The 54,399-nt window shown below is 71.5% G+C and carries 55 protein-coding genes; 23 read left to right on the top strand and 32 right to left on the bottom strand.

From position 1 onward, the window contains the following. Positions 1-597: 597 nt before the first annotated feature. Both ACFVIU_RS14575 and ACFVIU_RS14570 read right to left on the bottom strand, forming a co-directional pair. Positions 598-1,182, bottom strand: coding sequence for a Clp protease N-terminal domain-containing protein (locus tag ACFVIU_RS14575; RefSeq protein ID WP_385842762.1), 585 nt, complete (start codon positions 1,180-1,182; stop codon positions 598-600). Continuing rightward, positions 1,182-1,391, bottom strand: a complete 210-nt coding sequence (locus tag ACFVIU_RS14570) for a helix-turn-helix domain-containing protein (protein WP_385842761.1) — start codon at positions 1,389-1,391, stop codon at positions 1,182-1,184. Before ACFVIU_RS14570 ends, ACFVIU_RS14575 begins: the two co-directional genes overlap by 1 nt. Before the next feature lie 421 nt (positions 1,392-1,812). Here ACFVIU_RS14570 and ACFVIU_RS14565 point away from each other — a divergent pair, with 421 nt between their 5' ends. The 3 genes from ACFVIU_RS14565 to ACFVIU_RS14555 all read left to right on the top strand — a co-directional run bounded on the left by ACFVIU_RS14565 (position 1,813) and on the right by ACFVIU_RS14555 (position 3,719). Beyond that, a complete protein-coding gene (locus ACFVIU_RS14565) occupies positions 1,813-2,019 on the top strand; it encodes a hypothetical protein (RefSeq protein WP_385842759.1) in 207 nt (68 codons plus the stop codon). Positions 2,020-2,243: 224 nt separating this feature from the next. Next, on the top strand, positions 2,244-2,684 hold the full coding sequence (locus ACFVIU_RS14560; protein WP_385842758.1) for a GNAT family N-acetyltransferase: 441 nt from the start codon (positions 2,244-2,246) through the stop codon (positions 2,682-2,684). A 225-nt stretch (positions 2,685-2,909) separates the two neighbouring features. After that, complete coding sequence (locus ACFVIU_RS14555) at positions 2,910-3,719, top strand: hypothetical protein (RefSeq protein ID WP_385842757.1); 810 nt, start codon at positions 2,910-2,912, stop codon at positions 3,717-3,719. A 37-nt stretch (positions 3,720-3,756) separates the two neighbouring features. Here the strand turns inward: ACFVIU_RS14555 and ACFVIU_RS14550 are convergent, their stop codons facing one another. Together ACFVIU_RS14550 and ACFVIU_RS14545 are read right to left on the bottom strand one after the other, a co-directional pair. Continuing rightward, complete coding sequence (locus tag ACFVIU_RS14550; RefSeq protein ID WP_385842756.1) at positions 3,757-4,638, bottom strand: TIGR03620 family F420-dependent LLM class oxidoreductase; 882 nt, start codon at positions 4,636-4,638, stop codon at positions 3,757-3,759. After that, positions 4,635-5,561, bottom strand: coding sequence for an NmrA/HSCARG family protein (locus ACFVIU_RS14545; protein ID WP_385842755.1), 927 nt, complete (start codon positions 5,559-5,561; stop codon positions 4,635-4,637). The genes ACFVIU_RS14550 and ACFVIU_RS14545 overlap by 4 nt, the downstream gene beginning before the upstream one ends. Positions 5,562-5,716: 155 nt before the next feature. On the opposite strand from ACFVIU_RS14545, the gene ACFVIU_RS14540 reads away from it, so the two are divergent. The 3 genes from ACFVIU_RS14540 to ACFVIU_RS14530 all read left to right on the top strand — a co-directional run bounded on the left by ACFVIU_RS14540 (position 5,717) and on the right by ACFVIU_RS14530 (position 9,124). Further along, positions 5,717-6,268, top strand: a complete 552-nt coding sequence (locus tag ACFVIU_RS14540; protein ID WP_385842754.1) for a TetR/AcrR family transcriptional regulator — start codon at positions 5,717-5,719, stop codon at positions 6,266-6,268. Positions 6,269-6,395: 127 nt separating this feature from the next. Further along, positions 6,396-7,217, top strand: coding sequence for a MerR family transcriptional regulator (locus tag ACFVIU_RS14535; RefSeq protein ID WP_385842752.1), 822 nt, complete (start codon positions 6,396-6,398; stop codon positions 7,215-7,217). 635 nt (positions 7,218-7,852) lie between these two features. Then, positions 7,853-9,124 (top strand): IS110 family transposase, encoded by a 1,272-nt coding sequence (locus tag ACFVIU_RS14530; RefSeq protein ID WP_385842751.1) that lies wholly within the window; start codon positions 7,853-7,855, stop codon positions 9,122-9,124. Positions 9,125-9,201: 77 nt separating this feature from the next. Here the strand turns inward: ACFVIU_RS14530 and ACFVIU_RS14525 are convergent, their stop codons facing one another. From ACFVIU_RS14525 to ACFVIU_RS14510, 4 genes are all read right to left on the bottom strand, one after another. After that, on the bottom strand, positions 9,202-9,750 hold the full coding sequence (locus ACFVIU_RS14525) for a putative immunity protein (protein ID WP_385842802.1): 549 nt from the start codon (positions 9,748-9,750) through the stop codon (positions 9,202-9,204). A 126-nt stretch (positions 9,751-9,876) separates the two neighbouring features. Beyond that, complete coding sequence (locus tag ACFVIU_RS14520; protein ID WP_385842749.1) at positions 9,877-10,290, bottom strand: transposase family protein; 414 nt, start codon at positions 10,288-10,290, stop codon at positions 9,877-9,879. A gap of 83 nt (positions 10,291-10,373) precedes the next feature. Continuing rightward, positions 10,374-10,496 carry a hypothetical protein gene (locus tag ACFVIU_RS14515; RefSeq protein WP_385842748.1) on the bottom strand — a complete coding sequence of 41 codons (123 nt, stop codon included), beginning with the start codon at positions 10,494-10,496 and terminating at the stop codon, positions 10,374-10,376. Between the two features lie 289 nt (positions 10,497-10,785). Then, positions 10,786-11,355, bottom strand: a complete 570-nt coding sequence (locus tag ACFVIU_RS14510) for a GNAT family N-acetyltransferase (RefSeq protein ID WP_385842747.1) — start codon at positions 11,353-11,355, stop codon at positions 10,786-10,788. Positions 11,356-11,650: 295 nt separating this feature from the next. Here ACFVIU_RS14510 and ACFVIU_RS14505 point away from each other — a divergent pair, with 295 nt between their 5' ends. Both ACFVIU_RS14505 and ACFVIU_RS14500 read left to right on the top strand, forming a co-directional pair. Continuing rightward, the gene (locus ACFVIU_RS14505; RefSeq protein ID WP_385842746.1) at positions 11,651-13,090 is read left to right on the top strand and encodes a hypothetical protein; all 1,440 of its coding nucleotides are present in this window, start codon (positions 11,651-11,653) and stop codon (positions 13,088-13,090) included. Continuing rightward, on the top strand, positions 13,087-14,247 hold the full coding sequence (locus ACFVIU_RS14500) for a hypothetical protein (protein ID WP_385842745.1): 1,161 nt from the start codon (positions 13,087-13,089) through the stop codon (positions 14,245-14,247). Before ACFVIU_RS14505 ends, ACFVIU_RS14500 begins: the two co-directional genes overlap by 4 nt. Here ACFVIU_RS14500 and ACFVIU_RS14495 read toward each other — a convergent pair. The 5 genes from ACFVIU_RS14495 to ACFVIU_RS14475 all read right to left on the bottom strand — a co-directional run bounded on the left by ACFVIU_RS14495 (position 14,238) and on the right by ACFVIU_RS14475 (position 17,519). Continuing rightward, positions 14,238-14,699: a hypothetical protein gene (locus ACFVIU_RS14495; RefSeq protein ID WP_385842743.1), complete on the bottom strand. Its 462-nt coding sequence runs from the start codon at positions 14,697-14,699 to the stop codon at positions 14,238-14,240. The two genes, ACFVIU_RS14500 and ACFVIU_RS14495, sit on opposite strands and share 10 nt — an antisense overlap. A gap of 12 nt (positions 14,700-14,711) precedes the next feature. Further along, a complete protein-coding gene (locus ACFVIU_RS14490; RefSeq protein ID WP_385842801.1) occupies positions 14,712-14,969 on the bottom strand; it encodes an aromatic prenyltransferase in 258 nt (85 codons plus the stop codon). 6 nt (positions 14,970-14,975) lie between these two features. Continuing rightward, the gene (locus ACFVIU_RS14485; RefSeq protein ID WP_385842742.1) at positions 14,976-15,143 is read right to left on the bottom strand and encodes a hypothetical protein; all 168 of its coding nucleotides are present in this window, start codon (positions 15,141-15,143) and stop codon (positions 14,976-14,978) included. 103 nt (positions 15,144-15,246) lie between these two features. Further along, the gene (locus ACFVIU_RS14480) at positions 15,247-16,530 is read right to left on the bottom strand and encodes a phosphatase PAP2 family protein (protein ID WP_385842800.1); all 1,284 of its coding nucleotides are present in this window, start codon (positions 16,528-16,530) and stop codon (positions 15,247-15,249) included. A gap of 290 nt (positions 16,531-16,820) precedes the next feature. Then, positions 16,821-17,519, bottom strand: a complete 699-nt coding sequence (locus ACFVIU_RS14475; RefSeq protein ID WP_385842741.1) for a restriction endonuclease — start codon at positions 17,517-17,519, stop codon at positions 16,821-16,823. A gap of 209 nt (positions 17,520-17,728) precedes the next feature. Here ACFVIU_RS14475 and ACFVIU_RS14470 point away from each other — a divergent pair, with 209 nt between their 5' ends. Next, positions 17,729-18,118 carry a signal peptidase I gene (locus ACFVIU_RS14470; RefSeq protein WP_385842740.1) on the top strand — a complete coding sequence of 130 codons (390 nt, stop codon included), beginning with the start codon at positions 17,729-17,731 and terminating at the stop codon, positions 18,116-18,118. Between the two features lie 74 nt (positions 18,119-18,192). On the opposite strand, the gene ACFVIU_RS14465 is transcribed toward ACFVIU_RS14470, so the two are convergent. The 3 genes from ACFVIU_RS14465 to ACFVIU_RS14455 form a co-directional block, all read right to left on the bottom strand. Continuing rightward, complete coding sequence (locus tag ACFVIU_RS14465; protein ID WP_385842739.1) at positions 18,193-20,949, bottom strand: alkaline phosphatase family protein; 2,757 nt, start codon at positions 20,947-20,949, stop codon at positions 18,193-18,195. A 49-nt stretch (positions 20,950-20,998) separates the two neighbouring features. Continuing rightward, positions 20,999-22,366: an ABC transporter permease gene (locus ACFVIU_RS14460; RefSeq protein ID WP_385842738.1), complete on the bottom strand. Its 1,368-nt coding sequence runs from the start codon at positions 22,364-22,366 to the stop codon at positions 20,999-21,001. A gap of 72 nt (positions 22,367-22,438) precedes the next feature. Then, entirely contained in the window at positions 22,439-23,488 is a 1,050-nt protein-coding gene (locus ACFVIU_RS14455) for an ABC transporter ATP-binding protein (protein WP_385842737.1), read from the bottom strand. A 318-nt stretch (positions 23,489-23,806) separates the two neighbouring features. Between ACFVIU_RS14455 and ACFVIU_RS14450 the strand changes: the two genes are divergently transcribed. After that, positions 23,807-24,367: a hypothetical protein gene (locus ACFVIU_RS14450; RefSeq protein ID WP_385842736.1), complete on the top strand. Its 561-nt coding sequence runs from the start codon at positions 23,807-23,809 to the stop codon at positions 24,365-24,367. Positions 24,368-24,462: 95 nt separating this feature from the next. Here the strand turns inward: ACFVIU_RS14450 and ACFVIU_RS14445 are convergent, their stop codons facing one another. Both ACFVIU_RS14445 and ACFVIU_RS14440 read right to left on the bottom strand, forming a co-directional pair. Next, complete coding sequence (locus ACFVIU_RS14445) at positions 24,463-25,128, bottom strand: acetate uptake transporter (RefSeq protein WP_385842735.1); 666 nt, start codon at positions 25,126-25,128, stop codon at positions 24,463-24,465. Between the two features lie 454 nt (positions 25,129-25,582). Beyond that, positions 25,583-26,590, bottom strand: a complete 1,008-nt coding sequence (locus tag ACFVIU_RS14440; protein WP_385842733.1) for an alpha/beta hydrolase — start codon at positions 26,588-26,590, stop codon at positions 25,583-25,585. Positions 26,591-26,686: 96 nt separating this feature from the next. On the opposite strand from ACFVIU_RS14440, the gene ACFVIU_RS14435 reads away from it, so the two are divergent. After that, positions 26,687-27,136 (top strand): HIT family protein, encoded by a 450-nt coding sequence (locus ACFVIU_RS14435; RefSeq protein ID WP_385842732.1) that lies wholly within the window; start codon positions 26,687-26,689, stop codon positions 27,134-27,136. A gap of 71 nt (positions 27,137-27,207) precedes the next feature. Here ACFVIU_RS14435 and ACFVIU_RS14430 read toward each other — a convergent pair whose 3' ends face one another. Continuing rightward, complete coding sequence (locus ACFVIU_RS14430; protein ID WP_385842731.1) at positions 27,208-27,423, bottom strand: hypothetical protein; 216 nt, start codon at positions 27,421-27,423, stop codon at positions 27,208-27,210. A 67-nt stretch (positions 27,424-27,490) separates the two neighbouring features. Between ACFVIU_RS14430 and ACFVIU_RS14425 the strand changes: the two genes are divergently transcribed. Then, positions 27,491-28,834 carry an alpha/beta hydrolase family protein gene (locus tag ACFVIU_RS14425; RefSeq protein ID WP_385842730.1) on the top strand — a complete coding sequence of 448 codons (1,344 nt, stop codon included), beginning with the start codon at positions 27,491-27,493 and terminating at the stop codon, positions 28,832-28,834. Positions 28,835-28,860: 26 nt separating this feature from the next. Here the strand turns inward: ACFVIU_RS14425 and ACFVIU_RS14420 are convergent, their stop codons facing one another. Continuing rightward, positions 28,861-29,169: a hypothetical protein gene (locus ACFVIU_RS14420; protein ID WP_385842729.1), complete on the bottom strand. Its 309-nt coding sequence runs from the start codon at positions 29,167-29,169 to the stop codon at positions 28,861-28,863. A 295-nt stretch (positions 29,170-29,464) separates the two neighbouring features. Here ACFVIU_RS14420 and ctaD point away from each other — a divergent pair, with 295 nt between their 5' ends. Continuing rightward, complete coding sequence (gene ctaD / locus ACFVIU_RS14415; RefSeq protein ID WP_385842728.1) at positions 29,465-31,201, top strand: cytochrome c oxidase subunit I; 1,737 nt, start codon at positions 29,465-29,467, stop codon at positions 31,199-31,201. Then, a complete protein-coding gene (locus tag ACFVIU_RS14410; RefSeq protein ID WP_385842727.1) occupies positions 31,198-31,575 on the top strand; it encodes a hypothetical protein in 378 nt (125 codons plus the stop codon). Before ctaD ends, ACFVIU_RS14410 begins: the two co-directional genes overlap by 4 nt. A gap of 140 nt (positions 31,576-31,715) precedes the next feature. Here ACFVIU_RS14410 and ACFVIU_RS14405 read toward each other — a convergent pair whose 3' ends face one another. Continuing rightward, positions 31,716-33,950 carry an MMPL family transporter gene (locus ACFVIU_RS14405; RefSeq protein WP_385842725.1) on the bottom strand — a complete coding sequence of 745 codons (2,235 nt, stop codon included), beginning with the start codon at positions 33,948-33,950 and terminating at the stop codon, positions 31,716-31,718. Positions 33,951-34,154: 204 nt separating this feature from the next. On the opposite strand from ACFVIU_RS14405, the gene ACFVIU_RS14400 reads away from it, so the two are divergent. Beyond that, positions 34,155-34,832, top strand: coding sequence for a TetR family transcriptional regulator (locus ACFVIU_RS14400; RefSeq protein ID WP_385842723.1), 678 nt, complete (start codon positions 34,155-34,157; stop codon positions 34,830-34,832). Positions 34,833-34,898: 66 nt separating this feature from the next. On the opposite strand, the gene ACFVIU_RS14395 is transcribed toward ACFVIU_RS14400, so the two are convergent. Then, entirely contained in the window at positions 34,899-35,273 is a 375-nt protein-coding gene (locus ACFVIU_RS14395; RefSeq protein ID WP_385842799.1) for a VOC family protein, read from the bottom strand. Positions 35,274-35,549: 276 nt separating this feature from the next. Then, on the bottom strand, positions 35,550-36,548 hold the full coding sequence (locus ACFVIU_RS14390; RefSeq protein ID WP_385842722.1) for an asparaginase: 999 nt from the start codon (positions 36,546-36,548) through the stop codon (positions 35,550-35,552). Positions 36,549-36,818: 270 nt separating this feature from the next. Between ACFVIU_RS14390 and ACFVIU_RS14385 the strand changes: the two genes are divergently transcribed. After that, complete coding sequence (locus ACFVIU_RS14385) at positions 36,819-37,772, top strand: SDR family NAD(P)-dependent oxidoreductase (protein ID WP_385842721.1); 954 nt, start codon at positions 36,819-36,821, stop codon at positions 37,770-37,772. A gap of 48 nt (positions 37,773-37,820) precedes the next feature. Here ACFVIU_RS14385 and ACFVIU_RS14380 read toward each other — a convergent pair whose 3' ends face one another. After that, positions 37,821-38,753, bottom strand: a complete 933-nt coding sequence (locus ACFVIU_RS14380; protein WP_385842798.1) for a LysR family transcriptional regulator — start codon at positions 38,751-38,753, stop codon at positions 37,821-37,823. A gap of 150 nt (positions 38,754-38,903) precedes the next feature. Between ACFVIU_RS14380 and ACFVIU_RS14375 the strand changes: the two genes are divergently transcribed. Beyond that, positions 38,904-39,953: a YncE family protein gene (locus tag ACFVIU_RS14375; RefSeq protein ID WP_385842719.1), complete on the top strand. Its 1,050-nt coding sequence runs from the start codon at positions 38,904-38,906 to the stop codon at positions 39,951-39,953. A 21-nt stretch (positions 39,954-39,974) separates the two neighbouring features. Here ACFVIU_RS14375 and ACFVIU_RS14370 read toward each other — a convergent pair whose 3' ends face one another. Next, complete coding sequence (locus tag ACFVIU_RS14370; RefSeq protein WP_385842718.1) at positions 39,975-40,547, bottom strand: TetR family transcriptional regulator; 573 nt, start codon at positions 40,545-40,547, stop codon at positions 39,975-39,977. 87 nt (positions 40,548-40,634) lie between these two features. Between ACFVIU_RS14370 and ACFVIU_RS14365 the strand changes: the two genes are divergently transcribed. Further along, complete coding sequence (locus tag ACFVIU_RS14365) at positions 40,635-41,549, top strand: SDR family oxidoreductase (RefSeq protein WP_385842717.1); 915 nt, start codon at positions 40,635-40,637, stop codon at positions 41,547-41,549. Positions 41,550-41,588: 39 nt separating this feature from the next. On the opposite strand, the gene ACFVIU_RS14360 is transcribed toward ACFVIU_RS14365, so the two are convergent. Continuing rightward, positions 41,589-42,296 (bottom strand): DUF2993 domain-containing protein, encoded by a 708-nt coding sequence (locus tag ACFVIU_RS14360; protein ID WP_385842716.1) that lies wholly within the window; start codon positions 42,294-42,296, stop codon positions 41,589-41,591. A gap of 310 nt (positions 42,297-42,606) precedes the next feature. Here ACFVIU_RS14360 and ACFVIU_RS14355 point away from each other — a divergent pair, with 310 nt between their 5' ends. Further along, on the top strand, positions 42,607-43,998 hold the full coding sequence (locus ACFVIU_RS14355; protein ID WP_385842714.1) for an FAD-binding oxidoreductase: 1,392 nt from the start codon (positions 42,607-42,609) through the stop codon (positions 43,996-43,998). 85 nt (positions 43,999-44,083) lie between these two features. Here the strand turns inward: ACFVIU_RS14355 and ACFVIU_RS14350 are convergent, their stop codons facing one another. The 4 genes from ACFVIU_RS14350 to ACFVIU_RS14335 all read right to left on the bottom strand — a co-directional run bounded on the left by ACFVIU_RS14350 (position 44,084) and on the right by ACFVIU_RS14335 (position 49,359). Beyond that, positions 44,084-45,307: a lanthionine synthetase LanC family protein gene (locus ACFVIU_RS14350; RefSeq protein WP_385842713.1), complete on the bottom strand. Its 1,224-nt coding sequence runs from the start codon at positions 45,305-45,307 to the stop codon at positions 44,084-44,086. Between the two features lie 142 nt (positions 45,308-45,449). After that, positions 45,450-45,620, bottom strand: coding sequence for a hypothetical protein (locus ACFVIU_RS14345; protein WP_385842712.1), 171 nt, complete (start codon positions 45,618-45,620; stop codon positions 45,450-45,452). Between the two features lie 12 nt (positions 45,621-45,632). Next, positions 45,633-48,392 carry a lantibiotic dehydratase gene (locus tag ACFVIU_RS14340; RefSeq protein WP_385842711.1) on the bottom strand — a complete coding sequence of 920 codons (2,760 nt, stop codon included), beginning with the start codon at positions 48,390-48,392 and terminating at the stop codon, positions 45,633-45,635. 1 nt (position 48,393) lies between these two features. Beyond that, positions 48,394-49,359, bottom strand: a complete 966-nt coding sequence (locus ACFVIU_RS14335) for a thiopeptide-type bacteriocin biosynthesis protein (RefSeq protein WP_385842710.1) — start codon at positions 49,357-49,359, stop codon at positions 48,394-48,396. Between the two features lie 218 nt (positions 49,360-49,577). On the opposite strand from ACFVIU_RS14335, the gene ACFVIU_RS14330 reads away from it, so the two are divergent. Continuing rightward, positions 49,578-50,579, top strand: a complete 1,002-nt coding sequence (locus ACFVIU_RS14330; RefSeq protein ID WP_385842708.1) for an NAD-dependent epimerase/dehydratase family protein — start codon at positions 49,578-49,580, stop codon at positions 50,577-50,579. A 56-nt stretch (positions 50,580-50,635) separates the two neighbouring features. Here the strand turns inward: ACFVIU_RS14330 and ACFVIU_RS14325 are convergent, their stop codons facing one another. Together ACFVIU_RS14325 and ACFVIU_RS14320 are read right to left on the bottom strand one after the other, a co-directional pair. Next, positions 50,636-51,745: a sensor histidine kinase gene (locus ACFVIU_RS14325; protein WP_385842707.1), complete on the bottom strand. Its 1,110-nt coding sequence runs from the start codon at positions 51,743-51,745 to the stop codon at positions 50,636-50,638. A 2-nt stretch (positions 51,746-51,747) separates the two neighbouring features. Next, entirely contained in the window at positions 51,748-52,482 is a 735-nt protein-coding gene (locus tag ACFVIU_RS14320) for a response regulator transcription factor (protein ID WP_385842706.1), read from the bottom strand. Between the two features lie 112 nt (positions 52,483-52,594). Between ACFVIU_RS14320 and ACFVIU_RS14315 the strand changes: the two genes are divergently transcribed. The 3 genes from ACFVIU_RS14315 to ACFVIU_RS14305 all read left to right on the top strand — a co-directional run. Then, positions 52,595-53,287, top strand: coding sequence for a glycosyltransferase family 2 protein (locus ACFVIU_RS14315; protein ID WP_385842705.1), 693 nt, complete (start codon positions 52,595-52,597; stop codon positions 53,285-53,287). Then, complete coding sequence (locus tag ACFVIU_RS14310; protein WP_385842704.1) at positions 53,284-53,901, top strand: DUF2064 domain-containing protein; 618 nt, start codon at positions 53,284-53,286, stop codon at positions 53,899-53,901. Before ACFVIU_RS14315 ends, ACFVIU_RS14310 begins: the two co-directional genes overlap by 4 nt. Beyond that, the coding region (locus tag ACFVIU_RS14305) for a class I SAM-dependent methyltransferase (RefSeq protein ID WP_385842702.1) at positions 53,898-54,399 on the top strand (502 nt) is incomplete at its 3' end. The genes ACFVIU_RS14310 and ACFVIU_RS14305, both read left to right, overlap by 4 nt.

The following is a 54,399-nucleotide window of genomic DNA, read 5'->3' as shown; positions in this document are numbered from 1 at the left end:
ACTCTCACAGTGGCGGCCTACGCATCGGAGGTGCACCTGATGGCAGGCCTGTTCGCCCTCATCTTCTGGGTATCCGTGGGTTGCTTGGCCTGGCAGGGGATCAAGGGATGGCTCCAGGACAAGCCTCCTGCGAAGTCTCCCGCCCCGGTCGCCCGGCAGAAGCCGTCCTCGCCCCCCGCTCCGCGCCCGCCCAGCCCGGCGCCGAAGGAGAAGGGGAATGGGAAGGGGAAGGTGAAGGTGAAGGTGAACGAGAACGGTGCGGCAACGGCGGCGTCCACGGGATCCAGCGCCGCCCACCCAATCCCCAGCCAAATCCCCGACCAGGACATCGGCGGGGCGTCGCAGCCGACCCACCATCACACTCACCACCCCGGCGGTGGAAGCAGCCACGGTGCCGGGCATCACTCCCCGCACCACGACGGAGGCGGGAGCCACCACAGCGGCGGCCACGACGGCGGACACTTCGACGGCGGCGCGTTCTGACACCTGCCGGGTCCTTCGGACTGCGGCGTGGGCCTTCGGACTGCGGCGTTTGCCGCAGTCCTGGACGAGCCCTGACACTGCGCATCAAGAACGAGGTGTCCGTCGTGGTGATCCCTACCTCCCGGGCAGCCCGGCGGAGTGCCCCGGTGGGCACACCCTCGTCACTCCCTCGAACGTCACCCCGCTGTCCGCCAGCGCTTCCCCTGCCGTGCCCGGCCGCGCGGTGAGCGCCAGCAGCAGGTGCTCGTCCCCGAGGTGCCGCTCACGCCGGGCGGCCGCTACCCGCAGGGCGCTCTTCAGCACGCCCTTCGCGTCCTGGCCGAAACCCGGCCGCCGCCCGGACCGAAGGCGTCCGCCCGCCCGGTGAGCGTCGGCGCCCCCGGACATCGCTCCGGCGCCGTGCGCCTCCTCCACCCGCGCCACGACCTCCCCCACGTCGATGCCCAGTCCCGCCAGCGCGTCGGCCTCGGCCCGGGTGAGACCGGCGCGCCGCTCCGTCTCCCGCAGGGCCCGGCGAACCCCGTCCCGGCATTCGGCCGGCCCCAGGGCGGACAGCGCGAAGGACGCCCGGCTCCCCTCGCGGTCGAGGAGCGCGAGCAGCAGGTGCTCGGCGCCGACGGTGCCCGCCCGGCCCTCCCTCGCGTAGTCGATCGCGCCCTCGACCACCGCCCGGGCATCCTTGGTGAACCGCTCGAACATCAACGCCTCCCGTACTTCTTGTGCACGGCCTGCCTGCTGACACTCAACTCCGCGGCGATCTCCTGCCACGACCAGCCCTGGTTTCGCGCACTGCGCACCTGTACCGCCTCCAGCTGCTCCAGCAGTCGGCGCAGCGCGGCCACGGCCCGCAGTCCGACCCGCGGATCAGGGTCACCGGCACGCTCGGCGAGCTCGGTTGCCTCACTCATGATGTCAATTTAGGTTGACATCGAGCTTGCGTCAACGGTGGTTGACGACCAGGGCACGCGGAAATGGTCGCCTGCGCCCGGAGTAGCGAGCTGACCAGCCGGAGGTTCGGCCAGGACCTCCGGCCCCGGTTGGCGGCAGCCGGGCAGGCCGAGGAGTTGCTGACGCATCCGAACCTCTCCGACGCTGGAGCGAACCTCGCACGACGGGCCCTCCTCGCTGCGACACGCGGCTACGGCGAGAACCGCGACCTGTTCGAGAACTTCCCCCCCTCACGTCGCGTGGACCAGGGCACTCCTGTCCGCGGACGAGGCGGCCAGCGTTCGCTGCCTCGACTACTCCTACTGGGTCGAACTATCGGGTGGCAGCCGCCGGCCGGCCGCCTCGTCCGCACGCATCCGGGCAGGGCAACGGGCGTTCGACGTGCCCAACGAGCCGTTCGTCGACGCGGCCCACGCGTTCATCACAGGCGAGCGGTTTCCCCCACTCATCCTCGTCGGCGAGAGGCAGGACAACCCGGTCTGCCTTGAAGGTCACTTGTGCCTGACCGCCTACGCCCTCGTCGGCTTCCCGACCGACGTCGAGTGCCTGATCGGCACCGCTCCGGCCATGGAACGCTGGGCGAAGTAGTCCAAGCGCGCCAGGCTCTCGGCGACCCTGATCAACAGTAATTGTCAACGCATCTCGACCAGTTGAGCTCACCGCCGGCTCTCGCGAGTTGCTCACGACGAGCCGGTTTGTGAACTCCCGTTGCTGGAGCGCTCAGTACTGCCTTGCAGGCGTGGGAAGGTTCTTGCCCTTGCGCAGGTTCGCCTTGTGTTGATCTTTGCGGTGCACTCGGGTTTGCTGTTCCGATGTCTGACCTTCGTTTCCAGCAGCCGATCGACGAGGACGTGCTCAGAGACTGGCTGTACGTCCACAACGTGATCATTCCTACCCACGTTCTGTCTCTCGACGAGGCACGGGAACGCGCTGGGCGCAATCACCTCGAGGTCGCCTACCTGGGCGATGCGCTGGTGGGCTGCACCACGGTCCGCCCGCCGGTAGGTGACACCCTGACGGCCACCGTGATCGCCCGCGTGCTTCCTGCTCACCGTGGGCGGGGCATCGGCGAGGAACTCTATGCGCGAGGGCTCGACCGGGCCCGGAAGCTGGGCGCCGAGGTGATCGAGACGGTCGTCCTCTCTTCCAACGAGGATGGACTGCGCTTCGCGCTGAAACACGGGTTCGTAGAGACCGAGCGATACCTGTTGCCGGGCGACACCATCCCCTGGATCGACTTGCGCCTCTCCTGACACAGGCCTGACCGCTGGTGGAAGCTGCCCGAGGGTGTGGTGCCGCACGTCCCGGTACGACCGCAGGGCGAAGGACGGCGTCGATGCGATGACCGGGCTCTGCTGACGGCTTTCACCCTTTCCAGCCGCACCGCTTGCGAGACGCTCCGCCGAGATCCACCCTTCGAGATGGATCACAATGCGGAAAGCAGTCGGGGCACAGCAACGAGAGGCAGAGTGGTGGTCATGGTCCTGTCCGATTCGGCCCTGGCCACGATACCTGTGGGGCAAGGACCGAAGGGCGTGGCTGTTTCACCTGATGGACTCCACCTGTACGTAGCCAACCACGATTCGCGCTCCATAAGTGTGGTCGACACGATGGCCGGGGCGGTGGAAACGGTTATCCCGTTGGACCACAATCCCTGGGGGATAGCGATCACGCCGGACGGCCGGCACGCCTACGTATCCCTGACCCCGGACAGAGTGGGCGTGCTCGATCTCCTCACCCACGACGTCATCACCAGCATCAGCGTGCCGGGATTTCCCGCAGGCGTGGCCCTGACTCCGAATGGAGAGCGCGCCTATGCCGCTCTCAGCTTGGGTGAAAGCTTGTCCATTATTGACACTGCCAGCAATACGCTTACCGGACACACCGAGTCAATGGAGGGCGCTCCGATAGCAGTGGCGATCACCAGGGATGGGCGTCACGCCTACGTGCCAACAGACGGATCGTGTCTCATCGAAATCGTCGAAACGGAGACCGGCACAGTCAGTTCCGACCCGCCCATCGTGGTGGGTTGCGCGGCGACGGATGTGACGTTCACTCCGGACGGACGCTATGCCTTTTCATTGAGCGACACCCTGGACGAGGCAGCCGAGTTGTACGTCATTGACGTCGCGACGAAAAAGGCCGGCCACCCCGTCATCGTAGGAAACTCGTCCTTTGGGGTTGCTGTCGCCCCGGATATGAGGACCACCTATATCACCGCTCCTGACTCCGGCTCAGTACTCGTTGTTTTGACGGCGGACATCCTTAAGTCGGCGGCTCCGCACTGATACCCAGATGAGTGGGGCCGCGGTGGGACGGATCCGGTCAGGGCAGCAGGTGGGTGGCCAAGTGTTCCCACTGGCGGATGGGGGCGATGCCCGGTGTCGGGGTCAGGAGGTGGAGGCTGACGTGGTCGGCTCCGGCGTCGAAGTGCTGTTGGACGCGATGGGCGATGTCCTCGGCACTGCCGTGGGCCACCAGTGCGTCGACCAGCCGGTCGTCGAGCGCGTCCGGGTCCTCGTATCCAAGTCCTCGCAGCAGTCCGCGGCGGTTCGGCAGGGCGGCCGCGGCCGCGGTGCGGGCCAGTTCTGAGGTGTCTGCATGGTCGTTGCCGAGCACGCACATCAGGGTGACGGCCAACAGGGCATCGCCTCCCAGGACGGTCCTGGCGGTGCGGGTGTACTCGACGGGCATGCCCAGCACCGTTGCGCCCCGGGTGCGTTCGGCGGCAAGGGCCAGCATGTCGGACCGCAGGGCCGCGAGTACGCGGTGGGGTGATGCGGTCGTGCCGGGTGGCCCGAACGGGGCGGTGTCCAGCGCGTCGAGGTAGGAGCGCATGGTGGCCAGGGGCGGCCCGAAGCGGTGGCCGCGGATGTCCTCGGCGAGGCTGGGGTGGCTGTCCCACAGGCTGAGCAGGAACCGTCCGGGGAATGCCTCGTCCAGGGTGCGCTGCGCGGCGGCGGCCGTGACCGGGTCACGGGCGTAGATGTCGGTCATGCCGGCGGCCACGACCATGTGCCGGGTGGCAGACAGGAGGATCGCGGCCTGTGCCATCGCCTCCCGCCCCGTGGTCTCGGGGAACCACAGGGTGCCGCAGCCGAGGTCTTCGATCGCGGCGGCAGCCTTACAGAGCGGGGATGCGGGAAGGTGGTCGAAGTTCCCTGCCCAGATCCCGATGCGGCCGAGGCCGTGGGGGCCGGCGCTCACGCGTCCTGCCCTGCGGTGCGCGTGGAGTCCAGGAACGCGGCGATCCGGGACGCACCGGTGCGCTCCAGCCAGGTGCCGAAGTCCATCGTGGCGGGGTGGATCTTCCGGGTGGCGGGAATGTCGGCGCGGTAGCCCAGTGTGTTGAGCCACTCGTTGGCGTAGGCGAAGTCTTCGCTCAGGGCCCGGATCGCGTCGATCGGGACCTGAACATAGGGCAGCGACATGCCGAGCGCCTTCCCGATGGCCGCAGCGATCTGAGCTGGCGTCAGTTCGTCTCCGGCCAGGGAGACATTGCGGCCGATCCACTCCTTCGGCCGGGCGAACGCCAGCGCGGCGACGGCGCCGACATCGTCGACGGCCATGAACTGCTGCGGGACCTCCGGCGCGAGCCCGGTGGAGAGGCTTCCGTTCCGCAGCGCATATCCGCCGGTGAAGTTCTCCATGAAGGACACGGGCCTGAGGATCGTCGCGGGCAGGCCGAGCGCGGCGATGTGCTGCTCGATCCGCCACTTGCTGACCAGGTTCACCGGAAGCTTCTCCTCAAGGTGCCGGTCCGCTTCGGCGACCGACGTGAAGACGAAGTGCCCGATGCCTGCGGCGTGCGCGGCCTCGGCGACGTTCGTACCCCAGCGCACCTCGTCCTCGGCGGTGAAGTCCGGCGCGGTGCCCGGCGAGCCGACGGTGGGCTGGACGCTGAACAGACCCCAGGCGCCCTCGGCCGCGACGGCCAGGGAGTCGACGTCCTCCATCTGCGCCCGCACCACCTCCGCTCCCGCCTGCGGCAGCGCGGTCGCCTGAGCCCCGTACGGGTCCCGCGTCAGCGCGCGTACCTGCCAGCCGTCCAGGAGCAGTCGATGTGTCACGGCCCTGCCCTGAAGGCCGGTCGCCCCCACCACGACGACGGTCTTTCCTGTCGGTTCCATGCATCTCTCCGTATCGCACGCCGACGAGGGGCCACGCCCCCATAAATGGGGTGGCCCTCCGTTTATCGGTCGCTACGATATGGAGGGCCACCCCAGTTAGCAAGCCATCAGGAGTTTCCGTGCCCCAAAGTGCAGCCGGCCCCGCTCCGAGGCCGATGCGTGCCGACGCACGCCGCAACTACGAGCGGATCGTGGCCGCCGCCGAGAGCCTGGTCGCCGAGCACGGCGCCGACGCCTCGCTGGAGGAGATCGCCCGGCACGCCGGCGTCGGCTCAGCCACACTCCACCGTCACTTTCCCTCCCGGCAGCTGCTCCTCGAAGCCGTCTTCAAGGGCCGGGTCGAGACCCTCTGCGCCAAGGCCCACGACCTGCTGCCCGCGCCCGATCCCGGAGCCGCACTCGTCACCTGGCTCCGCGCCGTCGGCGCACACGCCGTCGCCAACCGGGGTCTGGGAGCATCCCTCATGCACGGTGCCCACGACGGCGACCCCACGCTGGGAAGCACCTGCCACGCCATGATCACCAGTGCCGGTGGCGAACTGCTCGACCGCGCCCGCCGCATGAATGCCGTGCGCCCCGACGTCACCATCGCCCAGCTGCTCAAACTCGTCGGCGCCATCGCTTTGGCCACCGAGGGTGATCCCGACGGCCCAGGCGAGGCCGACCGCCTCCTCACCCTGGCCATCGACGGAGTACGCGCACGCTGAAGCTCCCTCCCCCGGTCAGTGCCTGGTGAGCTGTGGGCGCGGATCGAGCCGTTTCTGCTGCGGAGAGCGCCTTCATGCTCAATGCGTTGACCCTCACACCGTGTCAGGCGGTCAACTCGGAGACATCATGTTCACCATCGGAGACTTCGCCCGGCATGGCCGCGTCTCGGTCCGGATGCTGCGTCACTACGACGCGACCGGACTGCTGCGCCCGGCTCACGTCGACCCCTTCAGCGGCTATCGCTACTACACCGCTGCCCAGCTCGCCCGCCTCAACAGGATCATCGCGCTCAAGGACCTCGGGTTCACCCTCCAGCAGGTCCACGACATCGTGGACGAGAAGGTCACCCTCGAGGAACTGCGCGGCATGCTGCGGCTGCGGCGGGCCGAACTGGAGACCGCGATGGCTGCCGCGGAAGCACGGCTGGTCCAGGTCGAGGCGAGGCTCCGAGCGATCGAGAGTGAGGGGCACATGCCCACGAACGACGTCGTCATCAAGAGCGTCCCTTCCGTCCGAGTGGCGGAGCTGACCGCAACCGCCGCGAGTTTCGAGCCCGAAGACATCGGCCCGGTCATCGGGCCGCTCTACGACGAGCTGTTCCGGTGCCTGGACTCAGCGGGTGTCACCCCCACCGGCCCCGGCATCGCGTACTACGAGGACGCCCCGGAGGGCGGAGGCAGGATCAGCGTCCACGCCGCCGTCCAGGTCTCCGCCCCTCTCCAGGACGGCACCTTCCGGATCCTCGACCTGCCGTCCCTCGACCAGGCAGCCACCATCGTGCACCGCGGTTCGATGGACGCCGTACTCCCGACCGCCCAGGCGCTGGCCCGCTGGATCGACGCCAACGGCTACCAGTCGACCGGATACCCCCGCGAGATCAACCTGGAGTGCCCGGAAGACCGCGACGGCTGGGTGACGGAACTCCAGGCACCGGTGACCCGGGCCTGATCCATCGCGCCCCAGCCTCACCGGACCACGTTCGGGCAGCGGGAGACCGCTACGGCCCCCGCTGCCCAACCTCGATACTGCGCCAGCCTAATCCAGGGTGTAAGCGGCTTGGACCGGCGCCCGCAAGGCCCGGCGAACGGCTTACGACGGACAGCGGTACGCCTTGGCCCTCTCCGGTCCTTGAGATCCGCTCTGAGACTGGCGCCGCTGTCCACCCGGGTGGGTTCCGTGCGGTGACGCGGGTGTCGGGCAACGCCTGAAGTCAGCCTGGCCCGCGAGGCCTCCCGTTAGAGCGGCGAGGCCCGGCGCCTTCGCCACCGTCACGGAGTCCGCCAACGTCCGTGCTTCGCGGTGATGACGCGGGCGCCGGGCTGATGCCTTCGTTTCCCCGGGCCCTTTGAGGCCTCTTTCAAGAGCGGCACAGCCCGGCGTCTCCGTGATCGCCGCGAAACTCGCGGCGGCCGGCCGGACGTTGATCTCACGGCGCGAGCCCACCCCAGGGTCGACCTCTTGTTCCATCCGCGAGCCGTGAGCTCTGCAGACAGATCGAGCCCCTGGGGTGCGCTGGTGTCGCGAACGGCTACTGAGATGGCGGACCGACGAGTCCTGGGATTAGGGCGCCGCGTGACCCGCATATGCTCGTGACCTGCATAAATGACTGCCTCTGGGAGGACAGCTTGACTGTGTTCTGCGGCATCGACTGGGCAGAGCGCCACCACGACGTCGCCCTTGTTGACGACACCGGCACACTGCTCGCCAAGGCCCGCATCAGCGATGACGCGGCCGACTACAGCAAGCTCCTGGACCTCCTGGCCGAACACGGCGACAGCCCGGACTCCCCCATACCGGTGGCCATCGAAACCAGCCGGGGCTTGCTCGTGGCCATCCTGCGCACCGGCAGCCGCAAGGTCTTCGCGATCAACCCGCTCGCTGCCTCCCGCTACCGCGACCGCCACGGCGTCAGCCGCAAGAAGTCCGACCCCGGTGATGCCCTGGTCCTGGCGAACATCCTGCGCACCGACATGCACGCCCACCGCCCCCTGCCCGCCGACAGCGAACTCGCCCAGGCCATCACCGTGCTGGCCCGCGCACAGCAGGACGCCGTCTGGAGCCGCCAGCAGGTCGCCAACCAGGTCCGCTCGCTGCTGCGCGAGTACTACCCCGCCGCCCTGCACGCCTTCCAGGGCAAGGAGGGCGGCCTGACCAGGGCAGACGCCCGGATGGTCCTCGCACTCGCCCCGACCCCGGCCAGGGCGGCGCAACTCACCCTCGCCCAGCTGCGCGCCGCCCTCAAGCGCAGCGGCCGCACCCGTGCCTTCGACACCGAGACCGCTCGCCTGCGGGACATCTTCCGCTCCCAGTACGCCCGCCAGCTCCCGGCCGTTAAGGACGCGTTCGGCCAGCAGCTTCTGGCCCTCCTCAAGCAGCTGGATGCCACCTGCCAGGCCGCGGACGACCTGGCCGCAGCCGCCGAGGCCGCCTTCAAGCAGCACGCCGACAGCGAGATCCTGCTCAGCTTCCCTGGCCTCGGCCCCCTGCTCGCGGCCCGCGTCCTCGCCGAGATCGGCGACGACCGGAGCCGCTTCGCCGACGCGAGAGCGCTCAAGTCCTACGCCGGTTCCGCCCCAATCACCCGCGCTTCCGGCAAGAAACGCCTCGTCGGCCGCCGCTTCGTCAAGAACAACCGGCTCATGCACGCCGGCTTCCTCTGGGCCTTCTCAGCCCTCCAGGCCTCACCCGGAGCCAACGCCCACTACCGCCGCCGACGCGAGCACGGAGACTGGCACAACGCCGCCCAGCGTCACCTGCTCAACCGCTTCCTCGGCCAGCTCCACCACTGCCTCCAGACCCGGCAACACTTCGACGAACAACGAGCTTTCGCACCACTTCTCCCAGCGTCCGCGTAATTCAGGAGATGGGCAGAAGCTCAGTCAGTGAGCGCTTGGCGGCCCTCGTTGAGGCTGCGCCACCTGGGCGCTCAGAGTTACTCAGTGAGGGTGAGTAAGCGAAGGTCAGCGTCCAGCATGCGGATCAACTCGCCAACCCGTCCGCCGCCATCCGGCGCCGTCGGGAAACGTTTGAGCACGTCAACCACGACCGGTGTTGCACGACGCACCGTCCGTTCAAGGTGTTCAGCACCGACGCTCCGGTCGTCGTCGGCGACGAGTTCGGCCGCTCTGGCTGCGTAAGCGCCGGCTCCCAGAATGTGCTTGACCTGGGTGGCTTTGGCTAACGGATGCAGGTAGGCGGCGCCTGCCGCAGACATCGCTGCCCACGCTGCCTCGCGCGCAGCCGCAGTGTGGGCGCTCTTGGCTGCCTTGAGTGCCGCCGACGCTGTGTCGCGCAAAGATTTCCCGCGCTCGCCGCCCCGGGCGAATGCCCACGCGGCACCGATGGCATCTCTAGGCCGCGAGTCGTCCGGCTGATCAGCCTCGAATATCTCCAGCACGACCTCCGCAGAAGCCGCGGCGAACGCGGTGACTGCACGAAGATCCTGCTTGCTCAGAACGACCTCGCTCGCTTCCCCTGTCATGCTGCCATCTTCGTTGACTCCGGACAGCGCGGCAGGAAGTCGGTCTCGGCCGCTCATACCGACTGGCCTCCGACGCGGACAGGATCGTCGGACTTGACTTCTTGGCCCCCTGAGATGTCTAACGGCTCAGGGAGCGATAGGAAGCTTGGGTCTCGGCGAAAACTTCGCGGCGGCCGGTGTAGCGCTGCGGGGACCGCCATTGCTTGTACTCGGCGTTGGCGTGCTCCACGCAGATCCGATCGGCGGACTGTGCTCGGCGTTCGTGCCGCCAGGCGTGCTGTGCGCCGAGGGGCGCGTCCCTCTTCGGCTTGCGGGGGGGGTGACCTGTTGCGGGAACTGGTTGGCCAGGCCTCGATCGCCCTCGTCGACATGCACCTTGCCGCCGGGGTGGCAGCGCAGCTGCTCGGCGATGCCCTCGGTGCACACCGCGGTCCGGTCGTGCATCCGTCCTGGCCGCACGACCCCGCAGAACAGGGTGCGCCCCTGGCCGTCGCTGAGCGTAGTGGTCGTGATGGTGTTCTGCTTGCGCTTGCCGGACACGAACGCCTTGCGGCCCGGACGTCCGGACTTCGGGCCTGCACGTCGGTGCCGTCGATGCGCAGCTCGACGTCCTCGGCCCCGGCCTAGGCGAACACGTCCTCGATGGTGCGCAGCCGGATGCCGGGCTGGTCGGGCACGGCGAACCCACGCGCCGCCGGCAGCGGCCGGACCTGCCGGATCGCGACGGACACCGTGGAGCGGTCCACTCCTCACAGCACAGCCAGGGCCGAGTGCGGAAGATCGTGTCGTAGGTGTGCCAGCGTGGCCAGCACCCGGTCGACGAACACCAGACGATGCTTCGGGTCAGCACCAGCCTCGCGGCGCGATCGCCGCCGCGCCGCTCCCGCACCGCAGACTCCTGCTGCGCCTGCCATGCCGGGCGAGTTCAGCGACGAGTTCGGCGAGATGCTGTCGGGACATGCCCGATGGGGCAGGATGAGACAAGGCCGTGCGGGCTGATGACTTCACATCCACGGGCACCGCGCCTCGCGCCGCCTACGCCTGCCGCCGCTCCCACTGCTCCTTCGTGATCTCGTACCGCACACCCCCGTGCTCGGAACCCTCGACCGCCATCATGTCGTCCGGCGTGGGGATGCTCTCCGCGAGTGTCATCCCGAGCTTCTCCATGACGTTACGCGAAGGGCGGTTCACGGTCATCGTCTCGGCCCAGACCATGCGGATGCCGAGCTCGGCGAACCCCTTCGTCAGCAGCGCCTGCGAGACCTCGGTGGCGTAGCCCCGGCCCCAGGCCGCCTGGCGCAGGCGGTAGCCGAGTTCGGCCTCCTCACGCGGGCCGCTGCGCAGCGGACGCAGGCAGAACCAGCCGACGAACGCGCCGCCGTCCTTCTCGTACGCCGCGAACAGGCCGAGGTCGTGATCCCAGCGCTCGTAGCCGGCGAGGATGCCGGGGATGACGAGGTCACGGACCTCCTCCGGCGGGGTCGGAGCGCCGCCGGTCAGGTAGCGCATCACCGCCGGGTCGCTGTCCAGCTCGATCAACAGGTCCGCGTCGGCGGCGGCGAAGGGACGCAGGGTCAGGCGCTCCGACTCGAGGTAGGTGGTCACGTGAGGATCATGGCCGAGAGGGATCTGACGGTCCAAGGCTTTTTCGGGCTGCGTCTGCCACCGGGGCTGGAGGAGTAGCAGCATGGCACTGCCGCCTGCACACCACGGCCAAGGACCCGCGTCTGTCGCTCCCCACGTCGTAAGTCAGTGGAGGGCCTGTGGCCTGCTCTGTTACGGTCCTGGGGCCGGCCGCGGGACTCCGGTGCGACTTCCGGAACCTGCCTATAAAGCAATGATTCGCAGTTCGTGCCCCCATTCCCCGGCCGGCGTCAGCACTCCTGGGGGAAAGATCTGGATGGATTCGTACGGGGACCTCCTGGCAGCCGACGATGTACTGCTCTTCGTCAACGCGGCGATCACCTCCACCGGCCAGCGTGAGTTCCACAGCGACGCGGGCGAGCAGCAGCTGTCCCTGGACTTTCTCCATGCGTACATGCTGGGGAACTACCGCGACCTGTACGCCGGGGTCCTCGCGCTCGACATCAACGACCACAACGCAGTCCTGATCATCCGACGGCTGCTGGAGACCGGCGGCGAGGCCACTGCCGAGCAGCGCCGCAGCGAGGGCCGTCTGATCGCGTCCCGTCTTGCGACGCTGCCGCCCCAACGCGTCTACGGGCTGTTCGACGACCTGCGCCGGGCCAGGGTGAACCACCGTCGCTGCCGCGCGATCATGCGTGACTGGCTGTCCGCCCGCCCGGATCTGGCGTTCGACGCCGTGAAGTACCGCAGTGGCCTCAAGCGAGCCCTTCGCCATGCACACCTGGCCCCCGCCACCGAAGAGCTGGGGACATTCCTGTTCGCGCCGCTGGCCCGCCCGCACTATGCGACACCCCTCCTGGAGACATGGCGCCGCGCGCACTATGAGCAGGCAGCCCTGTACGAACTGCCCTATACGGTCGCCGAGGGCTTCGCCGCCAAGTACGGCATTGCCCGCGATGTCTTCCTGGAACGGATAGCTCCGCGGATGACCCGGCTGGAGACCTTGCGGCTCCAGGAGTCCGCGCAGAAACGGGGGGCTACAGGTGTGCAGGCGGACCTGGCGGGGATGCCGTTGACCCGACTGGCGACCTATGTGCTGTCGCTGCCGGTCGAGGAACGCCGGCGTCGGCGTGCCGAGTTGACCCACGCGCTGGAATCGGCCGCCGACCGGGTGGCCGGCGTTCACCGCGGGAGGTGGGGCAAGGTCACCGCCGTACTGGATGACAGTTTTTCCTCCTTCGGGTCGGCCCACAAACGGCGTCGGCCGCTGGCCGTGGCCCTGGCCTGCCACTATCTGCTCGCGGCCCTGGCCGGCGACTACACCGGGCTGTGGACCTCCGGGCGGACCGACGCGCTGCTGACCCGTCCGTACGGGCCGACGCCGGTCGGCCGGCGGATTCTCGACGCGCTGGACACCGCCCCGTCGAGGCTGGTGATCGTCTCCGACGGATGGGACAACGCGCCTCCCGGCCTGGCCGCCGAGGTGCTGCGCATCTGGCGGACCCGGCTGGACCCTGAGCGCCGCACCAGCATCGTCCATCTCAACCCGGTGTATGACGCCGCCGACTTCGATGTACGCCGGCTGTCCGCGACGGTGCCCACCGCGGGTATCCGTGACGCCGAGGATCTTCCCGCGTTGGTCGAACTCGCCCAGTTCGCGGAAGGCCGCACTGGCCTGGCCGAACTGAAAACCTACATGGACACCCGAGTGGACCGGATGATCAGCGAGCATGAGCGGGAGCGGGCGCGATGACGACACTGGACCTGACCGGCCTGGCCACCCGCCCGTCCCAGGTCTGGAACGCCGTCAGACTGGTGCCGCTCGTGCGTGACGAACCCATGGACGACCTGCGTCTGCACTCGCAGCTCTACGACGATGCGGCCGGGCTGGTCGAGGTCGGCCCGCGCCGTGCCTACCTCTCCTATGTCCCGCACGGTTTCGTCGCCACCTGGACCGATGACGGCACGCCGGCGGCCGCCTACGGCACCCAGCTCTCCGCCGACGAGAACACGGCTCCCCCGGCCACGATGGGTCTGCGCCTCCACCGCAGAATGGCCCGCCGTCAGGCCAAGGACCGGCTGCGGTTCCTGCCCATGCACCTGGCGCTGGAAGGCTACCTGGCGCTGCACTTCGGCGGACCCACCATCGCGTGGGAGGAGTGGTCGCAGCGTGCGGTCCGCCAAGGGCTCTCTCCTCGCGTCGAGGAGGCTTATACGGGCGCCGAGGTGCGGGGACTCGCCGACGCACTGCGCATCTTCGAGATCCACCCCGGCCAGTGTGGCGTGATGGTCTACGTCGCCGACGCGCTCGCTGCCGCGTTCGTGGTTCCGCATCCCGACGACTACCGTGCCCTTCACCCGACGCTCCTGAAGGACCTGTACGGCGAACTGATCCACCACTACGCCACGCTGATGCCGCCGGTGCCGGACTTCCGGGCCCGCATACCCGACCAGCAGATCCGCTCCCTGGCCGACCTGCGCACGGCGGTTGCCGAGCAGGAACATGCCTGGACGCGCTTCCACGACACCACCATGGCGACCGGCCTGCTGGAACACACCTACACCTGGCAGTCGGTCTACCGGATGGGACGCTTCACCCTCTCCCGCTTCCTGCCCGCCTTCCGCCCCAAGCAGGAGAACCACATCGGTGAGGCCATCACCGACGACAGCGGCCGGATCGCCTACCTCAAGACGTTTCGCCTGTCCGAGAACCAGGTTCGTCGCGGTCACCTTCTGAGCAGGCTTGCCGCCCACGACTGGCACCTGGCCGACACCGCAGCCGATCTCGGCATCGGTGAGGCGCAGCTGGGGCTGCGGCTGGAGTCCGCCGGGTTCGGTTTCCTGCTGCGCCAGGACGTCCTGGACGGATACCGCAGGCAGCAGAAACGAACCCGGGCCCCTCAGTCGTAGAAGAACAGCTCAAGGTCCTCCACGGATCCCGGCCCGGTCAGGAATCCCTCGGCCAGGGCGATCTCGTTCTCCGCCGGGAACCGTCCTTTCAGGAGCTGTCTCATCCATATCTCGCCCTGCTCGCCGATCGCGTAGATTCCGGAAAGCAGTTCGGCCATTCCGGCGGGCTGTGCCGGGCTGCGGCCGACGACGGGCTGGAGTTCCCATCCGCCCGCCCGGGCGGCCAGCCGGAGCACCCCGGCCCAGTTGGAGATCCGCCCGATGCGCACGTGCCACGAGTCCGCGGTGAACGGCGCCGGCCTGCCGCCGTGCAGGGCGTTGGTGGCAGTCCTGATGTCCGCCATCACCTGCCGTTCCACGGCGTCACGGAGCCAGCTGCCCTCCTGTGCTTCCTCGATGGCGGCGGACCACCACTCCCTTGCGCCCTCCAGCCGGGCCGCGAACGTATCCATCGCGCCAGGTTTTCACGCGCGCTGCCGTCGGCCTTCGCGGGGAGCCCGAACAGTCGAGAAGTGAAACCTCGCCACGCCGATGTTGAGGGCGCGGTGCGCGAAGTTCAGGGCGATCAATCCGATCCGGTCCATGCCGACCCGGTCGAAGTGGTCCTGGGCGGCGCGGGCCGCCTCCGGCATATGGGGCAGGGCCAGGGCATCGGCGAGCGGGATGCCGTGGTCGAACAGGAGCCAGAGCTTGTCGACCGAGCCGCTGAGGGAGGCGTCGATGCCCCATCACAGGGGGAACCTGTCGACGAGTTCGTCGAGGAGGCTCTCCATGGGATGGCCGTCGAAGCGCAGCAGTCCGGCTTCGCGCAGCCGGGGCACCGGATGGACGGGCCGGCGGTAGCACACCCGGAGGTTGACGTCCCGCTTCTCCGCCGGCTGGGTCGTGGTGCGCATACCGAGCCATGCGCCCTCACACAGGTAAGGGGACGGTCTGGGACATGCTGCGTCTGCTTCATCAGGTACCGGGCGGACATGAAGTGCGGAGAAGGCCATGGCTTCAGACGGGTTCGGGCTGCGGTTCGGGGCGGGGTACCGGGAGGACCTTCGTCTCCCAGTGGCCAGTGGTGCGCACGTAGGCGTAGATGACCGAGGCCGTGGCGAGGAGCAGCAGGGGGCCGAACAGCCAGGGCTGCTGGGCCATGTGGAGAGGCAGGTAGCGGTACGACAGCAGGAGCACGGCGAAGACCGTCACGCCGTGGACGACCAGCTGGATTCCCGACCGGTCCCACCCTTGCGCGGACGACCGCAGCGCTGTCTCGACCGTGAGGGCGAACACCGCGCCGGCCAGCAGGTCCGCGCCGTAGTGGTAACCGAAGCCGAGCGTCGCGGCGAGGGTGGCGACCAGCCAGAAGGTGCCCGCGTACCGGAGGAATCGCGGGCCTTTCCGGGAGTGGATGAAGATGGTGGTGGCCCATGCCGTGTGCAGGCTGGGCATGCAGTTGCGCGGTGTGATCCCGTCGAAAAGGATGGCGTGCGGGGCCCCGACCGGTGGCGGCACATTCGGCCACACGTCCGCCGCTGCCCAGTGCCCGCCGCTCGGACCGTACGCGAACACCGGACCCACCACCGGGAAGACCATGTAGACGGCCGGTCCGATCAGGCCGATGGCGAGGAACGTACGGACCAGGTGGTGGCGTGGGAAGCGGCGCTCGACGGCCACATCGCGCAGTTGGTAGGCCGCTACCGCGACCGCGGCCACCGCGAGCTGGATGTAGACGTAGTTCAGGAGATGGGTGCCGATCGGGCCGGTCGCCGCCACGATCCGGCCCATCACCCATGAGGGGTTGCCGAGCGCGTGGTCGGCCATCGCCACATAAGGGTCCAGGACTTCCGGGCGGGTTTTCGAGGTGATCAGCAGCCAGGTGTCGCCGGTCTTGCGGCCGGCCACCAGCAGCAGGCCCAGTCCGACGCCTTTCAGGAGCAGGACGCGTTCCGGGCCGGAGCGGCGGGTGATCGCGATCACCGCCCAGGCCAGCACCACCCACAGTGCGCCGTTGCCGAACGGATGACCGTCGGTCACCTTGATGCCCAGCGCCAGCCGTACCAGCGCGATCAGCACGTCGACGCCGACCGCCGCACCCAGCGAGACGAGCCGTTGCCGCCAGGTGAGCACGACCATGGTCAGTGCCAGACTCGCATACAGAAGAAAGCCGGATTTAGGCGGAAATATCACCTCCCGCGCCTGGTTCGAGAGCGGCCCGGGGATTCCATATCGATCCGCGGCGACCTCCAGCACCACGAGGAATCCGAGGACCAGCACGCCCGCCGCAGCCCACAACACCGCCTGCGGCCGACGCCAACCCTCGGCCTCAACCCCGCGGCCTATTCGCGAAGACACTCACAACACCCTAGAAATCAATGACCCGGCCGATACGTCAGACACTGGACGAGATATCCCTGCCGACACCGGGCCGACCGGTTTCCCGGTGGAGGACCGACGGCAAGGACGCCCGCCATGAGCCCGATCATGCTAGCCCCGGCGCCGTCGGCAGAGACAGGCGGATACCGGCACAAGCCGTGCGGGCTCCGGCTTCCGGCTTCCGGCTTCCGGCTTCCGGCCGGAGGGCCTCCTCAGGAGAGAGCGGTCGGCCGGCGCGGGGGCGGGACGGCGCGCAGGTGCTCCCACAAGGGGCGCGAGCCGGACGCCCACGCTCCGAGGGTGTGGCGGTCGACCACATGGAGGCGCTGCTGGTCGGCGAAGGCCACGGCCGGTGCGGTCACCCGGCCGTTCGTCACGATGACGGCGACGTCGGCGCCGTGGACCTGTCGGGCCGTGCCGTTGAGGACCTGGAGGTCCGGTGTCCCCACCGGGGAGCCGGACAGGCCGTTGCGGCGGTGCTTGCACTGGATCACCCAGCGCCGCCCGTAAGGGTCGGTGGCCTTCACGTCCGCGCCCAGCTCCCCGCGGCCGCCGACCCTGACGGCATCCTGGCAGCCGTCGCGGCGCATGAGGTCCCGGACCGCGTCCTCGAACCGGGTGTGGTGCAGGGCGTCCAGCTGGGACAGCGCGTACCGCAGGCCCTGCGCGCGGACGGCTTCCCAGCGGGCGTTCTGCTGCTTGCGGTAGAGGCGCCCGGCGCCGGCCAGCGCTGCGAGCGTGCCGGCGAGGAGCAGGAGCCACCAGTGGGCGAGCAGCCAGGTGATCACCGTCACCGTCAGAGCGATGGCCAGCGCGGCGGCCAGGAGGAGGCCGGTCAGCTGGTCGTTCTTCCGCTGCTGTCGTTTGCTCGGCCTCCGGGTACGCCGCCGGGCCGGCGGACGCCTGGTCATCGCTGCTCCTTCGCGCCGGGTTTCCTCGTCCCGCCTGGACTGATGCCGGTCGTGAGCCGGCCCAGGAGGGGGTTCATGTCTAGCCGGGGCCCCACCCAGCCGGAGGTGAAATGCAGGCGAATGGCATGAAGTGTTCGGAGCTGGCCGAATACCGTGCGGCGGGGCGGAGGCGACGGCGGGGGCTGCGCGGGCTGTTAGCGTCCCGTCGTGTGAAGGACAGTGTGTACACGGGCAACGCGGGTGCGGACGGGGCCGCGGACCGGGGATGGATTCTGGGGCACTTCAAGGACACCGGCGATCCCCGGCACAGTGAGGCCGTGGAGATCAAGTGGGGTGTCCATCCGCGCGGCGACGAACGGGCCCAGTGGGTCAAGGGGGAAGAGCGCACGGCGCTGCTGGTCCTGATCAGCGGGCGCTTCCGGGTCGAGCTGCCCGACCGCAGTGTCCTCCTGCGCCGCCAGGGCGACTACGTCGTATGGGGCCGCGGTGTCGATCACTCCTGGTTCGCCGAGGAGGAGTCGGTCGTACTGACCGTCCGCTGGCCCTCCGTGCCCGGCTACGCGGTGTCCGGGGTGGACCGGGCGCGACGCTCCGTCTGACCGGAATACGCCGCAGGGCCCCCTGCCGGCGGTGGTCGCCGGACAGGAGGCCCTCGGGGCGGGACCCGTCGGGGTCAGCCGTCGGACTCCGGGGAGGGGAGGTAGGCGCCCGGGACGTCGTCCGGGGCGTAGATCTTGTTCTCACCGGGGTACGGCTTGGTCCAGTTGTGCGTCTCGTACCAGGTGTAGTGGTTCATCTGGGCGGGGTTGGCGTAGTCGGGGACGGCGTTGGGTCCGGTCAGGCGTTGCTTGGACTTCCAGGTGTCCCACTGGGCGGCGAGTTGCCGCTTGCCGGCCGGCACCTTCGACGGCGGTACGACGGCCGCCTTGGGGTCCTGGGGGGCGGGGGTGTCCACGCCGCAGGGCGGCGGGGTCTTCAGGCCGTCGGTCAGCGAGGTCCGGTTGGGCAGCGCGGTGAACGGCGTGTAGTCCGGGTGCCGGGTGAAGGCCGCGCGCATCGGGGTGGCCGCGCTGTCCTTCTGGTTCATCGGGTCGATCCCGAGGATCTGCTCGATGGTCCGGATCAGGGTGATCTGGGTGTAGTAGTGGCTGTCGACGGTGCCGTGCCGGGCCCAGGGGCTGATGATCTGGATGGGGGCGCGGTGGCCGTCGACGTGGTCGAGCCCGGCCTGGGCGTCGTCCTCGACGACGAAGATCGCCGAGTCCTTCCAGTAGGGGCTGTGCGAGATCTCGTCCACGATCCTGCCGGTGGCGAGGTCGTTGTCGGCGACCTGGGCGGCGGGGCCGGCCGGTCCACCGGTGTGGTCGCTGGACAGCCAGAACATGTTGAGGTCCGCCGGGCCGTTCTGCTCGAAGTCGCGCTTCCAGATCTGGTAGCGGTACACGTCCGGGACGCTGGTGTCGAACTTCGCGAAGCCGTGCACGGAGACGTCGTTGAGGGACGGGATCGGCGAGGAGGAGACCAGGGGGTAGGCGGTGTCCTGCCCGGTCGCCTCCATGTTCTTGCTGTCGCAGTACAGGTTCTGCCAGCTGGAACCGGCCGGCTTGGTCAGGAACTGCTGGAACTCGCCGAAGTCCCGTACGGACTTGCCCGCCGCCTGTGCCCCGGTCCACAGGAACCCGGTGCGCTGGTGGCCGAGGGCGTCGTCCTCGGTGTCGTAGCTGCGCTGGTACTCGCCGGCCGAGGACTCGGTGTACTCCGGGTTGTCGGCCTGCATCAGCCAGTTGTGGCCCTCGGCGGAGTTGGTGCCGATGTCGTACGTGTTGTCGTACAGGCCGAACTGCCGGGCCAGCGCGTGCTGGTTGGGGGTGACGTTCTCACCGAACTCGGCCAGCGACGGATCGCCGTCGCCCTCGGGGATGTCGCCGAAGACCTGGTCGTAGGTGCGGTTCTCCTTGACGATCAGGAACACGTGCTTGATGGTCGAGGGGTCGCCGAGGCGGGTCGGGACGGGCACCGCTCGCGCGTGGCTGCTGTTGTCGGTGTGGGTGACCGAGCCCGGGCTCCAGCCGTTCTGCCGGAAGACCTTGGCCGTCTCCGAGCGGATCGTGCGGTCGCTCGGCAGGGTGAACCGCTGCACGCTGGATGTCGTGTCGTGCGTGTTGTGGCCGGCGCTGGTGGTGGGGCGGCGGGCGTCGATACCGCGGGTGTTGGAGACCACCACCTGGTCGCCGACGGTGGCGATCTCGGCGGGGAAGTAGTCCGTGGGGAGCAGGCCGACGTAGCTGACCGGTTCCTGCGGGCTGGTGTACCGGTAGACGGCGACAGCGTTGGCGCGGCCGAGTGTCACCAGCAGACGGCCGTCGTCGGTGAGGGTCACCGCGTCGGGTTCGTAGCCGACCGACGCCTCCGGCCACGGCTGGGTGGCGATGGTCTGTACGACCTTGTCGCGGGCGGTGTCGATGACCGAGACGTCGTTGCTCGCCGTGTCGGTGACGAACAGCGACCTGCCCTTGGCGTACAGGGCGGTGGGGTGCAGGCCGACGTCGATGCTGGTGGCGGCGGCGTCGGGGTGGGCCAGGTCGATGACGCTGACCGTGCCGGTGGTGGTGGCGGCGGTCACCGGGTCGGCGGGCACCGGGGTGTTGTAGGAGTTGATCGTGGTGTCGCCGGGCTGGGCGGGGCGGCCGCCCTCGTTGCTGACGTAGAGCTTGGAGCCGGCCTGGACCAGGTCGCGCGGGGCGTTGCCCACGGACCAGCTCTGCTTGATCGCGCCGGTCGCCGCGTCGATGGCGACCACCCGGTTCTGCCCGTTGACCGCGGAGTAGACGGTGGAGCCGTCGGAGGAGAACACGGCGGCGCCCACGAGCGCGTGCCGGGGGCCGTCGGCGGGGATGCGGACGGACACCGGGTTGCCGACGCTGCCGTCGGGGTTGACGGTGAACTTGGTGTAGCCGTCGGTCTGGCCGAGCCAGAGCTGCGTGCCGTCGGGTGAGTACGTGGGGCCTTCCTGGCCGACGCTGTTGCTGCCGATGCGCAGGTCCGCGGTGGCGGAGGTGCCGACGAGCTGCTGCACCTTCCAGTCGTCCAGGTTCACGACGGCCAGCGCCATGCCGCCGTCGGCGACCGAGGCCGCGAGGTGGGTGCCGTCCGGGCTGACCGCCGAGGACATGATCTTGCCGTTGTTCACGACGAGGCGGTCGCCGTACGGGTCGATGTACTGGTCGCTGGAGATGACCTGGCCCCGGTCGGTGTCCTGGCCGACCTGGTCGGTGCCGAACTGGCGGGTCTGGGCGAAAGCGGTGCCGGCGGCGAGGACGGCCACCGCGGTGACGGCTGCCGTGGTGAGGGGTATGCGGCGGCCCGCGCGTCTGCCGAGGAGGCGCGCACCGGTTCTCTCGACACGTCTGCGGCGGCGTGTCACCTGCATGGGGTCATCCTTTCGTCATCCCTCGTGCTCATCCCTTCTCATCCCTTCGTCATCCGTTGGGCGTGCCGGGAAGGAGGTCGACGTTGCCGTCGAACTGCCAGAGCGGGTTGGGTGCGTCTCCGGTCGGGGTGCGCACCAGGAAGTAGCCGTTGACTTCCTTCGGTCCGTCGCCGTCGGCGACGTATCGCCCGTCCGCGGTGATGTCGAGCTGGTAGACGGCCGTTCCGGTGGCCTGGACGCCGGGCAGATGCCAGGAGACGACACAGCGCCAGTCGTTGCCCGGCCCCTGCACGGCGTCGGCGACTCCGCCCTTGGTGCAGGCCGCCGCGGCCTTCAGCTGCGCTTCCGGCACGTCGGGGCGGTTGAGCTGCCTGGTCTGCATCCGGTAGAGATGGCCGAACTCCGTGGCGAGCGAGCGCTGGACCGTGTCCTGACCGATGCCGGTGCCCGTGGTTGTCGCGGGGGTGAGTGCCGCGACGACCGCGACCGTCACGGCGACCAGGGCGACGAGCGGCAGGGCCGCCGCGGTGACCGCGCGGCGCGCCGAGCCGTCGTCGGTGAGGTTGGTGAAGTCGCGCCGCAGGAACAGCAGATACGCCAGCGCGGTCGCGGTCACGGCCCACACCAGAGCGACCGCCACGCCGACCAGGAGCGGCCCGAGCTGTGCCGGGCTGGTGAACAGGCCGTTCCAGGCGATGAAGGCGTACCCGGGCAGGGCGAGCCGTACGGCTACGGGGAGGGGCAGCATCTGGGCGAGCTGCATGGCCAGCGCGAGCAGGGCGGGCAGCAGCAGTCCCATCGGGGACCGGCCGAGGACGACGGATCCGAGCAGGCCGATCGCGGCGAGGGCCAGGGTCGGGGCGAGCGCGCCGGTCCAGGCGAGCAGGACGCCGGCGGCGGCGTCCGCGGGGGCGACGAGGTGGCCGTCGAGGCCGACCAGTGGCTGGTTGCCGACCGCGAGCAGCCCGCCTGCCGTGCTGGAAGCGGCCAGGCCTGCCACGAGCAGCAGGATGACGGTGAAGCTGGCGAGTGCCTTGGCCACGAAGATCCGGCGCGGCGAGCGGACGGCGACGAGCAGATGGCGCCAGGTGCCGAGCCGGTCCTCGGCGGCGAAGACGTCGCCGGCGACGACGGAGGTGAGGAGGGGCAGCGCCCAGGTGCCGGCGAAGCCGAGCGTCACCAGGGGGCCGGCCCATCCTGTGGCGTGCATCCAGCGGCCGAAGAGGGTGTCCGTGGGCAGCGTGCTCTGCCGGCTCACCGCGGCGACGAACACGGCGGGGGCGATCCAGCAGGCGAGGACGAGCAGCCGGATCCGCCAGTGCGAGACGAGTTTGACCAGTTCGAAGCGGTAGGCGCGGGCGACGGAGACGCGGTGTGTGAGGGCGGCCTGGGAGCCGGCGACTGCGGTCGCGGTCATCGGGCGGTCTCCTGCTGCTCGTCGCCGGTCGCGGTCATCGGGCGGTCTCCTGCTGCTCGTTGCCGGTCGCGGTCATCGGGTGCTCCCCCGCTGCTCGTTGCCGGTCGCCGGCTGCCGGTGCTTGTCGGCTCCACGCGTTCCCTGGTACGGCTCGCTGCCGGTCGTCGGGCTCTGTGGCTGCCCGGCGCCGGTGTCCCGCTGCTCGGTGAGGGCCAGGAAGGCGGCTTCGAGCGGGGAGACGAGAGGGGCGAGCTCGCGCAGTGCGATGCCCGCGTTGACGAGTCGTACGACCAGTTCGTCCAGGGCGGGTACCAGCGCACGGACGACGAGCGCCCCGGTGTCGCGGTGTGCCCCGGCCTCCGTGACGGTCCTGATCCCCGGTGTGTCTGCGGCCACTTGCCGCGCGGCGTGCGGGTCGGAGGTGACCAGCCGGTAGTCGAGTGCGCGGTTCTCCGCGGCCAGTTTGCCGAGCGGTCCGGAGAACACGACCTGTCCGGTGGCGAGGATGGTGACCTCCGAGCACAGAGCCTCGAGGTCGTCCATGCGATGGCTCGACAGGACGACGCTCGTGCCCTGTGCCGCGAGCCGGGTCAGGACGCCGTGGACGTGTTTCTTGCCGGCCGGGTCCAGCCCGTTGGAGGGTTCGTCGAGGATCAGCAGCCGGGGCCTGGTGAGCAGGGCGGCGGCCAGGCCGAGCCGCTGGCGCATGCCCAGGGAGAAGCCCCGCGTCCGGTCGTCGGCGACATCGGTGAGCCCGACCTGGTCGAGTATGTCGTCGATGCCCGCCGTCCGTGCGTCCTGGCCGCGGAGTGCGGCGAGCGCGGCGAGGTTCTGCCGGGCGGTGAGCGACGGGTACAGGCCCGGCCCGTCCACGAACCCGGCGACGCCGGCGGGCGCGGCGAAGGCCCTTCCGACCGGGGTGCCCAGGATCTCCATGCGGCCGCTGTCGGCGACGGCCAGGCCGAGCAGCAGGCCCAGCAGTGTCGTCTTGCCCGCGCCGTTCGGGCCGGCCAGGCCGTGGATCTGCCCCTGCGCCACATCCAGATCGACCGCGTCGAGCGCGACGACATCGCCGAAACACTTGGTGATCCCGCGTGCCCGGATTGCGAGGAGTGGGTCCATGAGCTCCTTCTTTCGGAAACCTCAAGGACCCTAGGGACAACACACAACACAGGCAGGGGCAAGTGATTGAACGCTGACGGAACGGAAGGCGACCGGAACCCGCCCTGTCGTTAGCCGAAATGCCGTTGTTTCAGGGGGATTTCAGGGTGACTGCGGGGAGACGTCGGGGTGCCGTCCGGCCTACGCCGGGCGTGTTGGGCGTGCCGGCCGGCGTCGGTCGGGGCATCTCTCCGATCAAGCCGGGGTCAGGCCTCCGGCCTGCGGTGATAAGGGGTGGCCCGCATATGCTGATCGAGGGGGTGCGGGACGGGAGTGGCCATGGAGAAGAGAGCGGACATACCCCGGCGCCGGCTGCGGGCCGTACCCAGCGCCGCGGAGCTGTGGCTCCGCCGCCGGCGGGCGCTGCGCTTCATCGCCCTGTGTGTGATCGTCCTGGTGCCGTGGACGGTCTACCTCGGGTTCTCCCTGCCCGGCCAGTACCGGGCCCGGTACTGGCCGGCGGCGTGGGTGGGCTTCGACGTGCTCCTGCTGCTCTCGCTCGTCGCGGCGGGTGTCGCTGTCTGGCTGGGGCGCCAGCTGCTGATCCCGTGCGCCGTGGTCGCGGCCACGCTGCTGGTGTGCGATGCCTGGTTCGACATCTCACTGTCCTGGGGCAGCCCCGATGTGTGGGGAGCGGTCGCCTCGGCCGTGCTGTTCGAGATTCCGCTCGCCGTTCTACTGCTCGTACGGGCGCATCGGGTGCTCCGGGCGACCGTCCATCTGGCGTGGGAGCGGCTGGGGCTGCCCGGGGAGCCGCCTCCGGTGCACCGGCTCCCCCTCTTCGGCGCCTACCACCCGGTCCCCCGCACCGAGCAGGATCCGCCACCCCCGGCCCCGTAAGGGGACTGGTGCGGCCCGGACGGGTTCCTCGGCTACGAAGTTGTCAGCCCCCTAGGTTCAGGCGCGGGCCTCGGCTCCGTACGGGCGGTGGTGGGTCAGGCGGGGCGCTCGCCTCGTACCGGCGGGTTGGCGACGGGGCGGCGGGTGCCCACCGGCAGCAGCGACCGGCCGTGGGTCTCGTTGATGACGGTCGCCGCCGCCGTGTACCAGGCGACGAGTCCGGTGGCGATACCGAACCAGCCGCCGACCTGCGTCATGGCGTGCGGCTGGCGCCCGGTCTCGAAGGCCCCGATGGCGAGGAAGAGGAAGGTGAGGGCCAGCAGGACGAGCACCGCGAGCACGGCGGTGCTCACGCGGAGCGCGGCGACGGCCATGAAGGCGGTGAAGATGGCCCAGCCGAGGAGGAACAGTCCGAGGGCGTTGTGCGTGTCACCGGCGAACGGCAGGCGGGGGGCGATCCACCAGTACGACAGCCAGAAGGCCCCGTAGGAGACGAAGGCCGTCGCCCCGAAGGTGTTGCCGCGCCGGAACTCGAACAGTCCGGCGATGAACTGGGCGAGGCCGCCGTAGAACACCGCCAGGCCCAGTACGGGCACGATGGCGCCGGCCTCCTTCAGCAGGTCGGTGTTGATGATCGACAGCAGCAGCGTGGTCAGCGCGAAGCCGGCCAGGCCCAGCGGGGCCGGATCGGCCCAGCTCGCCGGATGCGGCATCTGCCCGGCCGGCTGGTCCGGCTCGAAGCTCCTGGTGTCTTCGTTCATGACCGGCATCCCTTTCAGCAGAGCACGACCGGACGGCGACGCTCGCCGAGCCCGCGCATATGCCCTGGCCGGGCTGCTCGGGCGGGCCGGCGACACGGGAGGGCCGCCCGCTCTTGTCTTTACGGAATGTACCCATTTGTCGCATTCATTAGCCCTGTCCGGGACGCCCTGGCCCTCGGCGGGGAATCAGCGTGCCCGCGAAGCCTCGGCCCACTGGCGGGGCACCGGCGCTCACGCCTTCGGGATCGGTGCGCTGGCGGACGACCCGCAGCTCGTCGCCGTCGCAGGTGTGGAACAGCACGCCGTGGCCGCTGTCGCCCGGGACCAGGGCCGGCGCTGCCGCCACGGCCCTGTGATGTCTCCGGACTCCGAGTGGTTCGGTCTTGGTTTCGGCCACGGCCGTAAGGTGGGCGGGCGTCGTCAACTCGCCCTGTCTGCCTGCTGGTTGCCCCCGTCACCGGCGTGCGAGGATGCGCCGGAGCCAGCGGGACCGGGCCTCGCGGGCGTCCTGGCTGAGTGCCGCCTCGGGGGCGAAGGTGTCGAAGCCGTGGCAGGCCCCGGGCCATACGTGCAGTTCGGCGTCTCCCTCGGCCCGCCAGAGCGCCTGCGCGTAGGCCACGCCCTCGTCCCGGAACGTCTCGGCGGACCCGACGTCGATGTAGGCCGGCGGCAGTCCGGAGAGGTCCATGGCACGGGCGGGGGCCGCATAGGCCGGCAGGGCCGCGGCGCCATAGCGGTCGCCCAGGTGTGCCTGCCACGCCGTGGCGTTGGAGGTGCGGTCCCAGAGGTCGAGGCCTGCCATCTGGTGGCTGGAGAACGTGTCGTTGCGGTCGTCGAGCATCGGGCACATCAGCAGTTGCCCGATCGGCGCGGGGCCTCCTCGGTCGCGGGTGAGCAGGGCGAGGGCGGCGGCCAGCCCGCCACCGGCGCTCTTCCCTCCGAGGATGACGCGGTCGGGGTCGATACCGAGTGCGGGGGCGTGCTCGGCCACCCAGAGCAGTCCGGCGTGGCACTCCTCCACGGGACGCGGGTAGCGGGCCCGCGGTGCAAGCGCGTACTCGACCGAGACGACGGCGAGGTGCAGGGGGAGAGACCACTCGCGCAGCAGTCGCGGGAGCACGGACCAGGCGTTGCCCGTGATCATGCCGCCGCCGTGCATGTAGTACAGCACCGGCAGGGGACCTGCGATCCCCGCAGGCCGCGCGCTCACCAGGGTGACCTCCGGCCCATCGGCGACACCCGGCACACACACCTCCTCCACCTCGAAGCGGCCACCGGCCCGCAGTTCCCCGACCGTCGGCCTCGGCCGCGCCGCGGCGTCCTGCTCCTGCCGGGCCGCGAGGTTCTCCGGAGTGACCGGCTCTCTCGCGGCGGCGGGCAACGCGCGCAGGGCGCGGCTCAGTTCGGGATCGAAGGGTGGTGCGGGCGCCTCTCCTGCGGGCAACGCTCGTACGGTTCTCATGCGAGGCAGCCAATCACGGCCGACCGGGAAACCGGGATGCGTCCGGGGCGCCGTCCTGACAAGCTCGGCTCCAGCGGGGCGCGGAAGCCTGACCTGATGCCGGAGGAAGTCGCCGTGACGGACTGTGTGTTCTGCCGGATCGGGGGCGGCGAGGTCGACGAGGACCTGGTCGCGTACCGCTCGGAAAGCGTCTTCGTCGTCCCCACGCTGAAGCAGCGGCGCAACAACCCCGGGCACGCTCTTGTCCTGCCGGTGTCTCACGCGACGGACCTGCACGGACTGCCTGCTGCTCTGCTGCACGAGGTCTTCGACGTCGCGGCACGGGTGACCCGCGCGGTGAAGGACGCCTTCGGGGCTGTCGGAAGCACCGTCATGCAGAACAACCATATTCCAGGGCAGGTGTTCCACCACGTGCATGTCCATGTGGTTCCCCGGTTCGCTGACGACGCGTTCCGGCTGCCCGATCCCGCCTTGCGGGAGACGCCCCGTGATGTACGGCTGGCGCGTGCCGCCGCGCTGCGCCGCGCACTGGCGGCGCAGTCCTGAGGCTTCGCCGCGGTCTTCGGAGTTTCCCGTCCGCTCAGGTCCGTGGAACACCGTTGGCGGCGATGGAGAACCTATTGACCATCACTCCGCAGAACTGTGCCGATCGGCATGGTGCACGCCGAGGCGACGACCAGGGACGCCATCGCTCTCAACCGTGTCCTGCGCCCGCCTCCGGCGAGTCCCACCACGTCGATGGCTCCGGCCGCGCAGCCGGACAGGACCACGCCCGTGCCCGGCCCGAGGAGCAGCGCCACGACCGGGACTGCTACGAGCACCGCGTCTGCCATGCCGCGTATCGCCGCCCCGCTGTGCAGCCCTTAGGGGTCCCGGACGGCAAGATCGGGGCCGTCCCTGATGTACGGAGAGGCGGCGGGCCGTCACGCTTGGTGCATGACCGATGTACGACCATGCGGGCGGCGTAGGTTCGCCGCTGTACGCGCGCTCGCCGCCTCCGCCGTCGCCGCGCTCTGCGCGCTCACCACCGCGCTCCCGGCGGCTGCGGCCGACGCGCCCCGCGCGCCCTCCGCCGCCCCGCCATCCGCGGACCGTCCCGCCACAGCCCCGTCATCCGCCGGCCGTCTCGCGCTTCCGACGCCGACCGGCCCCTACCGTGTCGGGGAGGTGTCCCTGCACCTGGTGGACACTTCGCGTCCCGATCCATGGGGGCAGGGGAAGCCCCACCGAGAACTCATGGCCAGCGTGTACTACCCGGCGACCCGCACTGCCGGTCGGCCGCCGGCGCCGTACATGCTGCCTGCCGCGGCAGCGCATTTCGACCGCGTCACCATGAACGACTACCTCGGATTGCAGATTCCGGCCGGCCGGGCCGACTGGGCCGGCGCCGTCACCCACGCCGTTCTGGGTGCTCCGGTGGCCGCCGGGCTCCGGGGGCGGCTGCCGGTGGTGATCTATTCGCCGGGGCTCGGCGAACCGCGTACCTGGGGCACCGCCCTGGTGACTGATCTGGCCAGCCGCGGCTACGCGGTCGTGACCGTCGACAACACCTACGAGTCGCCCGAGGTCCAGTTCCCGGACGGCTCGCTCGCCACCATGGTGCCGCCCTCCGATCCCGACTCGTACGTCCGCGCATCGCTGGCCGTCCGGGTCAGCGACACCAGCTTCGTCCTGGACCAGCTCCGGCTGCTGAACAGCGGCCGGAACCCCGACGCGGACGGACAGCGCCTGCCGGACGGCCTGACCGGAGCCCTGGACCTTTCCGAGGTGGGTATGTTCGGCCACTCGATGGGCGGCACCACCGCCGCGCTGGCGATGGACGCCGACAGAAGGATCACCGCCGGGATCGACATGGACGGCAATCTGACGTACGTGGACGGCTCGCTCATGCCGGTCGCCGAGCACGGCCTCGACAGACCGTTCCTGCTCCTGGGCAAGGACGGCGCAACCGACACGGGTCCTGGCTGGCAGGCCTTCCGCGCCCACGCCCGGGGCTGGACCCGCCAGCTGACCCTGCGCGGCTCCGAGCATGCCTCCTTCACCGACGCGGAAGCGCTTCTGCCGCAGCTCCACCTACCGCCGAAGGTGCGGACCGCCGACCTCGGCACCATCGCTCCGGCCACCGCGCTGCGCACCGATGAAGCCTATGTGGCGGCCTACTTCGACCACTGGTTGCGCGGCCGCAGCGGGCGGTTGCTGGAGAGACCGTCGGCGAGGTACCCGGCCATGCTGTTCGTGGACTGATCGCCACAGCGTGAGGGCCGGCTGTCCTACCGGGCGGAAAACCCGCAGCGTGCCTGCTCCAGCTGGTCCTTCACCCAAGGGTCGTAGATCGCCAGCCGCCGCCTGGCCGCCGGGTCGAACTGCGCGAGCTGCCCCGCGACCCACGGATCCATCCGCCGGGGAAGGCCACGGTTCGGGCCGCAGGCGTGGCTGCTGAGGTCGGTCGTGGCGCGAGCGGGGCCGTGGGCGGCGGACAGCGGCTGGGCCGCCGCCGCGGGACCGGTGGCGAGGAGAGCACCTCCGAGCAGGGCAACGGAAGCGCCGGCCGCGCCTGTGATGCGTGTCAGTTTCCTCATGGCCTTCTCCTTCCTTTCCTTCACTCCGTTACGCTCCGTGACGGATGCCGACGGGTGGTCCTGTCACAGCCCGAGCGTCCGGAGCAACGGGTACGGGCGCCTACCCGAGGAAACGCGCCGTACTCCTGCGCGGTCGTCGGACCTGGCCAGGCGACATGCCGGGGTTGCTCCGTTCGGGGCGCCCCGTCAGGCGATCGGCCGTATGCAGGGCGTTCCTGGCAGCGGCGCAGGAGGGCCAACCGCAAGGATGGCGGCCGACAGCGATACGAACCGTGAGCATCGGGAGACCCCACTTGTGAGCATCCTCAACGAACCCGACGGTGCCGCGGCGGCCGAGGACTCGTACGAGAACGAGGTGCCGGTCCGGCGCAAGCAGCCGGGCAATGTCCTGGTGAAGTGGCTGACGACCACGGACCACAAGACGATCGGCACCCTGTATCTGGCGACGTCGTTCGCGTTCTTCCTGATCGGTGGCGTGCTGGCGCTGATCATGCGCTCCGAGCTGGCCCGGCCGGGCCTGCAAATCGTCTCGAACGAGCAGTTCAACCAGGCGTTCACGCTGCACGGCCTGATCATGCTGCTGATGTTCGCGACGCCGCTGTTCGCCGGCTTCACGAACTGGATCATGCCGCTTCAGATCGGTGCGCCGGACGTGGCGTTCCCGCGGCTGAACATGTTCGCCTACTGGCTGTACCTGTTCGGCTCACTCATTGCCGTGGCCAGCCTCCTCACCCCGGACGGTGCTCCGGACTTCGGCTGGTTCATGTACACGCCCCTGTCGAGCGTGGTGCGCACGCCGGGCAGCGGGGCCGACATGGCCATCATGGGTCTGGCGTTCTCGGGTTTCGGCACCATCCTCGGCTCGGTCAACTTCATCACCACGATCATCTGCATGCGTGCCCCGGGCATGACCATGTTCCGGATGCCGATCTTCTGCTGGAACGTGCTGCTGACCGGTGTGCTGGTCCTGCTCGCCTTCCCGGTCCTCGCGGCCGCGCTCTTCGCCCTGGAAGCCGACCGGAAGTTCGGCGCGCACGTCTTCGACCCGGTCAATGGAGGTTCCCTGCTGTGGCAACACCTCTTCTGGTTCTTCGGCCATCCGGAGGTGTACATCATCGCGCTGCCGTTCTTCGGCATCGTCTCCGAGGTCATCCCGGTCTTCTCCCGTAAGCCGATGTTCGGGTACATGGGTCTGATCGCCGCGACGATCGCCATCTCCGGTCTGTCCGTGACGGTGTGGGCCCACCACATGTACGTCACCGGCGGCGTACTTCTTCCGTTCTTCGCTTTCATGACGTTCCTCATCGCCGTGCCCACCGGTGTGAAGTTCTTCAACTGGATCGGCACGATGTGGAAGGGCTCGCTGTCCTTCGAGACGCCGATGCTCTGGGCCGCCGGCTTCCTCGTCACCTTCCTCTTCGGCGGGCTGACGGGTGTCATCCTGGCCTCGCCCCCGATGGACTTCCACGTGTCCGACTCGTACTTCGTGGTGGCCCACTTCCACTACGTGGTGTTCGGTACGGTCGTCTTCGCGATGTTCTCCGGCTTCCACTTCTGGTGGCCGAAGTTCACCGGCAAGATGCTGGACGAGCGCCTCGGCAAGATCAGCTTCTGGACGCTGTTCGTCGGCTTCCACGGCACCTTCCTGGTCCAGCACTGGCTGGGCGCCGAGGGCATGCCGCGCCGGTACGCCGACTATCTCGCCTCCGACGGCTTCACCACGCTGAACACCATCTCCACGATCAGCGCTTTCCTGCTCGGTTTGTCGATGCTGCCGTTCCTCTACAACGTGTGGAAGACGGCCAAGTACGGCACGCCGGTCGGGGTGGACGACCCGTGGGGCTACGGCCGTTCGCTCGAGTGGGCGACCTCGTGCCCGCCGCCGCGGCACAACTTCGTCACCCTGCCGCGGATCCGCAGTGAGTCCCCGGCGTTCGATCTCCATCACCCGGAGTTCGCCGAGTTGGAGTACGCGGGCGGTGCAGGTGCGCAGGGCGGCGTGGAGCCGGGGCGCGAAAGCGGTCGGCCTTGACCCGGTCGAGTGGTCGCGGTGCCCCGCTGGACCGGCAGGGCGGGGCACTCGCCAATGAGGTCGAGGGTTACCTCCTCTTGCAGGCGGAGCGGGAGCAGGCGCTGCGGGAGGCCGAGATGCTGTGCGCGCGTCTGCCGTGGCTCACGAGCGGGCAGGCCGAGGACCTCGCCCGGCACTACACCGAGCAGCGCCTGGGCCTGACCCGGCAGGCACTCCAGGCCACGGCCGACCGGGCGAAGCGGCTGCGGGGCGAGTACGAGGCGCGTTATGCCGCGCTGCGGCGCGCCCTGTTCAGACGGCATGCCGCCTGCGCCTGCCTCCTGTTCACCTGCTCGGCCGCGGTCGGTACGGGGGCCTGCCTGCTGGGCCGGTGACCTCGGATCGGGCCGGGGCCGGATCGGGTCGGTGCGGCCGGTGCTCCGTGGTCGGTGATCGGTGGTTCCGGGGAATGCGACGCGGCCGAGGGCGCCTGCCGGTCGGTCGGGCGGGTTTCGGCCGCGTCGCTGCTGTCTCGTCAGGCGCTGTCGGCACCGCTTGCCGCGGTCGTCGGGACGGGCACGACGGTATCCGCGGGTGCGGGGACCGTCGCGAGTCGCTCGCCCTCGATGTCGAGGTCGGGCAGCAGCCGGTCCAGCCACTTCGGCAGCCACCAGCCGGCCCGGCCGACGAGCGCAAGGACGGCCGGGACGAGAGTCATGCGGACCAGGAAGGCGTCGAGGAAGACGCCGACGGCGAGAGCGAAGGCGATCGGCTTGAGCATGCTGCTGCCGCCGGGGATGAAGCTCGCGAACACCGCGAACATGATCAGCGCGGCGGCGGTGACCACCCGGGAGGCGTGCCGCGAGCCGGCCAGGACGGCTTCACGGGGCTCGGCGCCATGGACGTACGCCTCCCGCATGCGGCTGACCATGAACACCTCGTAGTCCATGGCGAGTCCGAACAGGACGGCCATCACGAGGATGGGCAGGATGCTGACCACCGGTCCGGTCTCGGCGACGCCGAGGAGGCCGGAGAGCCAGCCCCACTGGAAGACGGCGACGACGGCGCCGAAGGTGGCGGCCACCGAGAGCAGGAACCCGAGGCTGGCCTTCAGCGGCACGATCACCGAGCGGAACACGATCAGCAACAGCAGCAGGGACAGGCCTACGACCACCAGTGTGAAGGGCAGGAGCGAGTTCGCGAGCCGGTCGGAGACGTCGATGTTCACGGCGGTCGTACCGGTGACGGAGACCTCGGCCCCCGTCCGGTGCCGCCAGCCGGGTGCCTCGTCCCGGATGCGTTCGACCAGGTGCTTCGTCCGGTCGTCCGCGGGGCCGGTCTTCGGCACCACCTGGATGACGGCCGCATCGCCGTGCTGGACGGGCTGCGCGGCGCCCACCGTGGCGACGCCGTCGGTGGACCTGAGGTCGCGCACGAGGGTGGCCGTGGCCTGCTGCGGGCTGTCGGCGTGGGAGGTGTCGGCGAGGACCAGGAGGGGGCCGTTGAAGCCGGGGCCGAACGCGGCGGAGACGGTGTCGTAGGCCTGCCGCTGGCCGCTGCCGGCCGGGGCGGAGCCGTTGTCGGGCAGGGCCAGTCGGAGGTCACGGGCGGGCAGGGCGATGGTCAGCAGGGCGATCAGTACGGCCGCGAGGGTGAGCAGCGGCCGACGGACGGCGATCCTGCCCCAGCGTTCGCCCATCGACCGGCGCGCACCGCGCCCGGTGTCGTGGGCCGCCTGTTCGCGGCGGGCGGCGCGGGAGCCGGGCTTCGGCCGCAGCCGTTCCCCGGCGAAGCCCATGAGGGCGGGCAGGAGCGTGGCCGACACGGCCACCGCGATCAGTACGGCGCCGGCTCCGGCCAGGCCCATCACGGTCAGGAAGGGGATGCGGACGACGGCGAGCCCGCAGAGCGCGATGATCACGGTGAGGCCGGCGAAGACGACGGCGCTGCCCGCGGTGGCGGTGGCCCGGGCCGCCGACTCCTCGGTGTCCATGCCCGTGGCGAGCTGGGAGCGGTGGCGGGACAGGATGAACAGGGCGTAGTCGATGCCGACGGCCAGCCCGAGCATCGACGCCAGGGAGGGTGCGGTGGCGGAGATGGTGAGGATGCCGGTCAGTGCGGACAGGCCCAGCAGGGTGATCGCGACGCCGGTGACCGCGGTCAGCAGGGGCATGCCCGCGGCGAACAGCGAGCCGAAGGTGATCGTGAGCACCACCACGGCGATGGCCAGGCCGATCAGTTCCTTGGTGTGGCCGGTGCTCTTGCTGCTGCCATAGGCGGATCCGCCGACCTCGACGGTGAGCCCGGCGTCCTTCGCCGCCTTGGTGCTCTGTTCCAGCGCGCTGAGGCTGTCGTCGTGCAGGTCGGCCTTGCCGACCTGGTAGCGGACCTGGCCGAGCGCGGTCGTACGGTCCGGGGATATCAGCTTGTTCTGCACCGGGTCGGTGACGGCGACGACCTGCGGGGCCTTCTCCGCCTCCGCCATGGTGGCGCTGACGGCCCCGGCGTAGCGGGGCTCGGTGATCCGGTGGCCCTTCGGGGCGACGAACACGATCTGGGCGCTGGTGCCGGCCGCCGAGGGCAGCTCGCGTTTGAGGGTGTCCATCGCGGTCTGGGCCGGGGAGCCGGGCACGGTGAACTCGTCGTTGGTCTGGCCGCCGAACGTGATCACGCAGGTGACCACCGCCGTCAGCACCAGAAGCCAGCCGGCCAGCACTGCCCGGCGGTGCCGGAAGGCGCCACGGCCCAGGCGGTAGAGCAGGGATGCCATTGAAGGGTGCTCCTTGGGGATCTTGCGGATACGGGCGAGCGGCACGTCGGGGGTGAGGGGGACGGGCAGAGCAGGCGGGCCCGGGGGTGGTGAGGGACCGGCGGGAAAAAGTGTCACGACTGACACGATACCTAAACTGTCAGGGATGACACTTTGCCGGGTCGCGTCGATCTTGGGTCAGACGGTCCGTGGCAGGATGAGCGCGTGAGCGAACACGGGACACAGGAGAAGGAGCTGGGACGGCGGGATCGCAAGAAGGCCGCCACGCGCAGGACGCTGCTCCAGACGGCGACCCGCATGTTCGCCGAGCGCGGCTACCACGAGACGACGGTCAAGGACATCGCCGCGGCCGCCGGGGTCACCGAGCGCACGTTCTTCCGCTACTTCCCCTCGAAGGAGGACCTCGTCTTCGCCGAGATCCTGGACTTCGTACCCCTCGTGCAGCGGGAGATCCTCCACCGGCCGGACGGCGAGCCGCCGATCACCGCCGTCCACCACAGCCTGCTCGCGGCCGCGGCCGGACTCGACGGCGGTCTCGCCATCCTCTTCGTCGGCGCACCGCCCCGCACACTCGGGGGCCAGGGCCGGCCCACTCGGGTCCTGACGGACTTCGAGGACGGCATCGCCACGGCGCTCGCCGAGCGTTTCACCGCGCACGACCCGCAGGAGCCGGCTCGCTCGCGGGCACTGCGCGCGTCGGTGGTGGCCCGGGCCTGCGTCGCCGCCGTACGCAGCGCGCTGATCCTTTACACCCGCGACGCCGAGGGCGGCGGCCCCGGCTCGCGCACGCTCGAGGAGTTCACCGCGCTGCTGGAAGAAGCCTTCGGGGTACTGCTGGCGCAGGGGGATACGGCGGACCGGCCGGCGAGAGTGCGGCCATGAGTGACGCCAGGAGCTGGGTCGGCACCTGGCCGGGCACAGCAGTGCAGGTGCCCGGCCAGGTACGGGTTACAGGTACGGGCGGGTGATCAGCTCGATCGCGTGGCCGGCGGGGTCCTTGAAGTACACCCCGCGACCGCCGTGCTCGGTGTTGGTCTCGCCCGGGCGGCGCATCTGCGGGTCGGCCCAGTGCTCGATGCCGCCGTCACACAGTCGCCGGTAGGCCCGGTCGAACAGCTCGTCGTCGATCAGGAAGGCGTAGTGCTGCATCTGGATCTCCACCGGCGGCTCGGCGAACTGGAGCAGCACGCCGTCGGAGAGCTGGATGTTGGTGAACGGGCCCCAGGACGGCGCTTCCGGGAGCTCCAGCAACTCGCGGAAGAAGCGAGCCGAAGCGTTGCGGTCCTTGGCGGCGATGATGGTGTGGTTGAACGTGACTGTCATGAGGATGGCCTCGCTGGTGTTCGACACGAAAAGAACGGACTCGTGGTGCACAAGCACTGGGAGGTCCGCGTGCCGAACTGGGGTGCCTTCTCCGCACCCACTGTGCGATCAGCCCTCCACCGGGTAGCCGATCCGTGTGTGGCGTAGCGCCGGTCCGGTGTTCACGTCGAGGACCCTACGTGTTCTTGACGACTCCGGCAACTGGCCTATGGTCGCTGCCCGTTGACTCATGGCCGCGGCCTTGAACCCGCTCCCGCAACCAGGGCCTGCGAGGCACTAGAACACCGGCCGGATCTCCCCCACCTCGCGGCCGCCGCCCAGCAGCGGCAGTCGGCCGACACGGTCCAGTACCGGTGCTGTGACGCCGATCCGGCGCAGCGCGTGGGACACGACCGGGCCGAGGGCCCGGGCGCCGCCGTCCTCGATCTTCAGGGCCAGTGCCCGGCCCTCGGGCAGGGCGAGGGCCTGGACCGCCTCCGCGCCCACCTTCGACAGCACGCCCGGTATCTCCCGCATCAGCCAGGTGTCGTGGCGCCGGGTGCCGGCCACGTACTCGGGGTGGGCGCGCATCGCGTCGGCGACCCGCCGCTCGGGCGTGCCGGGGTCGGCCAGCGCGAAGGCACGGTAGGCACGGGCGAGGCCGGTCAGGCTGATCGCCCACAGCGGCGCTCCGCAGCCGTCGGTGCCGACCGCGGCCGCCGTCTCGCCGGCCGCCGCCTCCAACACCGTGCGGATCAGCCGCTGCACAGGGTGGTCCGGGTCGAGGTAGGAGTCCAGCGGCCAGTTCCGCAGCGCGGCGGCCGCCAGCATGGCGGTGTGCTTGCCGGAGCAGTTCATCGCCACCGGGTCCCGGCGGCCGCCCGCCGCCAGATAGGCCTCCTGTTCCTCCTGGTCGAGCGGGAGGGCGGGCGGGCACCGAAGTTGCTGCGGGCTCAGCCCGTGCTCCTGGAGCATCGTGCGGACCAGGTCGCGGTGGAAGGGCTCGCCGGAGTGGCTGGCGGCGGCCAGGGCCAGTCGCGGGCCGGCGAGTTCGAGCCCGGCCCGCAGCACGCCCGCGGCCTGCATCGGCTTGTTGGCGGAGCGCGGAAAGACGGGCGACGTCACATCGCCGAGTGCCAGCTCCACCGAGCCGTCGACGGCGAGCAGCACCAGGCTCCCCCGGTGCCGGCCCTCCACGAACCCGGACCGGACGACTTCGGCGAGGACCGGAGGCGCGGCCGCGCCGTCGCCGGCGTCGGTCCCATGGGTGGCTGAAGCTCCGGCGGACTGGGGCATCGGCGTGACCTTCCGGAAGGGGGTCGGGCCGGTCACGGTACCGGGAGCGGCGCGCGACGTCTGCTCCGCAACCGGTCACACCCGCGGACGAGACCGGCGGGCGGTCGGGACACGGTGACGGGTGGGTCGGCGCCGGGTGTCGGCGCCATATCGGTCTCGGCACGCGGCTGTCGGTGATGTGTCGGCCCCGGCGGGCACGGTGGGCGACGGCTCGTTCCCTCGGGAGCGGCCGTGACCGTCTCGTCCTTCCGGACAAGGGAGCCTTCCGCCATGCCGTCGTCCGCCTTCTCCACCCCGCCCTGGGATGTCCACCGGCTACCGCGTGCCGAGGGCCGCGTCTTTCTGGTCACCGGCGGCAACGCGGGCATCGGGTACTTCATCGCGGAACAGCTGTCCGCGACCGGCGCCACCGTCGTGCTGGGCAGCCGGGACCGGGAAAGAGCCGCTGCCGCCGTCTCCTCGATCCGCGCGCGTGTGCCGGGCGCGCGGGTACGGGCCGTACGGCTGGACCTCGCCGACCTTTCGTCGCTCCGCGCGACGGTGGGAGCCCTGGAGGCGGATCGCCTGGACGCGGTGGTCCACAACGCCGGCGTCGCGCTCGACGACCCGCCGCGCCGCGAGACCGGAAACGGTCATGAGCTCATGTTCGGCACGAACCATCTCGGGCACTTCGCGCTGACCGGCCGGCTGATGCCGCTGCTGTCGGCCGCGCCGGCGGCACGCGTCGTGACCGTGGGCAGTTTCGCCGCGAAGTCCGAGCGGCTGGACCTGGACGACCTCCAGTCCCTGTGGGGCTACCGGCCCAAGCGCGCCTACGGGCGGTCCAAGCTGGCGCAGATGTACTTCGGGCTCGAACTCGACCGTCGCCTGCGTGCCCTCGGCAGCACGGTGGCCAGCGTCGTGGTCCATCCCGGCGGCGCCCTGGACTCCCTCACACCGTCGCGGCCACCGGTCCATGTACGGAGTTCGGGGGCACGGTTGCGCGCGGCACCCGCCGCCCTCCTGGTGCAGGGCAAGGACGCCGGCGCCTGGCCCGCGGTCCGGGCGGTGCTCGACCCGGCCGTCCTCGGCGGGCAGTTGTGGGGACCACGCCGATTCGGCCTGCGCGGCGCACCTCGCCGAGAAGCGGTGTGGAGTCATCTCACCGACACCGCCGTCGCGGCACGGCTGTGGGACGCCAGCCGCGAGCTGACCGGCGTCGCCCCCGATGTCCTGCACCGATAGAGCAGGCCGGCGAGCCGACGCTCGCCTGGTTCCCAGAGTGCCGCCCCGCTACGGCATCGTGCTCTGCCGGGTGTCGGGCGGCGTGGGCGTTTCGGACAGCTCCAGGACCGCGGCCGCCAGATGCGCGCGGAACCAGCGGTGGCCCGGATCGGCCGCGTTGCGGGGGTGCCAGGCCATGCCGAGGTCGAGCGGGGCCAGGTCGAGCGGGATCGGGAAGGTGCGCAGGCCGAGGGCGGTGAGGGTGCCGGGGAGCCAGTCGGCCAGGGTGAGGGCGACGAGGTCGGTGTCCCGGGCGAGCAGCATCGCGCTGGTGTGGCTGGGGACGACGACGGCGGTGCGGCGGCGCAGGCCGAGGTTCGCGAGGGCGCTGTCGATGGGCCCGAGCCGCTTGCCGAGGCGGGAGATGCCGATGTGGTCGGCGGCGGCGAACCGGCGGGCGTCGATCCGACCGGTGAAGAGGGGGTGCCCGACGCGGGCCACTCCGACCAGCGGTGCCCGGATGAGCTGCCGGGTCCGGATCTCCGGGTCCAGGTGGTCGAGGACGCCCAGTTCGACGTCGACCAGGCCCTGCCGCAGGGCCGGTCCGCCCTCCACCGCTTCCGGCAGGAACACGACGTCGACCTGCGGGGCCTCGGTCTGGATCCGTTCCGTCAGGGTCGCAGCCAGTCCCACCAGCAGCAGCTCGGACGCCTGCACGGTGAAGGTGCGCTGGAGGTGCGCGGCGTCGAAACCGGCGCCGGGCCGCAGGACGTTGTCGCAGCCGCGCAGCAACGCGCTCACCTCTTCGCGGAGTTCGGCGGCTCGCGGGGTCGGGACCAGTCGTTGTCCGGCACGCACCAGCAGCGGGTCGCCGACGGCTCGGCGGAGCCGGGCCAGTGTCCGGCTGACCGCGGCCGGCGAGGTGCCGAGCCGCTCGGCGGCGCGGGTCACGCTGTTCTCCTGGAGCAGCGCGTCCAGGACGCGCAGCAGGTTCAGATCCAGCAAATCCCCTCCTGAGCTGCGTTTTTACGTGTACGGCAAGGATTGGCTGCCTATCTTTGCATTGTCGCGGCACGGGTGTCGCCGTGAGGGTGGAACCGTCCGCGCGGCCATCGCGCGTGACGTTCCGACGAACTCCATGAGGAGCCCTTCATGCAGCAGTCTCCGCGCGCCGGCCGGGAAGGCGACGTGCTGGCCGTGGTCAGCCAGAGCGGGCCCACGGTCTCGTTCTTCGACGCCGCCGACGACCGGCACCGCGGCTCGGTCGAGGTCCTCGCCGAGCCGCACGAGTTGTGCTTCGACCCGCAGCAGCGCCTGCTGTGGTGCACCTCGGCCTACCGCTCCGGCTACTACCACGCCAACAGCGGACGCCGGACGGAGGTGACGGTCATCGACCCGGATGCGCGCCGGATCGTCGAGGTGATCGATCTCGCCCCGGAACACGGTCCGCACGGTCTGGCACTGGACCCGGCCCGGCACCGCCTCTACGTCAGCGTGGAGGGCTCGGCCGAGCGGCCCGGCGGAGTCGTGGTGATCGACACCCGGACCCGCCGGCCGGTGGGGCGGATCGACACCGGCGCGCCCGGGCCGCACTGGTTCGCCATCGATCCGGCGGGCCGGAGGGGGTACGCCACCAACAAGGAGGCGCCGTTCGTGTCGGTGGTCGATCTCGAGCAGGGAGCCATGATCGCGAAGGTCGAGGTGCCGGGCAGTGAGGGGCTGGCCGTGTCGGCCGACGGCACGCAGGTGTTCGTCGCCGCGCCCTACGCCGGGTTCGCCGGCACGGACGAGGAGCGGCCGGCGCCGGGCATCCGGGTCATCGACACCCGGACGGCATCCGTGGTCGGCGTTCTGCCCACCCGGTCGGTGTGCCTGCCGGTGCATCTGACGATGACGGGACGGCTGCTCGCGGGCGAACTGTGCATGACACCCGACCCGATGTACCGGCTGGGTCAGCACCTGCCGGGCCGGCTCACCGTGTTCGCGGCCGATACGCACGAGCGGCTGGGCGAGGTCGAGGTCGGGCAGGGCCCGCTGACCATCGGCTCCTCACCGGACGGCCGGCTCGCCTACGTCGCCTGTGTCGCCTCGTCCACCGTGGACATCGTCGATCTGGACACGCTTCGGACGGTGTCCCGGCTGGACCTCGCCAAGCGCGGCGAGCCGGGTGCGCACGGTCTGGCGTACATCCCCCACAGCTGACCTCCAGGGCTCCGGGCCGGCTCAGGGGCGGCCGTCGGCCAGTGCAGCCCTCAGCTCGGTCAGCGATTCCCGGAACAGCTCGGCGAGGCCCCGCTCCTCCCCCACGGCGACCCAGCGCTGGAAGCCGACCTTGAAGACGCCCACGCCCGCCTCGGCGAGCAGGCTCGCGGTCGGTGCGGCGACACCCCGTTTGCGCAGGGTCTCGGTGAGCGCGGCCGACAGCGAGGCGAGCTTGATCAGCTCGCGCTCCTGGAGTTCCGCGTTCGCCGCGATCACTGCCTGCCGGCGGCGCGAGACCTCCCGCCGGTCGGTGAACACCTCGGCGACCGCGTCGAGGCCGGCCGCCAGGGCGTCGACCGGCGCCGCGGACTCCGGCGCGCCCTCGACCGCGCCGACGATCAGCGCCTCCAGCTCACCGGCGCCGGAGAACAGCACCTCGCGTTTGTCGGCGTAGTGCCGGAAGAAGGTCCGTTCCGTGAGTCCGGCCCGTTTGGCAATCTCCGCCACGGTGGTCTGCTCGAACCCGCGCTCGGCGTACAGCTCCAGCGCCGCGTTCCCCAGACGCTCGCGCGCGTTCGGCTCCCATCGTCCCATGCACATGATCCTACGCGATGACAGTCACTGACATCCGGGTGTAGTCTCGATGACAGTGACTGACATCGACAGTTTGGGGACCTTCCCATGCGCATCTTCGTGACCGGCGCCTCCGGCTGGATCGGATCCGCCGTCGTACCGGAACTCCTCGAGGCGGGGCACCAGGTCGTCGGGCTCGCCCGCTCCGACTCCTCCGCCGCGGCACTCGTCGGGGCAGGGGCGGAGGTGGTCCGTGGCACCCTCGACGACCTCGAGGTGCTGCGGGACGCCGCGGCCGCCTCGGACGGGGTGATCCACCTCGCCTTCCAGCACGACATCGCCTTCTCCGGCGACTTCCGGAGTGCTGCCGAAGCCGATCGGCGTGCCGTCGACGTCTTCGGTGAGGTGCTCGCCGGCACCGACCGGCCCTTCGTCCTCGCATCCGGGCTGGCCGGCTTCGCACCCGGTCGGCCGGCCACCGAGCGGGACATGCCCGCGGTCGACGGGTCCCCGCTCTCGATCCGGGCGACGACCGCCCAGGAGGTGCTCCGGCTCGCCGGGGAGGGCGTCCGCTCGTCGGTGGTGCGGCTCTCGGCGACCTGCCACGGCGACGGGGACAACGGCTTCATGGCGACCCTGGTCGGCATCGCCCGCGCCAAGGGCCTCTCAGGCTATGTCGGCGATGGCTCCAACCACTGGCCTGCCGTCCATCGCCTGGACGCCGGGCGGCTGTTCCGCCTGTCCGTCGAGAAGGCGCCCGCCGGCTCCGTGCTGCACGGCGTGGCGGAGGAGGGCGTCGCCCTGCGGGACGTGGCCGAGGTGATCGGCCGGCACCTCGGCGTGCCGGTCGCCTCCGTGGCCCCCGAGGCCGCGGCCGAGCACTTCGGCTGGCTGGCGGGGTTCGTGGGTCTCGACATCCAGGCGTCGAGCACGCTGACCCGCGAACTCCTCGGCTGGGAACCGGTGCAGCCCGGCCTGTTCGCCGACCTGGACAAGGGGCACTACTTCCACACGTCCGCCTGAGCGGCGCGCGGCCGGCCGGTCACCGCCGGCCGGCCGTCGTCAGCGCTCGAAGCGCGAGGAGCCGAGGTTCACCAGGTGTCCGACCATGGTGATCCGGACGCCCTCGGCAGTGGAGCGGGCCTCGGTGAAGCCCGTGTTCTCCGGGAGCAGGACCCGCCAGCCGGCGGCGGGCCGCTCGGCGCCGGGCGCGGTCAGGGACAGCTCATTGCCCTGGGCGAGCAGGGTGCCCGTGCCGTTCACCTGCTGTCCGTTGATGGTGCCCGTGACCTTGAGCCGGGCGGCCTGGCCGGCCGAACCCGGGGCCTGCGACACATGCAGCGGTCCGCCGGCCAGCCGGGTCAGGACGCCGGACAGCTCCTCGTACGACAGTGTCAGCGAACCGGTGGCGAGGTCCGCCTCGGCGCTGCGCGCGGTCAACGAGGTCACCCGCACATGGCGCAGGTCGAGAACCAGCTCCTTGACGTGCAGGTAGCCGCCCTGCGCATTGGTCGTGGTGTCGATGAGGAACTGCCCGGCCGTCAGCCTGACATGGTCGAAGTCCTGGCTGAAGGCCTGGGTCAGGAAGGGGAAGCCCTCGATGGAGACGTCCATGTGGCCGTCGGTGCTGTTGGCATAGCCGTACTTCTGCTCGGCCAGCCGGGCGACCTCCTTGTTCGCATAGTGCAAGGAGACCCGGTCGGCGATCGTGAAGAGGACGGCCAGCACGACGAGCGTGATCACCAGAACCTTGACCCAACGGCGTTTCATACCCGTCCCCCACGGTGCCTCGACGATCCCTCCCGCGCGCGTGGGGGGCTACCGATCATTCACGACCGGCGACTCGGACAATAGCCGGGCTGACGTGTTCCAGTCACACTGGGGCAGAGGCACACCCCGTCCGCGTGCGGGTGGGGGGCGGGCGGCGGAGACTGAAGGCGGGCAGCGCGCCAGCGCCCGCCCGTAGTCATCCATCCGAGGCGCGAACGGATCGTCGCGTCACGCCCCCGCCATCCCGCCCGGACGCCCACGTCGCATCCCTCCGTCCGCGACCGCTTCTCTGCGACAGGGGTGTCCGGCCATGGGCAGCATCGACGGCACGGTTCTACAGAGCCTTCGTGATTCACTGCGGGGACAGGTCCTCGCTCCCCAGGACGCGGGCTACGACGAGGCCCGCAGCATCTACAACGCGGCGATCGACCGGCGTCCGGCCGCCGTCGCCCGGTGTGCCGACGTCGCCGACGTGCGGACCGTGCTCGCCTTCGCCCGGCACACCGGGACGGAGCTGGCCGTGCGCGGCGGCGGGCACAGCGGACCGGGTCTCTGCCTGGTCGACGGGGGGCTGACGATGGACCTGTCGGCGCTGTCGTGGACGCGAGTGGACCCGCAGGCCCAAACCGTGCAGGTCGGGGGCGGCAGCCTGCTCGGGGACGTGGACCACGCGACCCACGCCTTCGGCCTGGCCATGCCGTCCGGGATCATGTCGACCACCGGGATCGGCGGACTCACCCTCGGCGGCGGACACGGCCATCTGACCCGCGCGTACGGCCTGACCATCGACAACCTGCTCGCCGCCGACGTGGTCCTCGCGGACGGCACCTTCGTCACGGCGTCCGCGGAGGAGCACCCGGACCTGTTCTGGGCGCTGCGCGGCGGTGGCGGCAACTTCGGCGTCGTCACCTCGTTCACCTTCCGGCTGAGCCCGGTGGACACCGTCGGGGTCGGGGTGACCCTGTGGCCGGTGGACCGCACCCGCGAGGTGCTCCGGTGGTACCGGGAGTTCCTCCCGGCGGCACCGGAGGACCTCAACGGTTTCTTCGCGCTGCTGGTCGTACCGCCCGGGCCGCCGTTCCCCGAGCCGATCCACGGGCGGAAGGTGTGCGGCGTGGTGTGGTGCTGCACCGGTGACCTGGCGGAGGGCCGGCTGGAGGAGAGGCTGGCCGTGGTGAACGCGGCGGGGCCGCCGCTCTTCCACTTCACGACCCCGATGCCGTACCCCGGATTGCAGACCATGTTCGACGACCTCATCCCCGCGGGGCTTCAGTGGTACTGGCGCGGTGACTTCTTCGACGCGCTCTCCGACGACGCGGTCGCCGTGCACGAGAAGTACGGCCAGAACATCCCCACGAACCTGTCGACGATGCACATGTACCCGGTCGACGGGGCCGCCTCCCGGATGGGCGCCGACGACACGGCTTGGGCATACCGGGACGCCCTGTGGTCGACGGTGGTCGCGGGCATAGACCCCGATCCGGTGAACGCCGCGCTGGTCCGACAGTGGTGTGTCGACTACTGGACGGATCTGCACCCGTACTCGATGGGCGGTGCCTACATCAACTTCCTGGGCGAGGCGGAGAGCGCGGACCGGGTCAGGGGCACCTACCGGGGCCACTACGACCGGCTGGCCGCGGTCAAACGCACCTACGACCCCGACAACTTCTTCCACGCCAACCAGAACATCCCGCCCGCGTGAGGTGACGCGGAAGGGCCGGACAGAGCGCTGACGTGGTCGACTGCACTGCGGTGCCGCGTACTTCAGCACCGGAGCACAGTGCGCCTCACCGCAGGCCGAGGCAGGGCAGCCAGCTGCGTGGGGCACCGTGGGCTGCGGTGAGCAGGGCGCAGACGGGGCCGGGCGCCCCTCCGAGCAGGCCCATCGACTCCGCGCCGAGCGCCTCCACCTCGGGCAGGCGGTCCGTCAGCCGGTCGAGCAGCCGCGCCTTCAGTACGGCCGCGGCGGGCAGGCCGGCGTGGCGGTCGAAGGCGTCGGCCACCATCAGCACGCCCGCGGCTCCGTGGCACAGGGCCAGGACGTCGGCCGGGCGGTCACCGAAGAGGTGGAAGTCCTCGTCGTACCGTTCGGCGAGCGTGGTGAAGGCCTCGGCGGCCCAGCCGGCGGTCCGTCCGTCACCCGTCGCGTCCGCCGCGTCCCACAGCGCCCAGGACACGCCGGGGGTGCCGTAGCACCAGGCCTGGCGGGCGCGTGGTCCGGCGGGTGGCGGTCCGTCGAGGCCGGCGCCGTCCCAGCTGCGGATCGCGCGGGCGTCGTCGAAGGACTGCCGGACCAGCCATCGGGTGGCGCGGTGCAGGGCCCGGGTCAGGGTGGGACGCGGGCCGATGCGGCGTAGCGCGGCGGTGAGCGCCGCGGTCACTCCGGCGGCGCCGTGCCCCATGCCGGTGTTGACCCGTCCGTCCAGCCAGTCCAGGTACGGGTGGCCGGCATAGCCCGCCGTGCGCAGCCGCGGCAGGTCGTCGGCGTCGCAGAGGGCGGTCAAGTGATCGGTGAAGGGGGCGAGTTCGGCCGGTGCCGGGCAGGTGTCCGCACACAGCGCGAGCAGGGTGCCGGAGGGACCGACGATCAGGTCGTAGTCCGGGAACATGACCCGCTCGCGCCGTCGGCCGCGTTCCGTCTCGGTGCGCACCAGGTGGTCGCGGAGCCGGTCGGCGACCGGGCGCAGGCCCGGGTGCACTCGGGCGCCGTGGCGCAGGCCGACCAGGGTTCCGGCGAGGCCGCCGTCGTACAGGCCGGGGTGTCCGGGACCGCGGCCGGCGGTGCGGGCCCATACCGCGACGGCGCGCGCCGCGGCCCGTTCGGCTTCCGGCGCGCCGGTCGCGTGCGCGAGCGCGGCGAGGACGGGAACGCCGGGGTCACTGGGGTGTTCGGCGGTCGTGGTGCCTTCGCGCGACCGGGCGGACCACCGGTCGAGGAGCCGGGCCGCGAGGGCGGTGACGGCCGTGCGGGTGGCTTCGGCGCGCTCGGCGGGGTCGGTGTGTTGCGGCACGGTGTCTCCTCGGGGGCGGACGGGCCGGCGCCCCGCCCGGGGGGGGGACAGTGCCGGGCGGGGCGCCGGTGGTGGTGCCTCAGGCCGCCGGGGGTGGTGACACGACGGCCTGAGGGGTTCTCTCAGTTCACCCGGCGGGTGGTCAGCAGATGACGCCGCTACAGATGACGACCGTGTCGCAGACGATGACGGTGCAGACACCGCTGCATCCCGAGCTGTTCGCCTCGGCGGCCGGCAGGGTGCTCTCGGTGATGCGCGCGTCCAGGTCGCCGATCAGGGCGTCGAGGTCGGTGAGTGCCATGGTGTCGGGCATGGTTGTCCTCCTTCAGATGCGGTGCTGGGTGGGGTCCGCCCCGCCGGCCCGCCCACTGGGGGCGAGCGCGCCGGGGACGTCACGGGTGCCGCGCAGTGCGGCGGCGGCGAGGGCGGCGAGCTCCTCGGCGCCCTGGTCGTACGGGAGTCGGAGCTGGAGCTGGGCGGCGACGGCGGCGCCGTGCAGCGGGTCGCGCAGCGACAGGCCGCCGGGCGCGGGGAGCATCTCCTCGAACAGCAGGTCCGCGCCGGGCTGTTGCGCGCAGATCCGCTCTAGCAGGGGTACGGCGGTCAGCGCCGCCAGGTCGACGGGCACCGGCTTCGCCTGGGGCAGGGCCCGTACGAACGCGTACCGGGGCAGCCCGGCGGAGCGGCGCAGCAGGGCGAGGGCGCGCACCTTGGCCAGGTCGCTGTCATCGGGCCGCGCCAGCCGGGCCCGAGGCACGCGCCAGACGGCGGGGCTGACGACCAGGCTTCCGCCGACGGTGAGCCGGGGCAGCCGCTCCGCGCCGGGGAACGCCTCGGCCAGGCCGTCCAGGCGGATCACGCGCGAGCCCGCGGGATGGCCGGCGGACAGCAGCAGCCGGGCCAGGACGTCGTACGGGGGCAGCGGGGTGCGGGTGGCGTGGTGGACCGGGAGGAGGCGGCACCCGTCGGCCTCGGCGACGACCGTCCGGCCCTCCCGGCGCAGGGTGATGCGGTCCAGCGGGAGATAGCGGGCCGTCAGCCCGGCCGGTCCCTGGTAGGGCGCGGGGTCCGGGTCGCCCGTCCACCACCGGGTGAGGACCGGCCGGCGTACGGCGTTGGCGGCGCGCTCGGCCAGCGGGGGCACCAGCAGCTCGACGAAGCGCGCCCCGGAGAGGCGTTCCACGGCCGCGAGGAAGGCCCGGTAGCCGTGCAGGTTGGCGTAGCCGCCGTACAGGGTCTGGAGCGCGCCGGCGAACCGGGCGTCCAGTACGCCCGCCGGTGAGGCGGTCTCCAGCACCGCGAGCGGTCCGGGGTCCGGCAGCGGGCGCAGCAGGCAGTCCAGCGGCCAGGCCGGCAGTGCGGTGGCCGCCGGCGGTGCCCCGAGCGCGTCCAGCAGGGCGTCGTCCAGGTCCACCTGTTCGGCGCCGGCCCGGGCGGACAGGTGGGCGAGCAGCCTGGCGTATCCGGAGCCGGAGGTCTCGGCGGGGTGCCAGCCGGTGTACCGGCGCGGGGTCTGCGGCGGGGGCGGCGGGCCGGGGCCGTCGGTCAGGTGGCGGGCGAGGATCTCGCCGAGCGGACACGGCCGTTCGCCGAGGTGGACCAGGTCCGCGGGCAGCCCTGCCCCGTCCGACGCGGCGAGCCGGTCGGCTTCGCGCAGCCAGGCCAACCGCGCGGCGGTCCCGAGGCAGCGCTGCACCTCGCGGACGGCTGATCCAAGGACGGCGGCGGCGAGGGCGCGGTAGGAGTCGGTGAACCAGGCCGCGGGTGCGGGCGGCTGTTGTGCCTGCGGTGGCTCGGGCGCGGACACGGCGGGTTCGGCAGAGCGTTCCGGGGCCGGTGCCGGGGCGGCTGCGGCAGGCTTGCCGGCGCTCGGCACCGGCGGTGGGACGGCACAAGGCGTGTGGCCGGGGGCCGGGTCCGGGAGGGGGCGGGGCAGGATGCCCAGGGTGCGGGCCTGCTCGGCGCCGAGCCAGTCCGTGGCGCGGCGGCGCGGGGCCGCGCAGACCTGGAGGACGCCGAGTTCGAGCAGGTGGGCGAGGAAGCCGCGGAGCACCGCGGGGCCGGAGGCCGTCGCCCGGATCGCGGCCGTGCCCAGCAGGGCGGCCTCGATGTCGCCCAACGGCCGTGGCCCGTCCGCCAGCAGGGCCAGGACGCCCTCCAGGGGGCGGGTGCGGCGCAGCACGACCTCCCGCATCCGGCCGCGTTCGCGCGGGTCGATGACCCAGCAGCGCAGCACGCCGCTGCCGGTTCCGGTGCCGGCCGGCTCGAGGACGTGCAGCGGTGCCGGGGCGAGCAGGGTGGCCGGGTCGGCGGCCCGCAGGTCGAGGGCGGCGAGCCGGGCGCGGGTCAGATGGACGTTCTCCACGGCTTCGGCGGCCACCGCGCCGAGGGCGGTGCCGGGCGGCAGAAGGCGGGGCGCGCCGGGCGGTTCGGTGTCGTCCGGCGCGGTGACCGGCAGTTGGCCGACCTGGCCCGCCCAGCCGCGCGGGGTGGTCTTCGCCGCGGCCCGGCCGACGGCCCGCCACAGATACGCCCCGCGTTTGCGCAGCCGTTTCCCGCTCCAGGACTCGCCCTCGGCCAGCCGTCGGGCCACATCCGCGGCGGCCCCGGGGTCGGCCTCGTCGAGGAAGGCGCGCATCACCGGGGACGAGCACACCAGGAACCAGCCCAGTGCCGCCACGCGCGCGCGTTCGGCCGCGACCGTGCGTTCCAGCTCGCGCAGGCCGGCGGCCGCGGTCTCCGCCGCGCGGGACAGCCGTACGGCCTCCCCGGCGAGGTCCCGGGCGGCGGGCAGCCGGTGCAGCAGCCGGCAGTCGGCCGGACCCGGCGCGGCGCCGGAGTGCAGCCGGCGCCGCAGGGCCAGCACGGCGCGGCGGTCGGCGGGTGCCAGCCCGGGGTGCGGTACGACGGTGCGGCCCAGCCGGTCGGCCAGGGCGCGGGCCTCGGCGGCCCGCTGTTCCTCGCGCCGGGCGTGCTCGGCGGCCTGCGCGAACAGCTCCGGGTTGCCCGCGGCGGCCCATGCGTCCAGGGGCATGCCGGCCACGCGCAGCAGTGCGGTGCCGCCCAGTACCGGGTCGGTGTGCACGTCAGCACCTCCCGTCGTCGGCGAGGGCGTGGGTGAGCAGGCTCTGCCGGGCCAGGGACAGCCGCCCCCGGTTCCAGTGGAAGACGACGTGGTGCGCGGCGGCGCGGCGCGGGCCGATCAGCGCGTCACCGGACTCGAAGTAGCCGGTGCGCCACCGTTCGGCGGCCCGGCGCACGGCGGCCGCGTGCGCTTCGAGCGCGGCCCGCCGCTCGGGCGGCGCGGCGGCGAGCAGGCCCCGGGGCCCGGCCTGCCAGGCGGCGCGGATGCCGGCGGCGGCCCGGCGGGTGTCGGCGTCCTGGTGGGGGCCGAGTCTGCGCCCGGTGTCGTCGCGCACCGCCTCCCAGACCCCGCGGTGCTCCCAGCCGACGATGCCCAGTCCGGCCAGGAGTTCGCCGAGGAGCAGCAGGGAGAGCCGCCAGTCCGCGAGGGGCTGCGGGTGGCCGTCGGCGTCGCCCGTGGCGGTGTGGTGGTCGAGCCAGGCGAAGGAGTCGGCCGTGAACAGCTCATGCACATGGCGCATCGACGCCGGGCCGCCGAAGAGATAGGTCTCCGGCTCGTACCGGACGCGCAGCGGGGGGCGCAGCTGCCCGTCCAGGTCCTGGAAGCGGCGGGTCAGTTCCTTGTGCAGTTCCTCGTCGTCGGGGCCGGCCGCCTCGAAGCGGAGCCGTAGTCCCGGGGGTTTGTGCATGAAGAAGAAGGAGCGGGCGGTGCCGCGGGCGATCAGCTCGTGGGCCGTGTCGGCGATGGCGCGGTAGGTGCGGTGCCAGGCGGCCGGGCCGGGGGTGAGGTTGAGCTGTGTCCAGCCGGTCTCGGGCAGGTCGTGGCGCAGCGCGGTCAGACCGGCGGTCAGAAAGGTGTGGCGGGCTGCCTGGTAGGCGGGGTCCGAGGCGTCGACCGGCACCGTGCCCAGGGGGAGGTCGCGGGCGTCCCGGAGACAGTCGGCCAATAAGCGTTCGACCTCCAGCATTTTCTGCCTCCTCACGAAGTCCGCTGTTTCTCCTCACCATCGGAATTCCGCACTTACTCCCACCCGAAAAACGGAAGAGAAATCTTCATATTTTGAACAGGGTTACGCCCGGTGCATCCGTGCCGTGCCGTGCGCTCGAGGCGCACCCCGTCTTACGGAGTCATGACGTGCGAGCCGGGTCCGCCGGCCGGGCCGCCGTGCCCGTCTAGCGTGGCCGTATGCGTGTACTGGTCACCGGCGGTGCCGGGTTCATCGGGTCCCATGTCGTCGAGGCGCTGCGGGACGGCGGGCACGATCCGGTCGTGTACGACAGCGCCGCGGATCCGTCGGCCGATGTCCGCAACCCGGTCTCCGTCGCCCGGGCGCTGGCCGGGGTGGACGCGGTCTGCCACCAGGCGGCGATGGTCGGGCTCGGCAACGGGGTCGCCGACGCGGCCGAGTACGTCTCGCGCAACGACCTGGGGACGGCCGTGCTGGTCGCCGCCATGGCGGAGGCCGGGGTACGGCGTCTGGTGCTGGCCGGTTCGATGGTCGTCTACGGGGAGGGGCGGTACACCTGCCCCCGGCACGGGGTCGTACGGCCCGGCCCGCGCGAGGCCGCCGACCTGGCCGCGGGGCGGTTCGAGCCCGGGTGCCCGAGCTGCGGCGCCGACCTCTCCCCCGGCCTGGTCGGGGAGGACACCCCGGCCGATCCGCGGAACGTGTACGCGGCGACCAAGCTCGCCCAGGAGCACCTGGCCGCCACCTGGGCCCGCTGCACGGGCGGTTCGGCGGTGTCGCTGCGCTACCACAACGTGTACGGGCCGCGGATGCCGCGGGACACCCCGTACGCGGGGGTGGCCTCGTTCTTCCGCTCGGCGCTCGCCCGGGGGGAGGCGCCGCGGGTGTTCGAGGACGGACGGCAGCGGCGCGACTTCGTGCATGTGCGGGACGTGGCCGCGGCCAATGTGGCGGCCCTGGAGGCACAGGCCGCGCCGGGTGCCCTCGCCGTGTACAACACCGGCAGCGGTGAGCCGCACACCGTCGGCGAGATGGCCCGGGCGCTGGCCGTCGCGTACGGCGGTCCGCGGCCGGTGGTGACCGGTGAGTACCGGCTCGGGGACGTCCGGCACATCACCGCGGACTCCTCCCGGCTGCGCACCGAACTGGGCTGGCGGCCACAGGTCGGATTCGCCGAGGGCATGCGGGAGTTCGCGCGGGCCGCGCTGCGGGAGGGGTAGGGCCCTTCCTTCGCCGCCTGCAAGATCCAAAAGAGAGGACCTGGCGGCGTGGACGCTCAGGGCGCGGCCGGCAGGGTCACCTCGAAGCGGCAGCCGCCGGGGATGTTGCGGACGCTGGCCCGTCCCTGGTGGGCCTCGACGATGCCGCGCACGATGGCCAGGCCCAGCCCCGCGCCGGCCGGCGGGGTGCGGGCGTCGGTGCCGCGCCAGCCGGTGTCGAAGACGCGGGGCAGGTCCTCCTCGGGGATGCCGCCGCAGCCGTCGGTGACGGACAGCACCACGCCCTCGCCGGTGCGCTCGGCGGCGACCGCGACGGTGCCGTCGGGCGGGGTGCGGCGGATGGCGTTGACCAGCAGGTTGCCGAGGACGCGGCTCATCTCCTTGCCGTCCACCTCCACCGGCACCTGGGCGACACGGTCGCCCACCAGCCGTACCCCGTGCTCCCGGGCCAGCGGGTCGGCGCCCGCCAGCGCGTCGCCGACCAGGTCGTACAGGGAGATCCGGGTGGGGCTGAGCGGGAGGGTGCCGGCGTGGATGCGGGAGAGTTCGAAGAGATCGCCGACCATGTCGTTGAGCCGCTCCACCTCGGTGCGCATCTGCCTGAGGTAGCGGTCGGGGTCGGCGGCCACCCCGTCCTCCAGCGCCTCCGACATGGCGCGCAGCCCGGCGAGCGGGGTGCGCAGGTCGTGGGAGATCCAGGCGACCAGCTCGCGCCGGGAGGTCTCCAGGGCCCGTTCCCGCTCCCGGGACTCGGCGAGCCGGGCGCTGGTGGCGGCCAACTGGCGGCTGAGCGCCTCGAGTTCGGCGGTGGCCGGGCCGTCGGGCGCGGCGAAGGCCCCGCCGTCGCCGAACGAGCGGGCGGCATCGGCGAGTTCGCGGCTGCGGGCCACCACCCAGCGGCCCAGCAGCAGCGCGGTGGCCAGGGAGACCACGGCCGCCATGGCGACGACGGTGGTGACGACGGTCAGGTCGTGCGGGGAGAGGAACATCGCCCACGCGACGGCGAGCGTGCCGGCGAGCATCGCGACGATGCCGACCGCCGCGACGACGGTGACGGAGGCGGTGAGCGAGCGGCGCCGGATCAGCCGCAGCACGGCCGCCCCGGTCAGTCCCGCGGCGGCGGCGCCGGCGAAGGCGTACAGGGCGATGAGGAGTGTGTCCCGCATGGTCAGGCCTCCGCCGCCGGGCCGGGCTCGAAGCGGTAGCCCACGCCCCAGACGGTCTGGATGAGCCGGGGCCGGGCCGGGTCGTCCTCGATCTTGCCGCGCAGCCTGCGGACATGCACCGTGACGGTGGACAGGTCGCCGAAGTCCCAGCCCCAGACCTCGCGCATCAGGTCCTCCCGGCTGTAGGCCTGCCCCGGGTGCCGCAGGAAGAAGGCGAGCAGGTCGAACTCGCGGAGGGTGAGGGCGAGTTCGGTGCCGTTCTTGGTGGCCCTGCGGGCGCCGGGGTCGACCGAGAGTCCGGCCGCCGCGAGCGTCCGGCCGGCGGGCGCGGGGCGGCTGCGGCGCAGCACGGACTCCACGCGCAGGACGAGTTCGCGGGGGCTGAAGGGCTTGGTGACGTAGTCGTCGGCGCCGACCTCCAGGCCCAGGATGCGGTCGTCCTCGTCGCCCCGGGCGGTGAGCATGATGACCGGCACGGGTCCGCGGTCGCGCATCCGCCGGCACACCTCCAGGCCGTCCATGCCGGGCAGCATCAGGTCCAGCACCACGAGGTCGGGCCGGTGTGCGGCGGCGCGGGTCAGGGCCGTCGGGCCGTCGTCGGCGCGGTCGACGGCGTACCCGGCGCGGTGCAGGTATCCGGTGACGATCTCGGAGACGGTCGGGTCGTCGTCGACGACCAGGATCCGGGCCGCGCCGTCGGCGGTGTCGGCCCCGTCGGGGGCGTACGGCTGTTGCATGTCTCCAGCCTCGCACTGGGCGTGCCGGGGTGCGGGGGCGGTGGGGGCGGCGTCCGCGTTTCGTAAGGTGCGCGCGTCCGGTATGTCCGGTTCCCGTTCGTAGGGTGACACCGTGACGACGACTTCTTCCGACGTCGACGTGGTGCTGCCCTGCCTGGACGAGGCGGAGGCCCTGCCCTGGGTGCTCGCCCGGATCCCGGCCGGCTGGCGCGCCATCGTCGTCGACAACGGTTCCACCGACGGTTCGGCCGGAATCGCCCGGGCGCTCGGCGCGACGGTGGTGCACGAGCCCCGGCGCGGCTTCGGCGCCGCGTGCCATGCCGGCCTCACCGCGGCCACCGGCGACTTCGTGTGCTTCTGCGACTGTGACGCCTCGCTCGACCCGGCGCTGCTGGAGCCCTTCGTGCGGGAGGTGCGGGAGGGCGGGGCCGACCTGGTGCTCGGCAGGCGGCGGCCGAGCGGCCGGGGCGCCTGGCCGGCGCACGCCCGGGCCGGCAATCTGGCGCTGGCCCGGATGCTGCGCCACCGCACGGGGCTGCGGCTGCACGACCTCGGGCCGCTGCGCGCCGCCCGCCGCGAGCCGCTGCTCGCCCTCGGCCTGACGGACCGGCGCAGCGGCTACCCGCTGCAAATGGTCGTGCGCGCGGCCGACGCCGGCTGGCGGGTCACCGAACACGACGTGCCCTATCTGCCGCGCACCGGTGCCTCCAAGGTGACGGGGACCTGGCGCGGCACCTGGCAGGCGGTGCGGGACATGCGCCGGGTGCTGGCCGAGGCCCCGGCCGACGGGAGGGCCGTACGGTGACCACGCTGCTCGTCATCGCCAAGGAGCCGCGCCCCGGACGGGTCAAGACCCGGCTCACCCCGCCGTTCAGCCCCGAGGAGGCGGCGCAGCTCGCCCGGGCGGCCCTCACCGACACCCTGCACGCAGTGGCCTCGGCGCCCGCGACCCGGCGGGTGCTGGTCCTGGACGGCGCCCCGGGGCCGTGGCTGCCGCCGGGCTTCGAGGTGCTGCCGCAGTGCCCGGGCGGGCTGGACGCGCGGCTGGCGGACGCCTTCGCCCACTGCACCGGCCCAGCGTTGCTGATCGGGATGGACACCCCGCAGGTCACGCCGGAGCTGCTCAGCGTGGACTTCGCCGGCTGCGACGCGTATTTCGGTCCGGCGGAGGACGGCGGCTTCTGGGCGCTGGGCCTGGCCGTACCGGACCCGGCGCTGCTGCGGGGGGTGCCCATGTCCTCGCCGGTGACCGGGGCCGTACAGCGGGAGCGGCTGGTCGGGGCCGGGCTGCGGGTGCGGGATCTGCCCCGGCTGCGGGACGTCGACACCGCCGCCGACGCGCGTGCGGTCGCCGCGCTCGCCCCGCACGGCCGGTTCGCCGCGCGGCTGGCCCGCTGCACCCCGGTCACGCCGCGATGAGCGCCCCTGTCGCCTGGGCGGCCGCCGATCCGTACGCCGCCGCGCTGCGCACCGGCCGGGGGCCGCTGTTCCTGCGCCGCGCCGACGGCTGGCTGCTGCCGCTGGAGGTGGAGCGCTGGTGCGCCCGGGCGGATGCGGTGGACCTGGGGGTGCTGGACCGCTGCGAGGGCGCGGTCCTCGACGTCGGCTGCGGTCCGGGCCGGCTGGTGGCGGAACTCGCCGCCCGGGGCCGTACCGTGCTCGGCATCGACGTCAGCGACGCCGCCGTGGAGCACACCGTGCGGCTCGGTGGCCCGGCACTGTGCCGGTCGGTCTTCGAGCCGCTGCCCGGCACGGGCCGCTGGGACACCGTGCTGCTCATGGACGGCAACATCGGTATCGGCGGCGGCCCCGCCGCCCCCCCCCCCCCGGGGGCGGGGGGGGGGGGGCCCGGCGGGGTGTTGATCGCCGAGACGGTGGCGGTGGCGGGCCACCAGCGCACCCCCGTGGTGGTGTTCG

It is taken from the genome of Streptomyces sp. NPDC127190 (assembly GCF_042672505.1).
Lineage (GTDB): Bacteria > Actinomycetota > Actinomycetes > Streptomycetales > Streptomycetaceae > Streptomyces.
Note: the sequence above shows the minus strand (reverse complement) of the source record. Positions and strands in the feature narration are given on the sequence as shown.

Excerpts from the sequence above, each read along its gene's own strand:
- ACFVIU_RS14365 (WP_385842717.1), top strand. The coding sequence starts at position 40,635 with ATGCGCATCTTCGTGACCGGCGCCTCCGGCTGGATCGGATCCGCCGTC.
- ACFVIU_RS14535 (WP_385842752.1), top strand. The coding sequence starts at position 6,396 with ATGTTCACCATCGGAGACTTCGCCCGGCATGGCCGCGTCTCGGTCCGG.
- ACFVIU_RS14465 (WP_385842739.1), bottom strand. The coding sequence starts at position 20,949 with ATGCAGGTGACACGCCGCCGCAGACGTGTCGAGAGAACCGGTGCGCGC.
- ACFVIU_RS14455 (WP_385842737.1), bottom strand. The coding sequence starts at position 23,488 with ATGGACCCACTCCTCGCAATCCGGGCACGCGGGATCACCAAGTGTTTC.
- ACFVIU_RS14395 (WP_385842799.1), bottom strand. The coding sequence starts at position 35,273 with ATGACAGTCACGTTCAACCACACCATCATCGCCGCCAAGGACCGCAAC.
- ACFVIU_RS14390 (WP_385842722.1), bottom strand. The coding sequence starts at position 36,548 with ATGCCCCAGTCCGCCGGAGCTTCAGCCACCCATGGGACCGACGCCGGC.
- ACFVIU_RS14440 (WP_385842733.1), bottom strand. The coding sequence starts at position 26,590 with ATGAGAACCGTACGAGCGTTGCCCGCAGGAGAGGCGCCCGCACCACCC.
- ACFVIU_RS14420 (WP_385842729.1), bottom strand. The coding sequence starts at position 29,169 with ATGAGGAAACTGACACGCATCACAGGCGCGGCCGGCGCTTCCGTTGCC.
- ACFVIU_RS14570 (WP_385842761.1), bottom strand. The coding sequence starts at position 1,391 with ATGAGTGAGGCAACCGAGCTCGCCGAGCGTGCCGGTGACCCTGATCCG.
- ACFVIU_RS14460 (WP_385842738.1), bottom strand. The coding sequence starts at position 22,366 with ATGACCGCGACCGCAGTCGCCGGCTCCCAGGCCGCCCTCACACACCGC.
- ACFVIU_RS14435 (WP_385842732.1), top strand. The coding sequence starts at position 26,687 with ATGCCGGAGGAAGTCGCCGTGACGGACTGTGTGTTCTGCCGGATCGGG.
- ACFVIU_RS14555 (WP_385842757.1), top strand. The coding sequence starts at position 2,910 with ATGGTCCTGTCCGATTCGGCCCTGGCCACGATACCTGTGGGGCAAGGA.
- ACFVIU_RS14425 (WP_385842730.1), top strand. The coding sequence starts at position 27,491 with ATGTACGGAGAGGCGGCGGGCCGTCACGCTTGGTGCATGACCGATGTA.
- ACFVIU_RS14450 (WP_385842736.1), top strand. The coding sequence starts at position 23,807 with ATGGAGAAGAGAGCGGACATACCCCGGCGCCGGCTGCGGGCCGTACCC.
- ACFVIU_RS14485 (WP_385842742.1), bottom strand. The coding sequence starts at position 15,143 with ATGCGCACCACGACCCAGCCGGCGGAGAAGCGGGACGTCAACCTCCGG.
- ACFVIU_RS14430 (WP_385842731.1), bottom strand. The coding sequence starts at position 27,423 with ATGGCAGACGCGGTGCTCGTAGCAGTCCCGGTCGTGGCGCTGCTCCTC.
- ACFVIU_RS14385 (WP_385842721.1), top strand. The coding sequence starts at position 36,819 with ATGCCGTCGTCCGCCTTCTCCACCCCGCCCTGGGATGTCCACCGGCTA.
- ACFVIU_RS14325 (WP_385842707.1), bottom strand. The coding sequence starts at position 51,745 with ATGCGGGACACACTCCTCATCGCCCTGTACGCCTTCGCCGGCGCCGCC.
- ACFVIU_RS14530 (WP_385842751.1), top strand. The coding sequence starts at position 7,853 with ATGCTCGTGACCTGCATAAATGACTGCCTCTGGGAGGACAGCTTGACT.
- ACFVIU_RS14540 (WP_385842754.1), top strand. The coding sequence starts at position 5,717 with ATGCGTGCCGACGCACGCCGCAACTACGAGCGGATCGTGGCCGCCGCC.
- ACFVIU_RS14475 (WP_385842741.1), bottom strand. The coding sequence starts at position 17,519 with ATGACCAGGCGTCCGCCGGCCCGGCGGCGTACCCGGAGGCCGAGCAAA.
- ACFVIU_RS14370 (WP_385842718.1), bottom strand. The coding sequence starts at position 40,547 with ATGGGACGATGGGAGCCGAACGCGCGCGAGCGTCTGGGGAACGCGGCG.
- ACFVIU_RS14525 (WP_385842802.1), bottom strand. The coding sequence starts at position 9,750 with ATGACAGGGGAAGCGAGCGAGGTCGTTCTGAGCAAGCAGGATCTTCGT.
- ACFVIU_RS14360 (WP_385842716.1), bottom strand. The coding sequence starts at position 42,296 with ATGAAACGCCGTTGGGTCAAGGTTCTGGTGATCACGCTCGTCGTGCTG.
- ACFVIU_RS14495 (WP_385842743.1), bottom strand. The coding sequence starts at position 14,699 with ATGGATACGTTCGCGGCCCGGCTGGAGGGCGCAAGGGAGTGGTGGTCC.
- ACFVIU_RS14560 (WP_385842758.1), top strand. The coding sequence starts at position 2,244 with ATGTCTGACCTTCGTTTCCAGCAGCCGATCGACGAGGACGTGCTCAGA.
- ACFVIU_RS14500 (WP_385842745.1), top strand. The coding sequence starts at position 13,087 with ATGACGACACTGGACCTGACCGGCCTGGCCACCCGCCCGTCCCAGGTC.
- ACFVIU_RS14335 (WP_385842710.1), bottom strand. The coding sequence starts at position 49,359 with ATGCTGGAGGTCGAACGCTTATTGGCCGACTGTCTCCGGGACGCCCGC.
- ACFVIU_RS14320 (WP_385842706.1), bottom strand. The coding sequence starts at position 52,482 with ATGCAACAGCCGTACGCCCCCGACGGGGCCGACACCGCCGACGGCGCG.
- ACFVIU_RS14355 (WP_385842714.1), top strand. The coding sequence starts at position 42,607 with ATGGGCAGCATCGACGGCACGGTTCTACAGAGCCTTCGTGATTCACTG.
- ACFVIU_RS14375 (WP_385842719.1), top strand. The coding sequence starts at position 38,904 with ATGCAGCAGTCTCCGCGCGCCGGCCGGGAAGGCGACGTGCTGGCCGTG.
- ACFVIU_RS14575 (WP_385842762.1), bottom strand. The coding sequence starts at position 1,182 with ATGTTCGAGCGGTTCACCAAGGATGCCCGGGCGGTGGTCGAGGGCGCG.
- ACFVIU_RS14505 (WP_385842746.1), top strand. The coding sequence starts at position 11,651 with ATGGATTCGTACGGGGACCTCCTGGCAGCCGACGATGTACTGCTCTTC.
- ACFVIU_RS14445 (WP_385842735.1), bottom strand. The coding sequence starts at position 25,128 with ATGAACGAAGACACCAGGAGCTTCGAGCCGGACCAGCCGGCCGGGCAG.
- ACFVIU_RS14345 (WP_385842712.1), bottom strand. The coding sequence starts at position 45,620 with ATGCCCGACACCATGGCACTCACCGACCTCGACGCCCTGATCGGCGAC.
- ACFVIU_RS14545 (WP_385842755.1), bottom strand. The coding sequence starts at position 5,561 with ATGGAACCGACAGGAAAGACCGTCGTCGTGGTGGGGGCGACCGGCCTT.
- ACFVIU_RS14330 (WP_385842708.1), top strand. The coding sequence starts at position 49,578 with ATGCGTGTACTGGTCACCGGCGGTGCCGGGTTCATCGGGTCCCATGTC.
- ACFVIU_RS14405 (WP_385842725.1), bottom strand. The coding sequence starts at position 33,950 with ATGGCATCCCTGCTCTACCGCCTGGGCCGTGGCGCCTTCCGGCACCGC.